Source organism: Streptomyces sp. NPDC091287 (assembly GCF_044768525.1).
GTDB lineage: Bacteria > Actinomycetota > Actinomycetes > Streptomycetales > Streptomycetaceae > Streptomyces.
In genome coordinates, this window is record NZ_JBIVUV010000036.1 from 1 (window position 1) to 40,663 (window position 40,663).

Below are 40,663 nucleotides of genomic sequence, written 5' to 3' on the forward strand. Positions count from 1 at the left end.
GCGCCGATGGTACTGCAGGGGGGACCCTGTGGGAGAGTAGGACGCCGCCGAACAATTTTTCCGGGAAAGCCCCGTGCCTTGTGGCACGGGGCTTTTCTGCGTTCTGAACGTCTAGGGTCGAACCATGCGCTACGAACTGGTCATCTTCGACAACGATGGTGTGCTCGTCGACAGTGAGCCGCTCGCCAACACCGTCCTCTCCGGCTACCTGACCGAGCTCGGTCACCCCACCTCGTACGACGAGTCGCTCCGTGACTACATGGGGTCCGCCGTGCACCGGGTCCACGATCTCGTCGAGGAGCGGACCGGGCAGAAGCTGCCCGAGGACTTCGACTCCACGCTCAACACCCGTACGTTCGCCGCTTTCCAGCGGGAGCTCGTGGCCGTCGACGGGGCCGAGGAGCTGCTCGGGAAGCTCGTCGCGGACGGGGTGGACTACTGCGTCGCCTCCTCCGGGAGCCACGAGCGGATCCGGGTCGGGCACCGCAGGACGGGGATCGACCAGTGGTTCGAGGAGGAGTGGATCTTCAGCTCGGAGGACGTCGGGCGAGGCAAGCCGGCGCCGGACCTGTTCCTGTACGCCGCTGAGCGGATGGGTGTCGCTCCGGAGCGGTGCGTCGTCATCGAGGACAGCCCGCTCGGGGTCGAGGCGGCCCGCGCCGCGGGGATGGACGTGTACGGGTTCACGTCGATGATGCCCGCGGACCGGCTCGTCGGAGTGACCGGGCACTTCTCCGACATGGCTCAGCTTCCCGAACTGCTCGCCTGATCCATCTACCCCTGGGTAGAGCCTGGCTCTACGCTCGCGGCCATGACTGATGCGGGCTTGCGGCACGGCAGGGCCTCCCTGGGGTTGAGCTTCGGCGTTCAAGGGGTGGCCTTCGCCCTTCTGGTGACGCGTATCCCCGCCATTCAGGACCAGTACGGGATATCCGACGGGCTGCTGCCCGTCTTCCTCGCCGCTGTCCCGATCCTGGCGGGGGCCGGCAGCGTCGCCACCGAGAAGGTGGTCGCGCGGGTGCGGCCCGGTGTCGTCCTGCGGTGGTCCCAGCCCCTGGTCCTGCTCGCCCTGCTCGGGGTGGGCGCGGGGCGGGAGGTGTGGCACGTCGCCGTCGCGCTCGGCGTCTTCGGGCTGGCCGTCGGGGCGCTGGACGCCTCGATGAACATGCTGGGCGTCAGCCTCCAACGGGCGTACGGGCGCAGCATCATGCTCGGCTTCCACGCCGCCTACAGCCTCGGCGGGATCGCGGGGGCGTCCCTGGCGTGGGCCGGGGCGCGGTGGGATCTGTCGTTGCTCGTGTCCTACCTGCCCGTCGTGGTGGTGCTGTTGCCCGCCGCGCTGGTGGGGAGCCGGTGGTACACGGAGGGCAAGGGGCCGGAGGAGAAGGAGCCCGGCCCCGCCGGCGCCGGCGGGGCCGTGTCGTTCCGGCTGTTGTTGCCGCTGTGCCTCGTCATGAGCTTCGCGTACATCGGGGACTCGACGGTCTCCAACTGGAGTGCCAAGTACCTCCAGGACGTGCTGGGCAGTTCGGAGCAGCTCGCGACCGTTCCGTACAACGTCTACATGGTGACGACCCTGCTGGGGCGGGCCGTGGGGGACCTCGGGGTGCGGCGGTTCGGGGCGGTCGCGGTGGTGCGGGGCGGGAGTCTGCTGGCGGCGGGCGGGTTCGCGGTCGTGGCGGTGGCGCCCGGGGCCTGGGTGGGGATGCTCGGGTTCACGATGCTCGGGTTCGGGCTCTGTGTGATCGTGCCGCAGACCTTCGCGGCGGCCGGGCGGATGTTCCCGGGGAACAGCGACGCGGCCGTGGCCCGGTTGAACATCTTCAACTATGTGGGGTTTCTGGTCGGTTCGCCGCTCGTGGGCGCTCTGGGGGATGCGTGGAGTTATCGCGGCGCCATGCTCGTACCGATGGTTCTGGTGCTGGTGACGCTCGTGTATGCCCGCGCGTTCGGGCCGGAGCCCGCCCGATACGGTGGCGGGCATGAGCGGCCGCACACAGCTGATGTGGGATGACGCAGTTACGGGATACGACTTCGGGGAGACGCACCCCATGGACCCGGTCCGGCTGGACCTGACGATGGGGCTGGTACGGGCGTTCGGGCTCGACGGGGCGGTGGATCTGCGGTCCGCGAAGCCCGTGGGGGACTCCACCCTGCGGCTCGTGCACCGGCAGGACTACGTGGCGGCGGTGCGCGCCGCCTCCGTGGATCCGCAGGCGGCCGACCAGGGCTACGGGCTCGGGACCGTGGATGATCCGGCGTTCGCCGGGATGCACGAGGCGTCCGCGCTGATCGCGGGGCTGTCGGTGGGTGCGGCCGAGGCCGTGTGGCGGGGTGAGTGCGAGCACGCGGTGAACTTCACCGGGGGACTGCATCACGCCATGCCCGGGTCGGCCGCCGGGTTCTGCGTCTACAACGACCCCGCCCTCGCCATCGCCCGGCTGCTGGAGCTGGGCGCCGAGCGGGTGGCGTACGTCGATGTGGACGTCCACCACGGGGACGGGGTGCAGGCCGCGTTCTGGGAGGACCCGCGGGTCCTGACGATCTCGCTGCACGAGCACCCGAGGACCCTCTTCCCGCAGACCGGGTGGCCGGAGGAGACCGGGTCCGGGGCGGGGGAGGGCTCCGCGGTCAACGTGGCGCTGCCGGCCGGGACCGGGGACGCGGGGTGGCTGCGGGCGTTCCACGGGGTGGTGCCCGAGCTGCTGGCCGACTTCCGGCCCCAGGTGCTCGTCACCCAGCACGGGGCCGACACGCACTTCGAGGACCCGCTGGCCCACCTCGCGGTCTCCCTGGACGCGCAGCGGTCGGTCATGGAGTCCTGCCACGAGCTGGCCCACCGGTACGCGGACGGCGGGCGCTGGGTGGCGCTCGGCGGCGGCGGGTACGCGGTGGTGGATGTGGTGCCCCGGTCGTGGACGCATCTCGTCGGGATCGCGGCGCACGCTCCCGTCGATCCGGAGTCGGTGGTGCCGCCGTCCTGGCGGGATCTCGTCTACGCCCGTACGCGGCAGTTGGGGCCGGGCAGGATGACGGACGGGCGTACGCCGTCGTGGAATTCCTGGGAGGACGGGTACGACCCGGCGGACCGGTTGGACCAGGCGGTGCTGGCGTCCCGGAAGGCGGCGTTCCCGCTGCGGGGGCTGCTGACCTGAGGCCCGGGCGGTGCGGGGGCATTGTGCCGTGCGTTACGCCAACGGTGGGGCGTAACGGGATTCCTGCCCGCGGGGCTTCGGGGTACGGCAGCATCCCAGGGGTGTTGAGCACCGGGGCGCTGCGCGCCCATCTGCTGGCGGCCCGGCTGGCCGGGCCCGTGGCCACGTCGCGCGAGACCAGTCTGCGCAGCTACCGGCTGTTCGCCGCGCGGGATCCGCGGGTGATGCTGGGGCTCGCGCCCGAGCGGGCCTGGGGCGAGGGCGAGCTGTTGCGGCTGATGGCGGACCGGTGCGGGGTCTCGGCGGATCCCACGCATGTGAGCGGTCCCGACGCGATCGATCCGGAGCGGACGGTGGCCGCGCTGGACGCGTTCGCCGAGCGGTTGGCGCTGGTGGCGGAGCGTCGGGCTCCGGTGCTGCTGGGGACCGGTCATCCGCACCGGCTGCTCGGTTTCTACGCCGGGCTGGCAGACGCTCTGTCGGCGGCGGGGTGTCCTGTTCTCACCCCCGCGCAGGGGAGATGTGTCGACATAACGACCCGGTTCGGCGTACGCACGTACAGCCTCGATTACGTACGGGGTGTCGCCCTGGTGCGCGAACCGGGGGGGCGGCCCACGGGGGGTGAGACCGGCGCGCACACGCATTCGCCGCTTCCGGTGCGGCTCGCGCTCCAGGACGCGGCGGAGCGGCTCGGGGTGCTGCCGGAGTTGGTGATCGGGGATCACGGCTGGGTCTGCGGTGCAGGTCAGCTGGGGATCGAGGCGATCGGGCCGGCGGACACGGATGATCCGGCGCTGTTCGTGGGAGAGGCGGAGGGGCGGGTGTCCGTCGTCGTTCCGCTCGACGACGGCGTACGGGCGCCGTTTTACCGGCCGTTGACGCGCTATGTGCTCAATCGGGCCCGTCTGTCACAGTAGGCCGTCGGCTGTCTCTCCTCTTCCCCACTCGCACCACGCGCCCCTAACCTGTGGAGTGAGCGCACAGCGACGAAGAGTCACCGGAGGGGAAGCCGGTGCGCGTCCGGTGCGGAAGGTACAGGTGGGTCATGGCTGCTGGCAGCGAGAGGCCTCTCAACGAGGTCAAGTTTCTGACCGTGGCGGAAGTCGCCTCGGTCATGCGAGTGTCGAAGATGACCGTGTACCGCTTGGTGCACAGTGGTCATCTGCCGGCGATCCGGGTGGGCAGGTCCTTCCGGGTGCCGGAGCAAGCGGTTCACGCGTATCTCCGCGAGTCCTTTGTGGGGGTGGAATCAGCCTGAGGTTGCCTGCGGATTACGTCCCTCGGACGGTGGCGGGTAGGCTAGGCCGACGTAGGTCGTGTGGGCCCAGACGCCCCGCACCAGTGAAAATGAAGTGAGCGAGGGTAGTCGTGGGCTCTGTTATCAAGAAGCGGCGCAAGCGGATGGCCAAGAAGAAGCACCGCAAGCTGCTCAAGCGCACGCGCGTTCAGCGTCGCAACAAGAAGTAAGCGAACGCAGTTCGTGAGATCCGCAGCCCCTCCACCGTTCCGGTGGAGGGGCTGCGGTGCGTTTCGGAGCACGGGGTCGTCACAGGGCGGCGTCCACCCGCTACGGTGACGGCCAGGGAAGTTACCGCGGGAAGCAGGGGAGCCGGGTCTTGGGCAAGGTCGTGCTCGTCACAGGAGCGGCCCGGCAGCTGGGGGGCCGCTTCGTCCGGCGCGTCCAGTGCGAGCCCGGGGTGGACCGGGTGATCGCTGTCGACGCGGTCGCGCCCGCCCACGAGCTGGGCGGCGCGGAGTTCGTGCGCGCGGACATCCGGCAGTCCGCCCTGGCGCGGATCCTGGCCGAGCACGCTGTCGACACGGTCGTGCACCTGGACGTGTCCGGCAAGGCGCTCGGCGCCGGCGGCCGGACGGCGATCAAGGAGACCAACGTCATCGGCACCATGCAGCTGCTCGGCGCCTGTCAGAAGTCCCCGACGGTGCGGCGGCTCGTGGTGAAGTCCAGTACGAGCGTGTACGGGTCGGCGCCCCGCGATCCCGCCGTGTTCACCGAGACCACTCCGCCCAAGTCGCTGCCCAGCGGCGGCTTCGCGAAGGACGCGGTGGAGGTCGAGGGGTACGTACGGGGCTTCGCCCGCCGTCGGCCGGATGTGGCGGTGTGCGTGCTGCGGTTCGCCAACATCCTGGGTCCCCGGCCGGACTCGCCGCTCGCGGACTATCTGTCGCTGCCTGTTCTGCCGACGGTCTTCGGCTACGACCCCCGGCTCCAGTTCGTGCACGAGGACGATGTGATCGACGTCCTGGGGATCGCGGCGAGCGAGCCCCGGCGCGGGACGCTGAACAGCGGCACGTTCAACATCGCCGGCGACGGGGTGCTGCTGCTGTCGCAGTGCTCGCGGCGGCTGGGGAAGCCGACGGTGCCGGTGCTGCTGCCTGCCGTCACCTGGGTCGGCTCGGCGCTCCGTACGATCGGCATGACCGACTTCTCGCCGGAACAGATCCGGCTGCTCACCCATGGCAGGGTGGTCTCGACGGTGCAGATGCGCGAGACCCTCGGTTTCCGGCCGAAGTTCACCACGGCGGAGACGTTCGCGGAGTTCGCGCGGAGCCGGGGGCCGGGGCTGCTGCCGCCGGAGACGGTGGGCAGGGCGGTGGACCGGCTGGCGGCGTTGCCGCTTCCGGGAGGCGCCGGGCCGCGGGAGCGCGGGGCCGGTGCGGTACAGACGACTCACGGCGCCAGGTAGAGGAGCGCACCGACGATGGCGGACGCCAAGGTCATTCCGTTCGACGACGACCGTTCGCGGTCCGGTGGCGCGTCGCGTCCGGCGCGGCGCCGGACCGGGGCGGGCGGTCCCGGCGGCGGTCGGGGCGACGGCTCCGCGGCCCCGGTGAGCGCGCTGCCGGGGGCGCAGGTCCCCGAGCCCCCCGGGCTGTCCCCGGAGGCGGAGGCCGAGGCGGGCGAGGGGGGCCGGGAGCCCCGTGGCGCGGTGGACGTGGACGGTTCCTCCGGCGGCTGGGAGCGGCGGATCGCGGGCGGGCTCGCGTTCCTGCGGCGGCGGGTCACCGGTGATTACGACGTCGACGAGTTCGGTTACGACGAGGAGCTCACCGACCAGGTCCTGATGTCGATGCTGCGGCCGCTGGCCGACAAGTACTTCCGGGTCGAGGTGAAGGGCATCGAGAACATCCCGTCGGACGGCGGGGCGCTCATCGTGGCCAACCACTCCGGGACGCTGCCGCTGGACGGGCTGATGCTCCAGGTCGCGGTGCACGACAACCATCCGGCGGACCGGCATCTGCGGCTGCTCGCGGCCGATCTGGTCTTCCATCTGCCGGTCGTCAACGAGCTGGCGCGCAAGGCGGGGCACACGCTGGCCTGTGCGGAGGACGCGCAGCGGCTGCTGGAGATGGGCGAGATCGTCGGGGTGATGCCGGAGGGGTTCAAGGGCATCGGCAAGCCGTTCGGCGAGCGTTACAAGCTTCAGCGCTTCGGCCGGGGCGGGTTCGTGTCGACGGCGCTGCGGGCGGGGGCGCCGATCGTGCCGTGCTCGATCGTGGGCGCGGAGGAGATCTACCCGATGATCGGGAACGCGAAGACGCTGGCCCGGCTGCTGGGCATCCCGTACTTCCCGATCACGCCGACGTTCCCGTGGCTGGGGCCGTTGGGCGCGCTGCCGCTGCCGACGAAGTGGACGATCCAGTTCGGTGAGCCGATTCCGACGGACGGGTATCCGCCGGAGGCGGCTGAGGACCCGATGCTGATGTTCAATCTGACGGACCAGGTGCGTGAGCAGATCCAGCACACGCTGTACAAGCTGTTGGTGCAGCGGCGGTCGGTGTTCTTCTGACCTGCTCGGCTACGACGGGAGGGGGGCCGGTACGCGGATCGCGTACCGGCCCCCCTCCCGTCGTAGCCGCCCGTCTACGGCTTGAGGTTCTCGCCGTCGATGCCGAGGCCGGGGAGGAGCCCCGGGAGGAGCGGGGGGAGGGTGACGTCCGGGGCGGCGGGTGGGCTGGGCCGGCCTTCGGGGGAGGGCGGGGTGAGGCCGTCCGTCGGGAGTTCGTCCAGCAGGCCGTCCGTACCGCCGCCCAGCAGGCCGTCCTCCGGGGTGGCGTCGGCGGAGTCCGACGGGCCGGAGGGCTCGGGGGTGGTTTCGCCGTCGGTGCGGTCCCCTGGCTTCTCGGGGGCGGCGGGGGGTGCGGGGGCGTCGGTCCGGGGCGAGCCGGTGTCCGGGGTGGTGGCGTCGGAGCGTCCGGTGCCCTTTTCCGTGCCCGGGGGGCGGGGGAGGAGGGACTGGAGCGGTGCGACTTCGTCCTCTATGGCGTCGAAGACGGAGCTGACCTCGTCGCGGACGTCGGTGAGCTGGACGGGCAGCCGGTCGCGGAGGCTGCTCCAGGCGTCGCGGTGCGAGCGGGAGAAGGTGTCCAGGGTCTGGATGGGGCCGATCGCTCCGTCGCGCTGGTAGGCGGAGTGGAGCAGTCGGTGGCCCTCGGAGGCGTCGTGGGACATGCCGTTGAGCGCGCGTCTGACGGCGCCGAGGGATTCGTGGTCGAGTGCGCCGGACCGGCCGCGCTCCATGAGTCTGCGGGCCTCGCTGAGCCGGGTGGAGGCCTGGTCGAGGTAGACCTCGCCGCGGTCGGCGTCGCCCTTGGCCATGCCGAGGCTGATGTCCTCCATCCCGCGTTTCAGTCCGTAGAGCGAATCACCGGGGAGGGCGTCGGAGCTGGCGGCTGCCACGCCGCCGAACGCTCCCGCGGCCACGCCGACGGTGAGCCCGCCGGCAGTGAGCCCCTTCGCCCAGCGTGAGCGGGGTCGCAATTTCCGCAGTGGTGAGGCCCGGTGGGCCCCCTTGCCCCGTTGCACGGGCACCGTAGGGCCCGTGGACGCGCCGCCCTCGGCGAACATGGTCTCCATGGCCGCGACGAGCTGGGCTCGCTGCACCATTTTGACCTCGGGGTCCAACTGCGGCTTCGGTAGCTCACCGAGGCCGTTCGCCAGGGCCAACAGCGGTTCGCGGTCGGCCTGGTCGGCCGGTTCCGCGGGCTGTACGGCCGCCGCACCCTGGGGGTTCTGTTCTTCCAGGGCCTGGGCGAAGGCGTTCGCCCGCCGGTGTGCCGAAACGTTTGCGATCACTGGCGGCACCTCCTCTCGTCATGACGGTCGACTCCCCTGGCGGTCCGGAAGGTTGCACACCTTGAGCGTTTCCACTCGATGGAGTGAGTGGGTACGGACAGGGGGCGACGACAGGGGGCCTGCAACCGGCACAACGAGGCGCTCGGCACTTGGGTTACGCACGAAAGATGATCGGACCAGTGCGTGACGGGACGGTCACGCAGAGGTCGGATCAGCGGGCGTCGTCCGGCAGGAGTCGGGCGAGCGTCCGTACGGCTCGGTACTGGAGGGTCTTGATCGCGCCCTCGTTCTTGCCCATCACCCGGGCGGTCTCCGCGACCGAGAGGCCTTGGAGGAACCGCAGGGTCACGCACTCCTGCTGCTGGGGGTTGAGTCGCCGCACGGCCTGGAGCAGGGCGGCGTTGGAGAGGGACTCCAGGACGGAGTCCTCGGGGCTGCGCGCCACCTCGTTGGCGTCGAGCATTTCGCCGGTGGTCACTTCCAGTCGGAAACGACTGGATTTGAAGTGGTCGGCGACCAGGTTGCGAGCGATCGTGACCAGCCAGGCGCCGAAATCGCGGCCCTGCCAGGTGAACGTGGAGATGCGGCGCAGCGCGCGGAGGAAGGTCTCGCTGGTGAGGTCCTCCGCGGTCGCCTTGCCGCCCACGCGGTAGTAGATGTACCGGTACACGGTGTCGCTGTACTGGTCGTACAGGCGGCCGAAGGCATCCGCCTCACCGGCCTGTGCGCGCTCGACGAGATCCATCATGCGCGCGCTGTCGCTGTCGGCGGTGGGACGGCGGACGGTCGACGTGGTCGAGGCGGCGCGGGTGCCGCGTCTTCCGACCGCCGCACTGCGTTCGGCCAGGGCATAGCAAGGGCCGGCAGGTGCAGGGGTGGCAAATGCGGGGACGGCGTACGCGGTGGGGACGAAGCCGCGCAAGCGGTCAATGACCGATGCACGCAGCGTAGCCAGGCCCGAGGCGTCAACCCCGACGTGTGGGTACACGGGACTCCCAGAGGCAGAGCTTCCATCACGAGCAGTTCGAAAAACGTCACTCGTGGTAGCGAGTGGCGGGTTCCGTGATGCGTCTGAGGAGAATAACGCTTCGTGCAGGCAGCGCTACACCCAGTTGTCTAAATCACCGGTTCCGTCGCTTCTGTTATCGCTAAGTGACGTATCAAGTAGCACATGGTGACCGTTTATTGATCGGATTACTTCGTGATCTGTCTACGGGGGCGACGGGTTGTGGCCGGGCGCCGGCGATCCGGCTGGCCGGAGGGGGCGTCGCCCGCGTCGGCGGACCCGATCGCGATCGGGCGCCCGGCTCCGGGCGTGGCTGCGCCCCGTGACCGTTCGTGGTGGGCGGGCACGGGGCGCGGAGGGTGCGACCGGGGTGCGGGCGCGCGTCAGCGGCGGCGGCGGTGCAGGGCGACGGCGGCGGCGGTGCCGCCCGCGAGCGCGCCGACCCCGGCGGCGGCCGGGATGCCGACCTTGGCCGCCTTGCGGCCGGTGCGGTAGTCGCGCAGCCGCCAGTCGCGGGCGCGGGCGTACTTGCGGAGTTTGGTGTCCGGGTTGATCGCGTAGGGGTGGCCGACCAGCGAGAGCATCGGGATGTCGTTGTGCGAGTCGCTGTAGGCGGCGCAGCGCTCCAGCTCCAGGCCCTCCGCGGCGGCGAGGGCGCGGACGGCCTCGGCCTTGGCGGGGCCGTGCAGGGGTTCGCCGACCAGGCGGCCGGTGTAGACGCCGTCGACCGATTCGGCGACGGTGCCGAGCGCGCCGGTCAGGCCGAGGCGGCGGGCGATGATGGTGGCGGTCTCCACGGGGGCGGCGGTGACTAGCCAGACCTTCTGTCCGGCGTCCAGGTGGGCCTGGGCCAGGGCCCGGGTGCCGGGCCAGATGCGGTCGGCCATGTACTCGTCGTAGATCTCCTCGCCGATCGACATCAGCTCGGAGACGCGGTGGCCCTTGACGATGGACAGGGCGCTGTCGCGGGCGTCCTGCATGTGTTCGGGGTCCTCGACGCCGGCCAGCCGGAACCAGGCCTGCTGCCAGGCGAACCGGGTGAGCTCGCGGCGTTCGAAGAACTTCCTCTTGTAGAGGCCGCGGCCGAAGTGGAAGATCGCGGCGCCCTGCATGACGGTGTTGTCGAGGTCGAAGAAGGCGGCGGCGCGGTCGTCCCCGGCGACGGGGAACGCGGGCTCCCCGGGAGGTGTCGCGTCCGCTTCTTCCGGGGCCTTGGTCAGGAGGGCGGATTCGTCGTCGGCGGCCGAGGTCTTGCGCGCGGCCTCGGCGGCGGCCTCGCCTGCCAGGACGCTCCGTGCGGTAGCGGAACGCCTACGGGGTGTGAGCCATCCAAGAGCGGCCATGCCGTGAGCATAGCCAGTCCGTCCGCACCTGCCCGACCTGCCGCGATGCGTGGGCGTGAACGCTTCGGGTCGGAATGGTGAATCGGGTGATTCCGGGCGGTCCGGGGTGGTGACGCGCGGGCGCAGAATGAAGGCATGAGTGCTCTGCTGCGACGTAAGAGGAAGAGGCCCGCCGAGCGGGTGGTCACGCTGGTGGGGAAGCCCGGGTGTCATCTGTGCGAGGACGCGCGGGCGGTGGTGAGCGCGGTCTGCGAGGAGACCGGTGCGTCGTGGGTGGAGAAGGACATCACCGAGGACGAGGAGCTGTACAAGGAGTACTGGGAGCAGATTCCGGTGGTGCTGATCGATGACGAACAGCACACGTTCTGGCGCGTGGACCCGGCGAGACTGCGCAAGGCGCTGGGTGCGGACGCGAAACCCGGTTAACATTGCGGGCGTTTTGAGTGGCCTCGGGGGCTTAGTTGTGAGGAGTGTGTACCGCTTTGCCCCCTTCGAGGCTGCAACGGGCTGATGCGGCCCCCGGTTCCGGGATCGCACGGGGAATGTGCGTGACCCCGGTCACTTTGACCGGACAAAACGGACACTATCTTTGTGCACGCGTTCACAAAGACATAGCCTGCATTCGACGGGGCGGTCCTGGGACATACGGCCGCCTGCAGCCCCGCTCATCCCGCAGGAGCACCGTGGCAACTGGCCGAACTCACCGACCGGCGACCCGTAGCCGAGGAATTCCCGAGGCCACCGTCGCCCGACTTCCGTTGTATCTGCGCGCCCTGACCGCGCTCTCCGAGCGATCGGTCCCCACGGTCTCCTCCGAGGAGCTGGCCACGGCGGCCGGGGTCAACTCGGCGAAGCTGCGCAAGGACTTCAGCTACCTGGGGTCCTACGGCACCCGCGGTGTCGGGTACGACGTCGAGTACCTCGTCTACCAGATCTCGCGCGAGCTCGGGCTCACCCAGGACTGGCCGGTCGCCATCGTCGGCATCGGTAACCTCGGCGCGGCCCTCGCCAACTACGGCGGCTTCGCCTCCCGCGGCTTCCGGGTCGCGGCGCTGATCGACGCGGACCCCGCCATGGCCGGTACGCCGGTGGCCGGGATCGCCGTCCAGCACACGGACGACCTGGACCGGATCATCAGCGACAACGGTGTGTCCATCGGCGTGATCACCACCCCGCCCGGCGCGGCCCAGCAGGTCTGCGACCGGCTCGTCGCCGCCGGTGTGACCTCCATCCTGAACTTCGCGCCGACCGTGCTGTCGGTGCCCGAGGGCGTCGACGTGCGCAAGGTCGACCTCTCCATCGAGCTCCAGATCCTCGCGTTCCACGAGCAGCGCAAGGCCGGCGAGGACTCCGCCGCCGAGGACGAGGGCGCGCCCCCGATGCGGGCCACGCCCGCCAGCCGGAAGGGACCTGACGGGGACATGCCCGCCGTGATGCCGGCATGAGCCTCCTCGTCGTCGGACTGAGCCACCGCAGCGCCCCCGTCTCCGTACTGGAGCGGGCCTCCCTCGCTGTCGAGACCCAGGCCAAGCTGCTCCAGGACACCCTCGCCGCGGAACCCGCGACCGAGGCGGCCGTGCTGGCCACCTGCAACCGCATCGAGCTGTACGCCGACGTGGACAAGTTCCACGCGGGCGTCGCCGAGCTGTCCACCCTGCTCGCCCAGCACAGCGGCGTCGGTCTCGACGAGCTCACTCCGTATCTCTATGTGCACTACGAGGACCGGGCCGTCCACCACCTCTTCTCGGTGGCCTGCGGTCTCGACTCGATGGTCGTCGGCGAGGGGCAGATCCTCGGCCAGATCAAGGACGCGCTCGCGCGCGGCCAGGAGCTGCACACCGCCGGACGGCTGCTGAACGACCTCTTCCAGCAGGCCCTGCGGGTCGGCAAGCGCGCCCACAGCGAGACCGGGATCGACCGGGCCGGGCAGTCGCTCGTCACCTTCGGGCTCCAGCAGCTCGCCGCCGGGGCCGACCCCGAGCGCTGGGCCGACGGCAAGCGCGCCCTGGTCATCGGCGCCGGATCCATGTCCTCGCTGGCCGCCGCGACCCTCGCCCGCACCGGCGTCGCCGACATCGTCGTCGCCAACCGGACCCGCTCCCGCGCGGACCGCCTGGTGGAGATCCTCCAGCAGGGCGACGACACCACGGCGCGCGCCCGGGCCGTCGAGATGTCCGCAGTCGGTGACGAACTGACACGTGCCGACATCGTCGTCTCCTGCACCGGCTCCACGGGCCTCGTGCTCACCGCCGACGCCCTCGCCGACGCGCTGGGCGTGACCCTGGACGCCGCGCCCGAGCGGCCGACGGTCACCGTCACCCCGGCCCCGGCCGATGTCGACCAGCACGCCGCCTGGGTGGAGAACGGTTCCGCCGCCTCCGCCGCGGGGGCCGGTCGGCCGACCGGGCCGCGCCGCGTCACCGTGCCCGCACAGTCGACCGGCCCGGTCCGGCTCGCGCTGCTCGACCTCGCCATGCCGCGCGACATCGACGGCGCCGCCCACCGCATCGACGGTGTGCGCCTCGTCGACATCGAGTCGCTCGCCGAGGCGTCCGCCGACGCCCCGATGGCCGCCGATGTGGACCGGGTCCGCACCATCGTCTCCGACGAGGTGGCCGCCTTCGGCGCCGCCCAGCGCGCCGCGCACGTCGCCCCGACCGTGGTCGCCCTGCGCACCATGGCCGCCGGCGTGGTCGCCGGCGAGATCGCCCGGCTGGACGGCCGCCTTCCCGACCTGGACGAGAAGCAGCGCGCCGAGATCACCCAGACCGTGCGCCGCGTCGTCGACAAGCTCCTGCACGCGCCCACCGTGCGGGTCAAGCAGCTCGCCAGCGAGCCCGGCGGCGCCGGGTACGCGGACGCGCTGCGAGAACTCTTCGACCTCGACCCGCAGACGGTGGCCGCCGTCTCCCGGGCAGACCTGAACGACCCGAATAGAGGGCGGTCATGACCGACAACTCATCCCCGGGCGCGCGGAACTCCGCGCCGCTCCGGCTGGGCACCCGGCGCAGCAAGCTCGCCATGGCCCAGTCCGGACTCGTCGCCGAGACGGTTCGCGAGGTGACCGGGCGCGCCGTCGAGCTCGTCGAGATCACCACGTACGGGGACACCTCCCGCGAGCACCTGGCGCAGATCGGCGGCACCGGCGTGTTCGTCGCGGCCCTGCGCGAGGCGCTGCTGCGGGGCGAGGTGGACTTCGCCGTCCACTCGCTCAAGGACCTGCCGACCGGCCAGCCCGACGACCTCGTGCTGGCGGCCGTGCCGCAGCGCGAGGACCCGCGCGACGCGCTGGTCGCCCGGGACGGGCTGACCCTCCAGCAGCTGCCCCAGGGCGCCCGCATCGGCACCGGTTCGCCGCGCCGCATGGCGCAGCTCAACGCGTACGCCCGTTCCCACGGACTGCGGATCGAGACCGTCCCCATCCGGGGCAACGTCGACACGCGGATCGGGTTCGTGCGCGACGGGGAGCTCGACGCGGTGGTTCTCGCCGCCGCCGGGCTCAGCCGTCTCGGCCGGAGCGGTGAGGTGACCGAGTTCCTGCCGGTCGACACCGTCCTGCCCGCTCCCGGCCAGGGAGCACTGGCGATCGAGTGCGCCGCGTCCAGCGCCGACCTCGCCGCCGCGCTCGCCGAGCTCGACGACCCGTACACCCGGGCCGCCGTGACCGCCGAGCGTGCCCTGCTCGCCGCCCTGGAGGCCGGCTGCTCCGCACCTGTGGGTGCGCTGGCCGACCTCCTGGTCGACGGACAGGTTGTCAACGAACTGCGCCTGCGCGGAGTCGTCGGTACCACCGACGGTTCCTCGCTGGTACAGCTGTCCACCACCGGTCCCGTCCCCACGTCGCACGACGACGCGGCGGCCCTCGGTCGCGAACTCGCGGCCGAGATGCTCGCCAAGGGTGCGGCCGGTCTTATGGGGGAGCGAGCACTTTGAGCCCCACCGGCCCCGCCGCATCCGACTTTCCGGCCCTGTCCGCCCAAGGGCAGGTCACCTTCCTCGGCGCCGGTCCCGGCGACCCGGGACTGCTGACCCTGCGCGCCGTCGAGGCGCTCGCGAGCGCGGACGTCCTTGTCGCCGAGCCCGATGTGCTCGACGTCGTTCGCAGCCATGCGCGGGCAGGCGTGAGCACCCCTGAGCTGACCGTCGTTGACACCTCGTCAACAACCGTCGGTGTACCCGTTCTCAGGGATGCGGCCAATCTTGTCATGGAGGCCGCCAAGGGCGGCAGGCGGGTGGTCCGTGCTGTTTCGGGCGACCCGGGCCTGGACGGGAACGCGGGGGCGGAAATGCTCGCCTGCGCCGCCGCCGGGGTGCCCTTCGAGGTCGTTCCGGGCGTCGCGAACGCCGTCGGCGTCTCCGCGTACGCGGGGGTGCCGCTGCGTGACGCGCAGGGTGCGGACGTCCGCTTCGTCGACGCCCGTACCGCCTCCGACCGGTGCTGGAGCGAGGTCGGCGCGAGCGACGCGACCGCCGTCGTCTCCACCACGCTGGACTCGGTGGCCTCCGCCGCCGGCGAGCTGGTCTCCGCGGGCCGCAAGCCCGACACCCCGCTCACCGTGACGATCGCGGGCACCACCACCCGCCAGCGCACCTGGACGGCGACCCTCGGGACGATCGCCCAGGTCCTCAAGCAGGCCAAGGTGCTGCCCTCGCCCGAGGGCCACCGGCCGGTCATAGCCGTGGTCGGAGAGCGCAGCTCCGCCGCCCAGCGCGACCAGCTCGCGTGGTTCGAGTCGAAGCCGATGTTCGGCTGGAAGGTGCTCGTCCCGCGTACGAAGGAGCAGGCCGCGTCGCTCTCCGACCAGCTGCGTTCCTACGGTGCGGTGCCGCACGAGGTGCCGACGATCGCCGTCGAGCCGCCGCGTACGCCCCAGCAGATGGAGCGCGCGGTCAAGGGCCTGGTCACCGGGCGCTACGAGTGGATCGCCTTCACCAGCGTGAACGCCGTCAAGGCGGTCCGGGAGAAGTTCGAGGAGTACGGGCTCGACGCCCGTGCCTTCGCCGGCATCAAGGTCGCCGCCGTCGGCGAGCAGACCGCCGCGGCCCTGGTCGACTTCGGTGTGAAGCCGGACCTGGTGCCGTCCGGCGAGCAGTCCGCCGCCGGGCTGCTGGAGGACTGGCCGCCCTACGACCCGGTCTTCGACCCGATCGACCGGGTGTTCCTGCCGCGCGCCGACATCGCCACCGAGACCCTGGTGGCCGGGCTCATCGAGCTGGGCTGGGAGGTCGACGACGTCACCGCGTACCGCACGGTCCGCGCCTCGCCGCCGCCGGCCGACACCCGTGAGGCGATCAAGGGCGGCGGCTTCGACGCGGTCCTGTTCACCTCGTCCTCGACGGTGCGCAACCTGGTCGGTATCGCGGGCAAGCCGCACAACGTGACCGTGATCGCGTGTATCGGCCCCGCCACGGCGAAGACCGCCGAGGAGCACGGCCTGCGGGTCGACGTGCTGTCCCCGGAGCCGTCGGTGCACAAGCTCGCCGAGGCGCTCGCCGCCTTCGGCGCGCAGCGCCGGGACGCGGCGAAGGAGGCCGGTGACCCGGTGACCCGGCCGAGCGAGCGGCGCCCGGGTGCGCGCAGGCGTCGGACGACGACGTAGTAGCAGTACGGGGGTGGGTGGGCCCGGTCGCTTCGGCGGCCGGGCCCACCGCCGTTTCCGACACCGGTTCGCGGGCCTTTCCCGGCGCGGGTGTCGGTAAGACCTGACTGCGTACGGGTCTATCGTCGAAGGATGACTGCGTACGGAAACTTCCCCGGCTCCCGCCCCCGGCGGCTGCGGACGACCCCGGCGATGCGGCGGATGGTCGCCGAGACACGGCTCGATCCCGCGAACCTGATCCTTCCCGCGTTCGTGCGGGAGGGCATCGACGCCCCGGTCGCCATCTCGTCGATGCCCGGCGTGTACCAGCACACCCTGGACACCCTGCGGAAGGCGGCCGTCGAGGCGGTCTCGGCCGGCGTCTCGGGGATCATGCTCTTCGGTGTGCCGGAGGACGCGAAGAAGGACGCCCGGGGCACGGTGGGCACGGACCCGGACGGCATCCTCCAGGTCGGCCTGCGCGCGGTCCGCGAGGAGGTCGGCGACGACCTGGTCGTGATGTCGGACCTGTGCCTGGACGAGTACACCGACCACGGCCACTGCGGAGTCCTCGACGGCGACGGCCGTGTGGACAACGACGCGACCCTGGAGCGGTACGCGGAGATGGCCCAGGTCCAGGCGGACGCCGGGGCCCATGTGGTGGGCCCCAGCGGGATGATGGACGGCCAGGTCGGCGTCGTCCGCGACGCCCTGGACCAGACCGGGTACGAGGACGTGTCGATCCTCGCCTACACCGCGAAGTACTCCTCCGCCTTCTACGGCCCCTTCCGCGAGGCCGTCGGCTCCTCGCTGACCGGCGACCGCAAGACCTACCAGCAGGACCCGGCCAACGCCCGCGAGTCGCTGCGGGAGCTGGCGCTGGACCTGGAGGAGGGCGCGGACATGGTCATGGTGAAGCCCGCCGGACCGTATCTGGACATCCTCGCCAAGGTCGCGGAGTCCGTGGACGTGCCGGTCGCGGCGTACCAGATCAGCGGCGAGTACGCGATGATCGAGGCCGCCGCCGAGCGGGGCTGGATCGACCGGGACAGGGCGATCCTGGAGAGCCTGACCGGGATCCGGCGGGCCGGGGCGCAGATGATCCTGACCTACTGGGCGACCGAGGCCGCTGGGTGGCTCGGGCGCGACGCTCGGCGCTGAGCCGGTCCGCTCGGCCTGTTGTGGTTCACGGCCCACCCGCTCCGGTCTCCTGGAGCCGGTGGGCCTCCTCGATGGAGAAGCGGGCGCTGTCCCGTACGAGCGGGTCCTCGTCGGCCCGTGCGGTGGTGTTCAGGACCGTGGCGACGACCGGGTCGGCCGTGTAGGGCGCCAGCGACATCGCCGCGTACTGCCGGACCAGGTCCTCCTCCGGGTCCCGCAGTGCGGTGAGCAGGGCGCGGCCCGCTTCGTGGCGCAGAGCGGGATCGGCCGGGGGCCACAGGCGCAGGACGGTGGCGCTCTCGACGCGGGCGAGGTCGTACTCGCCGGGGTCGGCGACGACCGAGACGAGGAACGGCAGCGCCTGGGCGTTGGCGTCCAGTTCGGTGATGATCTCGCGCTTGCGGTCGTTGTCGGAGGGCAGGGCGCGGAACTCGGCTATCAGACGTTCTGCGGCTTCGGCTGCTTCCGTCGTGGTCGTGAGGTTCGTGTCGTTCATGGGGGTGGACACTTTCTGTCAGGGCCAGTCGACCAGTGCCATGAATGCTACGAAAGTGACCCCGACGACGGTGGGGGCGGTGAGGGCCAGGCCCACCCGCCGGGCGGCGTAACGGAGCTGGTGGGGGACGGCCCAGGCGGCGACCAGCACGATCAGGGCGAGGATCAGGCCGATGCACAGGACGGTCCACGCGGTGGTGAAGCTCGCGTCGAAGCGGTCGGCCGCCGCCCCGTTGCAGGAGTCGCACGCCATCGGGGTGAGCCCGCCGATGAACAGCGCGACGAGTCCCATCGGCAGCGTCACGATCGTGGAGATCAGCGGGGCGACCCACGCACGGAGGTCGGGGGCGTGCGCGGGGGTGGTCGCCGGGGTGCTGCCGCTGTCGTGGCTGTTCTCGCTCATGGGTCCGAGTCAACCCCCGGGGGTCTGCCGCCCGCATGAGTACGAGGGCTCAGTCCGCGGCGGTCCTGTCGGCGCGGGCCTGTGCCCAGGCGTGGGCCGCCGCCAACTGCCCGTCCGTGAGGGCCGGGCGGACCTGGTCCGGGTAGCGGAAGACGTAGTGCTCGCGGGCCGTCTTCAGGCCGATCGCGCGGGCCGCGTCGGTGAGGGCGGGATCGTCCGTGACCTCCTGGGCGCGCCGCAGCCAGCTGTGGCTGCGCGGGTCGACGGCGTAGTGCCAGAGCGGTTGGGCCGGGTCGGCCACCCCGATCAGTACGCGGTGCAGGACGTACGCGCGGATGCCCGGCTTACCGATCAGCCGCTCGGCGACGTGCAGCGGGTGCGTGCCGTCGAGCCGGGCGCGGAGCAGCACCCAGGTCATCAACTGCCCGTTGTCGTCCGCGCCGGAGGCCACGAAGTCCCACAGCTCGGCGGCCTTCGTCTCGTCCGGTGCGCCGAGGTGGGTCAGCAGCCGGACCGGGTTCTTCCAGAGCGGTTCGGGCTTCGCCCACCAGGCCGTCAGGTCGGCGGCGGCGGGGTGGTTCAGGTCGAGGGCGAGGCAGGTCAGGGTGACCAGGGGGTGACGCCACTCGGTGTACGTGGTGCGGTACTGCTTGGTCAGCTCCTTCTTCCAGCGCGGCAGGAGTGCGTCCAGCTCGGCCTCGCCCGCCTCGCCGTGGGCGAGGAGCAGTTCGAGGCAGAACGCGATGCCCTGGACGCCGGTGGACGGGTCGGCCACCCGGTCGCGCAGCCACTGGACGTCGGCGGGGGCCGGGGTGCGGTAGCGGTGGTAGAGGTCGCCGAGCCCGCCCTCGTAACCGGTGAGGTCGGGGCCGGTGCCCGCGAGCAGGCCGTCGCGGGCGGCGTCGTAGCGGTCGGCGGCGGCGAGCACTTCGGCCTCGGTGACTCCGGGGTGCTGGGCCGCCTGCTCCCGTACGTGGGCGACCTGGTCGTACGCCCTGCGCGCGGCGGCCACGCGCAGAGGGCGCGGCAGGTCGTCGTCGGTGGCGAGGCGGACGGCGGTGAGGGCCGCGAACGCCTGGGCGGCACTGTGGTCCGCCGTCGGCCGGGCGGTGCGCCAGTCCTTCGTGACGGTGGCGCTGAGCGCGGCGAACAGGCTGCTCAGGGACGCCTCGGGGGCGAGGTGTTCGGTCAGCTCCGCGGCGAGCGCGCGGGCCGTCTGCACCGGGTCGGTTCCGTGGACCGCCCGGTGCACGTCGAGCCAGGCGCGGATCGCGGTGCGATGGCCGGCGAGCGACCACTCGCGCAGGATGTCCAGGGCCCGGGGGGAGGGGGCCGCGCCGAGGACGTCGGACGCCTGGGGGCCGAGGCACGCCACCGTGTCCCAGACCTCCTCGTGGTCGTGGCGCAGCAGGGCGTCCAGCAGGGCCGCCCAGGCGGGCCACTCGGTGAGCCGTCCGGCGTACTCCGTCCGCCAGGCCGGCAGCAGCCGTGACGTCTCCTCGGGGGTCAGTGCCTGTCGTGACTCCAGCGCGGTGACGAATCCCGCAGCCCCGGAAAGCTCCACCGGATCGTGCAGCCGGTCGTGCAGCCAGCGTTCCTCGGCGGCGGTCAGCGGGGCGTCGTGGCGGCGGGGCCGGCCGGGCCGGTTCACGAGGGGGCTGCGGAGCCTGTCCAGGAACTGGCGTACTCCGGCGGGGTTTTCGGGGTCGGGGATCCCGTCGTCGTCCTTCTCCGTGACCTTGTCGAGCCGGAACGCGCCCTCGGGGCCGCCGTTGAGGATCCGGTAGCCGTGCGGGCCGTCGCCGAGGCCCGCGGTGACGGTGGCGTGGTCGCCGCCCCAGTGCACGTACAGCTCGCCGGTCAGGCCGCTGGAGCGGTCGAAGGCGGCCTGGGACTGCCAGTGCCAGTAGGCGAAGGAGGTGTCGGCGGGGAGGGACCGGGTCGCGAACATCTCGGCGGCGTCCTCGTGGCCGTCGGACTGCGTGTAGCGGCTCCGGGTCGGCGGCGGTAGGACGGCGAAGCCGTCGCCGCCGAGCGTGCGCCACCACTTCTTGATGCTGCTGAGGTCCGACCGCTGACCGGCCGGACGGCTCTTGCCCGTTCCCGGTCCCTCTTCCGTTTCCGGTCCCGGCGTGTCTAGTCCCACCAGAACGACCACGCTTCCTGGTTGAGCACGGCCTTCTCGGCGTAGGCGTCGAGGTCGTACGGCGGGGACTGGTCGATGTTGTCCGGGCAGAACGCGTAGTGCTCGGCGGCCAGGGCGCGGGCCTCCTCGATCGTGGCGGGCGGGCGGCCCACGGAGACGATCATCGTGTCGAAGCCGAGCACCACGACCCGGGCTTCGTAGCGGTCCTCCCAGGAGCGGAGCACCGCGCAGAGCCGGGCCACGTCGTTCTCGTGGTTCATCGGGCCGGACCAGCCGATCGCCGCCGGTATGTCGGCGCTGCGGCGGGCCGGGACGAGGGCCATCCGCGCCCCGCCGAGCCACTCGTCCGCGTCGGCGGCGATCACGCCCGCGAGTCCCGCGGCCGCCGTGTCCGCGTCCTCGGCCGCCTCCCGGGCGGGGGCGGGCGCGAGGCCGGGCCAGGAGCCGGGCCCCTCGGCCCCCTCCCCGCTCTCCCCGGCCGCCGCGCCGTCGCCGACCTCGTCGGCCGCGTACGCCGTCCAGTAGCCCGCGAGGACCTCGTCGGCGTCGTGGTCGCCGGGATACGACGTGTCGTCCGGGCAGAGGTCCCACTCCTCGGGCCACTGGTCGCGCGGGCCGCCCGTGACCAGCACCGGCAGCAGCCCGACCCGCCGCCCGGCCGCCCGCAGGTCCGACCAGTCGCGCGGGGCCGCCGGGCCGTCCGCGTACCAGAGCAGTGGCTCGTGCCAGGGCCCGTCCAGCGTGGCGTCCACCAGGGAGCCGGACGGGAGGTCCAGGCCGGAAGTGGCCAGGGAGGGGAGTGGATTGGGGAGCGTCGCCATGGTGGGGAGCCTAGGCGGCGGCACTGACAACGTGCCGGGCGGCGGCACTGGCGATGTGCGCGGCGGTGGGGCGGTGGCACTGGCCATGTGCGGGGCGGTGGCACTGACGCACGACAACCTCTTCGCTGCCGCTGACCTCCGCGCCGGGCCCAGGGTTCGAAAGCCGGTGCGGGGCGGGGGTGGCTGGATAATGATGTCGGGCATGAGTTTGTACGTCGATGATCCCGCCCGCCTCGGAACCACCCGCCTCTCCGACGGGAGGGTGCTCGGCTGGGCCGAGTGGGGGCCGGAGGATGGGCTGCCCGTCCTGCTCTCGCCCGGGGCCGCGACCAGCCGGTGGCTCGGGATCGGGGCCGGGGCCGTCGAGAACGAGGGCGTCCGGCTGGTCTCGGTGGACCGTCCCGGGCTCGGGGTCTCCACGCCCGCGCCCGACCGGACCTTCGCGGACTTCGCGGACGACGTACGGGAGTTGACCGCGCTGCGCGGACTGGGCCCGCGTCCCGCCATGCTCGGGAACTCCCAGGGCGCGCCCTTCGCCCTCGCCTGCGCGGCGGCGGGCGTCGTCTCCGCGCTCACGCTCGTCTCGGCCGCCGACGAGGTCGCGGCCCCCGAGTTCGCCGCTGCCCTGCCCGACGATCTGCGGGGCCTGGTCGCGCGGGTGGCGGAGGACCCGGTCGGGGCGGAGAAGGTGTTCGCCGGGTTCGACGCGGACGCGATGCGGCGGATGGTTCTGGCCACCAGCCCGGCGTGTGACCTCGCCGTGTACGAGGACCCCGGCTTCGCCGCCGCCTACGGCCGCGCCCTCGACGAGGCGTTCTGCCAGGGCGCGGCGGCCGGGTACGCCCGTGACACCGTGCTCGCCATGGGGCGTTGGCCCATCGACCTCGGCGCGATCAGCGTCCCGGTCGAGGTCTGGTACGGCGAGGAGGACGCCTCCCACTCGCCCGACCTGGGCCGGCGGCTCGTCTCCCGCATCCCCGGGGCGCGGCGCACGGTCGTGCCGGGGGTCGGCGGCGCGCTGCTCTGGGCCACCGCCGAGCCGATCCTCGCGTCGCTGGCGGAGACCGTACGGCCGGACGAGCCGGTCGAGCGGGACTGGCGGGAGGAGCTGGACCGGCGGGGGACCGTACGGGGGAGACGGCCGGGGGCCGCGCAGGGGGGCGGGCGCGGCTAGGCCCGGCTGTCAGTGCCCGGGCTTATCGTCGAAGCCCGTTGCGCGCCGCCCGGTCGTCGTTCCCGTCGACCGGGCCGATCCGACAGGAGCCCCCGGTGAACAGGATCGTCACGTCCATCTCGCTCTCCCTCGACGGATTCTTCGAGGGGCCCGACCACGACATCGACTGGCACACCGTCGACGAGGAAGTCCACCAGCACTTCAACGACTACTTCCGGACCATGGGCGGCTTCGTCGAGGGGCGCGTCACCTACGAGCTGATGGAGGAGTTCTGGCCGACCGCCGATCAGGACCCGGACAACGAGGGCCCGATGGCCGAATTCGCGGGGATCTGGCGGGACATGCCGAAGTTCGTCTTCTCGCGGACGCTGGAGAGCGTGGGGCCGAACGCGACCCTGCTGCACGAGGTCGACCCCGAGCAGGTGCGCGGTCTGCGGGACGCCGCGTCGGGGGATCTGGCGGTCGGCGGCGCGGATCTGCTGGAGTCGTTCCGGCGGGCGGATCTGATCGACGAGTACCGGATCTACGTCCACCCGGTCATCCTCGGCCGGGGCCGCCGCTTCTTCCAGGACGCGGAGGAGCGGCAGATGCTCCGGCTGGTGGAGACCCGGACCTTCGGGAACGGGGTCGCGATGCTCCGTTACGAGACGGTCCGGGCGGGATGACGACGGTGAGAGGTGATGAGGGTCAGGCGGTGGCCGCGTAGGCGGCGAACGCCGACCAGGCGGTGGGCGCGACGGTGAAGGTCGGGCCCTCGATGTCCTTGGAGTCACGGACGTGGACGGCGGCGGGGTGCGCGGCGATCTCGACGCAGGCCCCGCCTTCGTCGGAGCTGTGACTCGACTTCAGCCAGTCGTAAGCGACTTCGAGGCACTGCCCGCCTTCGCTGCCGCTGTAGCTCGACTTCCGCCAGTCGTAGGCGACTTCGAGGCAGGCCCCGCCTTCGCTGCCGCTGTAGCTCGACTTGAACCAGTTCAGTGCGGTGCTCATGTCTCTCCCAGTAAGCGTGCCAGTAGGCGCAGGGTCTCCACAGGGCTGAGCGCCTGGGCTCGCAGCATCGCATATTTCTGGGCGAGGATGCTGACCTCGTTCCGGTCGGAGATCAGCTGGCTGCCGCGCTGGGTCTCGGTGTACGCGACGTGTTGGTGGTCCGGTGTCTCCAGGAGGATGAAGGGGCCATCGATGCCCGCGTGGACCCTGCTGTCGAGGGGCAGCACCTGGAGACAGACGCCGGGGAGTTGGGCCATCGCGTAGAGGTGGCGGAGCTGTTCCCTGTGCTCCTCGTCCGACGTCAGCTTCATCATCAGGATCGGTTCCCAGATCACGATGCTGGTGGTCGGCGGCTTCTTCCGGTCCAGGATCTGCTGGCGTTGCAGCCGCGTCGCCGTCTGCGTCTCGATCTCCTCCTGGCTGTAGACCGGGATCTTGTTGCCGAACACCGCCTGCGCGTACACCTTCGTCTGGAGCAGGCCCGGGATGACCTGGTTGTCGTACCAGGACAGCGCCAGCGCGTCCTGCTCCATGTCGATGTAGTCCTCGGCCCACAGCGGGATCAGGTCGACTTCCGGCATGTTGTCGACCGCCGTCGCCAGCGCGCCCTTGGTGTCCAGCAGATCGTCGATCGTCTCCGCCAGATCCGGGACCAGGGAGCGCCTGCCCTGTTCGACGGAGGCGATCGTGTCCTCCTGTACGCCCGAGGCCTGGGCGAGTTCGACCTGTGTCAGGCCCGCCTCGGTGCGGAACCGAGCCAGCAGCTTGCCCACGAGCTTCATGGTCGACGCGTTCTTACGCTGTCGCTTTCTGGGGTGCATACGGTTCCCACTCCCACCCCGGAACCCACTTCACGCCTGCGCGACCCGTACAACAAATGTGTACGGGTCGCGCACAGTTACCGCACGTCAGGCGCTGGCCTGGGATGCCGCGTCCGCTCAGTACATCAGGGCGCTCTCGACGTCCGACTGCCAGTAGGTGACGAAGCCCAGACCGTCCGTGTAGGTCTCCGCCGGGAGCTTCAGCGTGGTCTCGCCCTTCGACTGGTTGTTCTTGTCGACCATGATGACGCCGAGGTTGGCGCTCTTGACCGGCTCGTTCTGGCCGGGCTCTCCGAGGAGCGCGATGCCCGCGTACGCCTTCTTGCCGGGGGAGAGCACGACGACCGACTGCGGCTGGCTGTCGTCGTAGACCGGGTACACGGCCTGGGCGCCGTCGAAGCGGAGGAACGGCGCGTTGTACGCGGCGCAGTTGGCGGAGCCGGTGTTGGTCACCGTGAGCAGCAGGTGGTTGATCGGGCGGCTCACCGAGGAGACCGTCACCTTGGAGTTGGTGGTCGTGCAGGCCGGGATCGACGCCGGGGCCTTCGCGTTCGGCGCGGCCTCCGGCTTCTTGCCGTTGCCGCCGGCGTGCTTCCCCTCGGCCGGGACGGTCTGCGTCTCGGCCTTGCCGGCCTGAGGTGCGTCCGGCTGTGCCGTGGCGTCGGTGCCGTCCGTAGCGGTGGCGTCGGTGCTCGTCGCCGCCGGGGCCGCCGTCCCGGTCGAGTCGGCCGCCTTCGTCCCCATGGCCTTGTCCTCGCCGCCACAGGCGGTGAGCGAGAGGGCGGCGATGAGGGCGGTGGCGGCGAGGGCGGTGGTGCGGATGCGGTTGGTGCGCATGGCGGTGGTACTCCCCGTGATCGGTTGGTGTGTTGGTCCGGTTGAACGGCCGGCCCGTGGTCCTGCTGGGTCCTGCTCGGTCCTGCTGAGGTCTGGTCCGAGCTTGTGGGATGGCGGATTCCGACCGCAACGCCTGCTGAACCATTGGGGATGCTGGAACGACTACGCGTACGGTGACCTGCGGGGATTCCGCGTCCCTGGAACGCCGTTCCGGGACGCACGAGGAAGGGGAACGCCGTCGTGGCGACGCCGGAGGCTGTGGAGTTCGCGGCTCTGCTGAAGGATCTGAAGGACCGTTCGGGGCGCAGCTACGGTGTGCTGGCGGGGAAGCTGCACGTCAGCACGTCGACGCTCCACCGGTACTGCAACGGGGACGCCGTGCCCAACGAGTTCGCCCCGGTGGAGCGGTTCGCGCGGGTGTGCGGGGCGTCCGGCGACGAGTTGGTGGAGGTGCACCGGCGGTGGATCGTGGCGGACGCGGCGCGGCGTCGGCCTCCGGTGGGCGCGGCACCGGGGACGGCCGAGTCTGCGCCGGCTCCTGCTTCTGTGCCGCTGCCCGTTGTTGTTCCCGAAGGCGTCGAAGTCGCTGAGGCCGTCGAGCCGTCCGAGCCATCTGTTGTGTCCGGTGGCGCTCGGCCGGGGGCGGGCTCCCGGTGGTCCCGGCTCTCCCGGCGTACGCGGGTGCTCATCGCCGCCGCCGGGGTCGCCGCCCTCCTCGTGCCCACCACCGTCGTCGCCGCCGACCTCGTCGGGTCGGGGCGGGAAGACGGCGGGAGTGCCGCGGACCGGGTGGAGGACGCGGGCGGAGACCTCGGGCCCGCGCCGGAAGGCTCCGCCTCGGCTACGCCCCGGCCCTCCGCGAGCCCGAGTTCGGCCGGTCCTTCGGCGAGCGCCTCCGCGTCCCCCTCGGGGCCGCCGTCCGTGAAGCCCTCGGCGGGCTCCGGGCCGGGGCAGCCGCAGGGCGGTGGAGCCGGTGGCGGTAGCGGTACGGGCCTCGGTGCTCCGCCGGCCGTCAGCATCTCCTCGTACAACTGGGACGAACCCTGCGGCCAGCACTACCTGGTGAACCGGGGGCCCGACGAGCTCGACCCGCCGCCCGCGCCGCAGGACCGGCGCGGCTGGGCGGAGTCGTACGGCGGGGTCGACGCCGGGAGCATGCTGCTCCAGCTCACCGTGCAGGGGACCTCGCGCGAAGCGGTGGTCCTCAAGGGCATGCACGTGCGCGTCGTCTCCCGCAAGGCTCCGCTGCCCTGGTCGGCGTACCTGATGGGCAACGGCTGCGGCAGCGGGATCGCGCCCCAGACGTTCACCTCCCACCTCGACGCCGGGCACCCCACCCTCCGGCCGGTGCCGGGGAAGCAGGGGGACGTGGTGGTTCCGGCCGTGGACTTCCCGTACAAGGTGACGTCCGAGGACGTGGAGGTCTTCAACCTCGATATGAAGGCCGTCGGTTACGACGTCACCTGGTACCTGGAGCTGGAGTGGAGCAGCGGCGGGAAGGAAGGGGTGGTACGGATCGACGACCACGGGAAGCTGTTCCGTACGAGTGGGATGAAGGGGCGGCCGGAGTACGTGTACGGCAACGCGGAGACCGGGTGGGAGCCCGCGACCTGACGCGCTTCCCACCTTCCGCCCCGAGGGGCGCGTACACGCCCCTCGGCCGCGGGGGGCCGATTCCGTCCGGATTCGTACAGGAGTACAGTCGCCGGGTCCTCGTGGTCCGTCCGGTTCCGGCCGGTCGGCCGCCCCAGCCCGCCTCCCCTCCAGGTGACCCATGTCCGCGACCGCCGAAGCCCCCGACACCATGGCCCTGGACACCCGCACCTGCGAGGAGCGGTCCCTGCGGCTCCGACGCAGGCTGGAGCGGCTGATCGGCATCGCCGCCACCGAGGGGAACGCCCTCCTCCCGCTCCGCAACGGCGACGAGATCTTCGGCGCGATGCTGGAGGCCATCCGGGGCGCGGAGCACACCATCGACCTGATGACGTTCGTCTACTGGCGCGGTGACATCGCTCTCCGGTTCGCCGAGGCGCTGGCCGATCGGGCCCGCGCCGGGGTCCGGGTGCGGCTCATGCTCGACGGGTTCGGCTGCCGGCTCATCGAGAAGGACCAGCTGGAGCTGATGGACCGGGCCGGGGTCACCGTGACCTGGTTCCGCAAGCCGCTGCACCTCTCGCCGCTGAAGCAGAACCACCGCTGCCACCGCAAGGTCCTCGTCGTCGACGAGCACACCGCGTTCACCGGGGGCGTCGGGATAGCCGAGGAATGGTGCGGCGACGCCCGGAACGAGCACGAGTGGCGCGACACCCACGTCCGGGTCACCGGCCCCGCCGTCGACGGCCTGGCCGCCGCGTTCGCCCAGAACTGGGCCGAGTGCCACGAGGAGCTCTTCGACGAGCGGGACCGGTTCGTCGTCGGCGAGCGCCACGGGGACGCCGTCGTCCAGGTCGTGCGCGGCTCCGCCTCCTTCGGCTGGCAGGACATGCAGACCCTGATCCGGGTCGTCCTGGAATCCGCCGAGGAACGCGTCCGCCTCACCACCGCCTACTTCGCCCCCGACGCCTACTTCACCGGGCTTCTCTGCGACGCCGCCCGGCGCGGGGTGGAGGTCGAGATCCTGCTGCCCGGCCCGCACACCGACAAGCGGGTCTGCCAGCTCGCCGGCCAGCGCTTCTACGAGGAGCTGACCGCCTGTGGCGTGAAGATCTACCAGTACCAGCCGACGATGCTGCACGCCAAGACCCTCACCGTGGACCGGATCGCGAGCCTCATCGGCTCCACCAACTTCAACCGGCGCTCGCTCGACCACGACGAGGAAGTCATGCTCGCCGTCCTCGACCGGGACTTCACCGCCACCCTCGACGGCCACTTCGACGAGGACCGGGCGAAGAGCGTGCTGATCGAGCGCGGCCGGTGGAAGCGCCGTGACCTCCTCCAGCGGGCCCGGGAAGCAGCCGTCGTGCCCATCCGCCGTTTCCTCTGAGGCGGGCAGGCCCCCGGAGGCGTGCGCGCGCGCTCGACGGGGCAGGTGGGAAGGACGACCGTCGTCCTCCATGTGAAGGGAAGGCCCCATGAGCACCGGCGCAGCCACCTCACCGGCACCGTCCGCCGCCGTGATCACCGAACCCCTGCCCGACCTTCAGCTCCAGCTGCTCATCCAGCTCCTCGACCAGGACCCCCGCTCCAGCCTGCCCCTCACCCTCACGCACCCCGGCGGCCTCCTGCACGGGGACGTCATCGGGCACGAGCAGTGGAAGGCCGAATGGGCCAGGAGCCTGCGCCAGGTCGAGGGCGAGGGGGCCAACCTGCTCGCCGAGTTCCCCGAGACGGTCGATCAGGGCGTACGGGAACTGCGCGCCGACGAGGACGCGGAGACGGCCCGGCTGCCCCGCTGGATCCATCTGAGGGACGTCACGCTCGTCGTCGGGGCGATGACCCCGGTCTCCCTGCCGCTGTGGCGCGGACGCCTCGCCGACGTGTCGGGGTGGGCGCTGGGCCGACCGCAGTAGCCGTTCGGCCGACTCCTAGAGTTGCGGCATGACCGCAGAGAACGGCTTAGCCGCCGACACACCGGGATCGTCCGTCACCTTCATCAACGTCTTCGAGATCTCCGCCGACGAGCTCGACGCGTTCGTCGAGAAGTGGGAGGAGCGGGCCCGCCTCATGCGGGAGAAGCCGGGCTTCATCGACTCGCGGATGCACCGGGCCCGCTCCTCGGACTCCCGCTTCCAGCTCGTCAACGTCTCCCACTGGGAGAGCCAGGAGGCGTGGGAGGCCGCCACCGCCGACCCCGACTTCGCCTCCCGCACCCGGGCCGCGCGCGAGCGGACCGAGCGGCCGGTCACACCGAACCCGGCGGTCTACGACGTCGTCGTGGAACTCACCGCACCCTAGGTCGTGTCCGCAAAGTCTCGTCTGGCCCACGACGCCTGGCACGCACTCTCGCGGCGTTGCCGAAATGCCCGAGTAGCTCCGCTACTAGGACACTCCGGCGCCTTGCGAGAGCACGCACCAGACGCCGCGGGCCCCGCCCAGAGGGCGGACGACGATACTTTGCGGACACTCCCTAGGGGATCGATCCTGTACGTGATCGGCCCCGGCACCTGTTCCCAGATGCCGGGGCCGACGTACGTACAACAGGAGGGGTCAGAGCCGCTCGGGCGTCCGGATGCCCAGCAGCGCCATCCCCTGGTGCAGGGTCCGGGCGGTCAGCTCGACCAGGAAGAGCCGGTTCTCGACGACCTCCGGGGCGTTGTCCGGGCTGAGCACCTGGCACTGGTCGTAGAACGTGGTCAGGTGGGACGCCAGCTGGTAGAGATACGCGGCCAGCTTGTGCGGCTCGTAGCCCGCGCCGACCTCGGCGAGGACCTCGCCGAACTGGTCCAGGTGCAGACCGAGCGCCCGCTCCGCCGGGGCCAGCTCCAGCTCCGGGTGGGCGGCCGGGACCGCGTCCCCCGCCTTGCGCAGGATCGACTGGATCCGGGCGTACGCGTACTGGAGGTACACCGACGTGTCGCCGTGCAGCGCCACCATCTGGTCCAGGTCGAACTTGTAGTCCCGTACGGCGGAGGTCGACAGGTCCGCGTACTTCACGGCCCCGATGCCGACGTACCGGCCGTTCTCGACGATCTCCTCCTCGGACAGGCCCACCTTGTCGGCCTTGTCCCGGACGACCGCCGTGGCCCGCGTGACCGCCTCGTCGAGGAGGTCCTCCAGCCGCACGGTCTCGCCCTCACGGGTCTTGAACGGCTTGCCGTCCTTGCCGAGGACCGTGCCGAAGGCGAGCTGCACGGCCTTGACGTCCTCGTTCAGCCAGCCCGCCCGGCGGGCCGTCTCGAAGACCATCTTGAAGTGCAGCGACTGCCGTGCGTCCACCACGTACAGCAGGGTGTCCGCCTTGAGGTCCTGCACCCGGTTCCGGATCGCGGAGAGGTCGGTCGCCGCGTAGCCGTAGCCGCCGTTCGTCTTCTTCACGATGAGCGGGACCTTGTTGCCGTCCGGGCCCTTCACGTCGTCGAAGAACACGCACAGCGCACCCTCGGAGCGGACGGCGACGCCCGTCTCCTCCAGGATCCGGCAGGTCTCCTCCAGCATGTCGTTGTAGCCGGACTCACCGACGATGTCCGGGTCGGCGATCACCATGTCGAGCTTGTCGAACACCGAGTGGAAGTAGATCTTCGACTCGTCGACGAAGCGGTGCCACAGCTCCAGCGTCTCGGGGTCCCCGGCCTGGAGGGCCACCACCCGGTCCCGGGACCGGGCCTTGAACTCCTCGTCGGAGTCGAACAGGACCCGCGACTCCTTGTAGACCCGGTTCAGCGTCGACATCGCCGCCTCGCCGTCGCTCGCGCCGCCCTCGTGCCGCAGCGCGCCCGGGTGCTCGATCAGATACTGGATGAGCATGCCGAACTGGGTGCCCCAGTCGCCGATGTGGTGCCGCCGGACCACGTTCTCGCCGGTGAACTCCAGGATCTTGACCACGGCGTCGCCGATGACCGCCGACCGCAGGTGGCCGACGTGCATCTCCTTGGCCACGTTCGGCTGGGCGTAGTCGATGACCGTCGTCCCGGCGTCGTCCTTCAGCGGCACGCCGAGCCGGCCGTCGCCGTCCGCCGCCCGGGCGGCCAGCGTCTCGACGATCGCCCGGTCGGTGAGCGTGATGTTGAGGAAGCCGGGCCCGGACACCTCGATGTCCTTGATCAGCTCGCCCGCCGGAAGGGCGGCGGTGACCTGGGCGGCCAGCTCCCGCGGATTGCCCTTGAGCTTCTTGGCGAGCGCCAGGATGCCGTTGGCCTGGAAGTCGGCCCGGTCGCTACGTCGCAGCAGCGGGTCCGCGGCGCCGGCATCCGGCAGAGCTGCCGTCAGGGCGTCCGCCAGCTGCTGCTGGAGCGTGGAAGCGAGGGAAGGGACCGAGGCCATGGTCTGGCTGCCGTTTCCGTAGGGGGACAAGGGATTCTCTTGGGTGTCCAAGGGATCTCCCGAGTATCCCACGGGGCGTAAAGCCGTTTTCGCGCTGCGGGGGGTAGCTGGGAGAATGGTCCGTACCCCATCGGGAAACGACAGACGAGAGAAGGACGTGCCGACCGTGGCCGAGAGTCAGACCAGCACCGAGACCGACTGGGTCTCCCGCTTCGCGGACGATGTCATCGCCGAATCGGAGCGTCGTGCGCCTGGCAAACCGGTCGTCGTCGCCTCCGGTCTGTCCCCGTCGGGCCCGATCCACCTCGGCAACCTCCGCGAGGTCATGACCCCGCACCTGGTCGCCGACGAGGCCCGCCGCCGCGGATACACCGTGCGCCACCTGATCTCCTGGGACGACTACGACCGCTTCCGGAAGGTGCCGAACGGCGTCCCCGGCGTGGACACGTCCTGGGCCGAGCACATCGGCAAGCCGCTGACCTCGGTGCCCGCCCCGGCCGGCTCCGCCCACCCGAACTGGGCCGAGCACTTCAAGGCCGCCATGACGGCGGCCCTGGACGAGCTGGGCGTCGAGTACGACGGCATCAGCCAGACGGAGCAGTACACCGCCGGGACCTACCGCGAGCAGATCCTGCACGCGATGAAGCACCGCGCCGACATCGACGCCGTCCTGGACCGCTACCGGACGAAGAAGGACCCGGCGGCCCAGGGCAAGGGCGGCAAGAAGCCGCAGCAGCAGAAGAAGGTCGACGAGGCCGAGCTGGAGGCCGCCGAGGGCTCCGGCGCCGCCGCCGAGGACGACGGCAGCGGCAACACCGCCGGCTACTTCCCGTACAAGCCCTACTGCGGCAACTGCGAGAAGGACCTCACCGTCGTCACCTCCTACGACGACGACACCACCGAGCTGAACTACACCTGCTCGGCGTGCGGCTTCGCCGAGACGGTCCGGCTCAACGAGTTCAACCGCGGCAAGCTCGTCTGGAAGGTCGACTGGCCGATGCGCTGGGCGTACGAGGGCGTGATCTTCGAACCCAGCGGCGTCGACCACTCCTCGCCCGGCTCCTCCTTCGTCGTCGGCGGCCAGATCGTCCGCGAGGTCTTCGACGGCGTCCAGCCCATCGGGCCCATGTACGCCTTCGTCGGCATCTCCGGCATGGCCAAGATGTCCTCCAGCAAGGGCGGGGTGCCCACCCCGGCCGACGCGCTGAAGATCATGGAGGCGCCGCTGCTGCGCTGGCTCTACGCCCGCCGCAAGCCCAACCAGTCGTTCAAGATCGCCTTCGACCAGGAGATCCAGCGGCTGTACGACGAGTGGGACTCGCTGGGCCGCAAGGTCGCCGACGGCACCGTGCTGCCCGCCGACGCCGCCGCGTACTCCCGTGCCGTCCGCACGGCGGCCGGGGAGCTCCCGAGCACCCCGCACCCGCTGCCGTACCGGACGCTCGCCTCGGTCGCCGACATCACCGCCGGCGCCGAGGACCAGACGCTGCGCATCCTCAGCGAGCTGGACCCGGCCAACCCGCTGACCTCGCTGGACGAGGCCCGCCCGCGCCTCGACCGGGCCGAGAACTGGATCACCACCCAGGTCCCGGCCGAGGCCCGCACCATCGTCCGGGACGAGCCCGACAAGGAACTGCTCGGCTCGCTCGACGACCAGGGCCGCGAGTCGCTGCGCCTCCTCCTGGAGGGGCTGGACTCGCACTGGTCGCTGGACGGGCTCACCACGCTCGTCTACGGCGTGCCGAAGGTGCTGGCGGGCCTGGAGCCGGACGCCAAGCCGACGCCCGAGCTGAAGGCCGCCCAGCGGTCCTTCTTCGCGCTGCTCTACCGGCTGCTCGTCAGCCGCGACACGGGGCCCCGCCTGCCCACGCTGCTGCTCGCGGTGGGGGCGGACCGGGTGCGCAGGCTGCTGGGCGCGTAGCGATGCGCATACCCGGGCGCTTAGCGTCCTCGGCGCCGGAGCGCCGTCACCCGGAGGATTCCCGGGTGGCGGCGCTCCGCCGTGCGGTGGGGCCCTACCTCCGGCGGCGGACCCGGGCAGTCCCCGGCCCCGGCGGCCGGGAGACGGGCCCGCCCCCGGGTCCCCCCGGGCGGGGGCCGATCGGGCGCACCGTCGCCACCGCCCTGCCGCTGTACCTGACCATGCTCGCCTCCACCGCGGGCAGCCTGGTCGACACCGCCCTGCTCGGCCGGCACGCCACCGCCTCACTGGCCGCGTTCGCCCTCACGATGGCCGTGTACACCCCGGCCACCGCGACCGTCGCCGGCGCCCTGCGCGGCGTGATGCCCTTCGTGTCCGCGCACGACGACGACCCGGACGCCTTGCTGCCGGTGGTGCGCGACAGCTTGTGGCTCGGCATCGCCACCGGGCTGCTGGGCGCCCTGGCCGTCGCCGGGGTACCGCTCATCGGCCTCGCCTCCGGCGTACCGCGCCAGACCTTGTCGGAACTGGGCGCGTTCCCCTATCTGATGGCGGCGAGCGTCCTGGTGGCCGCGGTCGGCAACGCCGCCACCTCCACCCTGGTCGGCCTCGGCCGCTCCCGACTCGTGATGCGCGCCGGGATGACCGGAACCGCCACGGCCGTGGCGCTCTCGCTGATCCTCGTGAACGGCGTCGGCCCGCTCGACGGGCTCGGGCTGCCCGGCGCGGGGATCGCCATGCTGGCGGCCGCCACGATCAGTGCCGCCGTGGCGCACGGGGGACTGCGCCGGTGCGCCGTCCTGGCCGGCCGGCCGCTCCGCCCCGGCCGACCGCAGGTCCGCGCGGTGATCAGGCTGGCCGGTGTCGGTGTACCGCTCGCCGGCACCGTCCTCATCAAGTTCGCCGTCCTCGGTGTGCTGGCCGTCGCCGCCGCACGCATCGACCCCGTGAACGCGGCCGCCCACAGCATCTCCGTCTCCCTGGTCGCCCTCATGTTCACCGCGGCCGTCGCCGTCGGCCAGGCCACGATCCCCCTGCTGGCGCCCCACGTGAAGGCCAAGGACGTCAGAGGAGTGCGCGCCGGCGCACGCGCCGGAGTCGTGACGGCCCTCGGCGCGGTGCTCCTCATCGGCGGTGTGCTGGCGGTGCTGCGCGTCCCGGTGCTGTCCCTCTTCACCCACGACCTCGCGGCCCGGGAACAGGTACTGGCCCTGCTGCCCCTCGTGCTCCTGGTGGTCGTCACCGACGCGCTCCAGGCGGTCTTCGGCTTCGGGCTCGTCGCGATCAGGGACACCGTGCCCAGCCTGTTCGCCTTCGCCGTCTGCTACGGCCTGCTGGCACTGGTCGCCGTCCCGCTGTCGGCCCGGGGCGGACTCACCGCCCTGTGGACCGCCCTGCTCGGTGCCAACACCCTGCTGGTCGTGGGGCAGGCGGCCTTCTTCCACCGGCGCAGCGGCCGGCTCGGCAGCCCACTGCCGCGCTCGGCCTGACGGCCAGGTGTGGCCGTGGGCCGCCGAGCCGACCGCTGCGCCCTACCTCAGGCGGGCTGGTCGACCGTCGACCGAGCCGGGACGTACGCCTGCTTGAACTCCGGCCACAGGCGCTGGAGCAGCTCACGGGAGCGGGGATGACCGACGTTGCGGGTGTCGGCGAGGTGGATCTCCAGAGCCTCGGCGCTCGGGTGACGTCCCTGCTCGTCCGTGTACGCGCTGAACACCTCGAAGGCCATGCTCGCGAACTCGGCGTCCTCCTGGGACCACTCCTCCAACTGCGGCGCGTCCTCGGTCGCTTCCGCGGAGGTGTCCTCGGGGGCCTCGTCGAGGGCTTCGTCGGTGGCTTCCTCGTGACGGGGGTGCGGGACCGCGCCGATGGTGCCCACGTCTCCCAGCGGCCGGGTCCGGCCGGGGCCCGAGGGGATCTGGACCGGGGCGTGCTCCAGGCCCTCGCCCTGCTGCGGGTCGTACGCGCTCTGGTGCGAGGTGCCGTCGGGCAGCTTCTGCGCCGCGAACCAGGGGCTGTCGTGCGTGGGTGGGACGGCGGGCTCCTGCTGCTGAGGCAACGGGGGCTGCTGATGCTGCCGGCCTTGCGGGCGGGGGTGCTGCTGAGGGTGCTGCCCGGCGTGCACAGGGCCGCTCCCGTACCCCTGCTCGCGGCCGTGCTCCTGTTCGCCCGGCTGCTCCCGCTGGGACTCGTACGGCAGTTCCGCCTTCGGGCGGGACCCCTCGACCGGCGGCAGCAGGGCCGGTTCGATGCCGGCGGCGGCGAGCCCGGCCGGGGCGGTCTCGGCGAGCGGCACGCCGTACTTCGCGAGGCGCAGCGGCATCATCGACTCGACCGGGGCCTTGCGCCGCCAGTTGCGGCCGAAGCGGGCCTGGAGCCGGGCCTGGTAGATCAGCCGGTCCTGTTCGAGCTTGATGACCTGCTCGTAACTGCGCAGCTCCCACAGCTTCATCCGCCGCCACAGCTTGAACGTCGGGATCGGCGAGAGCAGCCAGCGGGTGAGCCGGACACCCTCCATGTGCTTGTCGGCCGTGATGTCCGCGATCCGGCCCACCGCGTGCCGGGCGGCCTCGACGGAGACGACGAACAGCACCGGGATCACCGCGTGCATCGCGGTGCCGAGCGGATCCGGCCATGAGGCCGCGCCGTTGAACGCGATCGTCGCGGCGGTCAGCAGCCACGCCGTCTGGCGCAGCAGCGGGAACGGGATCCGCATCCAGGTCAGCAGGAGGTCCAGGGCCAGCAGGACGCAGATGCCCGCGTCGATTCCGATGGGGAAGACCACCGCGAACTCGCCGAAACCCTTGTCCTCCGCGAGTTCGCGCACGGCGGCGTAGGAACCCGCGAAACCGATCGCGGCGATGAGCACCGCACCGGCGACGACGACCCCGATGAGTATGCGGTGCGTGCGTGTCAGCTGCATCGCGGCCACGCGCGATCCCCTCCCCGATCCCCGACCTCTGTACCCGAACCCGGCTCGTGCGCCCGGCCTTGATTTTCGGCCAGGCTTCAGACGCCCGGCGAGGGGACAGCCTGGCACATGTGTGCGAGTTTCGTTACGCGGGGGAGGAGTTGCGGGCTGTTCCCGGGTCCGGCGGGAGCTTCGGCGCGGACTTCGGCGGTGCTGCGGCGGTGCTTCGGCGGGGAGTGCTTCGACGTCCGACGCCATCGGATCGGAACGGGGAGAGGGGTGGCGTGAAGCCGACGGGCATGTGCCCCCGGGGCTTGCCCGAACGGCGAGACCCGGCCCTCGGGGAGGGCCGGGTCTCGGGAAAGCGTGCGGGTGGGCCGGGTCTTGGGAAAGCGTGCGAGAGAGCCGTCAGCTCGTCTTCGGCTTCGTCTTCGACTTGGGGCTGTCGCTGTCGCTGTCGCTGTCGCTGTCGGTGCCGCTGCCCTTGGCCGTGTCCTTCTTGACGTCCTTCTCGCTGTCGCCGGAGCCGCCCTTCGCCGGGGGCGTGACCTTGGCGTCGGCGGTGTCCGCGACGGCCGCGACCGCTTCCTTCGCCGCCTTCTGGGCGCCCTTGACGATGCTCGCGGACGAGGGCGTCTTCGCACCCGCGTAACCCGCGCCGTTGTACGTCAGGGTGACGACGACATTGCCCGTGCGCGCCACGACGGTGGCGTACGCGAAGTCCTCGCCCGTCTTGCTGAGGCCGTAGGTGACGGTCGTGGCCTCCTCGCCGATGCCCGTGGTGGGGTCGGCGGCGACCTTCTCGGCGCCCTCCGAGGCCTTCGCCTTGGTGACCTGCTTCGTGTACTCGGCGGTGGCGCGCTTGGCGCCGCTGCCCAGCGACTGGTCCGAGTCGAAGCGGGTGAAGCCGACGTCCAGCCAGCGGTACTGCGAGCCGTCGACGCCCTTGTCGTCCAGGCCGTTCCAGGAGCAACTGCTGCGGGCCGCCAGGTCGTTGGACCGGCCGGCCGTGCCGTTCTCCTTCTTGGCCTCGGGCACCAGGTCCTTGATCGTCTTCTTGGTGACCGAGGCGCACGGGTCGGGCAGATCGTCGAACCTCGCCGCTTCGACGGTGGGCTCCGAGGGCTTGGCGCTGGGGGTGCCGGACGACGAGGAGCCCGCGTTCTTCTTGCTGTCGGAGCCGGAGTCCGACGAGCAGCCGGCGGCTACGAGCATCACCGGAACGGCGGCGCAGGCGAGGATGCGGGACAGGCGCGGGGCTGATCGGTGCATGGTTCCTTCACTCGGATGGCACGGAGCTCTCGGTGCTGGAGGTCTCGGTTCGTGCGGTGTACGGGTGGGCTCGGTAGCGGGGCGGTACGTCTTCCGGACAGCCACGGTACGACGGCTGACGGCCGGCCCGTGCCGCCGCCGAGGGCCCCCGGAGACCGGAATCCGGCCGGTGGGGACCCGTCGGGCGGGGTCTATTCGCTGAGCGTCTCGGCCAGCTTCCGGGCCAGTGCCTGGGCCTTCTCCTGGAGTTCCCTGCTGTCGGACACCTGTGTGACGAGGGCCGGCTGCTCGGCGTACCGGACGGTCACGACCACGTTCGATGTGCGGAATACCACGCTCACCGTGCGGTGCTGTGCGGTGGAACCTGCCCGAGTGGGCAGATCGTGCAGAAATGCGGCATCTCCGAGGTTGTCGAGGACGCGCGAGGGGAGGGCGTCCTCGGTGCCGGTGCCGGTGCCGGTGCCGGTGCCGGTGCCGGTGCCGGTGCTGGGTCCGGTGCCGCCGTTGTCGCCCCCGCCGTCGCCTCCGGAGGGCGAGGAGGAGGACGAGGGGTCCGCCGAACCGTCCGTCGATCCGTCCGTGGAGGCCGTGGCGTCCGTCGCCGCGCCCTCCGGCTTGTCCGCGTCGGTGCCCTTGCCCTTGTCCTTCCCCTTCTCGCCCGGGGTCCCGCTGTTCTTCTCCGCGTCCGGCCCGGGGGTCGCCGACGACGACAGGCCGGCGGCCTTCTCCTTCTTCGCGTACACCGTGTCGGCGCGGTCGTCGTCGCTGACCGCGGGGTCGTAGGAGACGACCCGCTCGAAGTCGATGGAGAGGCTCCGGGTGGCGTTCGGTGCGTCGGACTTCCAGCTGCAGCCGACCTTGCGGTCGGTGTCGTAGGTGACGGACGCCGACCCCCGGAACACCTTCTCCTGCTGGTCCCCGGGCAGTTGCGCGGCGCCGGGCAGCAGGTCCTTCAGCATGCCGCGCGGCACGGCGCGGCAGGGGGCGGGCAGGGTCTCGTACTTGCCCGGGGGTGCGGGGGTGACCGTCGGGCCGCCCGCCTTGCTGTCGGCGCCGTTCGCGTTGCTGTCGGAGCCGGCGCTGCAGCCGACGACGAGCGCTGCCAGAAGCGCGACGCCGGGTACGTACGCCATGTCTCGCACCGTCCCAGGCTCCCTTCGGTACGGAAAACGGGTTGCCGCTCGAACGCGGCCGATGGACACAATGTGTATCGCACGCGCCGCTGTGAATGCCGGTCGGCCGACAGGTTTGCCGATCTTGGTACCGGTTTTGCGCTTTCAGTCTTTTCGGGGGAATCGAGGAGTTATGTCGTACGTAGAGGTGCCGGGAGCGAAGGTCCCCATCCGGATGTGGGCGGACCCCGCGTCGGTCGAGGACGTGGCCATGCAGCAGCTGCGCAACGTCTCCACGCTGCCGTGGATCAAGGGTCTCGCCGTCATGCCGGACGTCCACTTCGGCAAGGGGGCGACGGTCGGTTCGGTGATCGCGATGCAGGGCGCGGTGTGCCCGGCCGCGGTCGGGGTGGACATCGGCTGCGGGATGTCCGCCGTCAAGACGTCCCTCACCGCGAACGATCTTCCCGGCGACCTGTCACGGCTGCGCTCCAGGATCGAGCAGGCCATCCCGGTCGGCCGGGGGATGCACGGCGATGCGGTGGACCCGGGGAAGCTGCACGGGTTCCCGACGGCGGGATGGGACGACTTCTGGGGGCGGTTCGGGGGGATCGCCGATGCGGTCAAATTCCGGCAGGAGCGCGCCACAAAGCAGATGGGAACGCTCGGATCCGGGAATCATTTTATCGAGTTCTGTCTCGATGAGGCCGGTTCTGTCTGGTTGATGCTGCATTCCGGTTCGCGGAACATCGGCAAGGAGCTGGCCGACTTCCACATCGGCCAGGCGCAGAAGCTGCCGCACAACCAGGGCCTGATCGACCGCGACCTGGCGGTGTTCATCGCGGACACCCCGCAGATGGCCGCGTACCGCAACGACCTCTTCTGGGCACAGGAGTACGCGAAGTTCAACCGGGCGATCATGATGGGGCTCTTCCAGGACGTGGTCCGCAAGGAGTTCAAGAAGGCCCGGGTGACCTTCGATCCGGTCATCTCCTGCCACCACAACTACGTGGCGGAGGAGCGGTACGAGGGCATGGACCTGCTGGTCACCCGCAAGGGCGCGATCCGGGCCGGGTCCGGCGACTACGGGATCATCCCGGGGTCCATGGGCACCGGCTCGTACATCGTGAAGGGCCTCGGCAACGAGAAGTCGTTCAACTCGGCGTCGCACGGCGCGGGCCGCCGGATGAGCCGGAACGCGGCGAAGAAGCGCTTCTCGACCAAGGACCTGGAGGAGCAGACGCAGGGCGTGGAGTGCCGTAAGGACTCCGGTGTCGTGGACGAGATCCCGGGGGCGTACAAGCCGATCGAGCAGGTCATCGATCAGCAGCGGGACCTGGTCCAGGTCGTCGCGAAGCTCAAGCAGGTGGTGTGCGTGAAGGGCTGAGGCACGGCCTGGGAGACGCCGTCGAGCGTCAGGAACTCCTTCACCACCAGCTTCATAGGGGTGAGCCGGGCTCACCCGGTGCGGTGGACCTTCGTGTTGGAGGCCTGGGCGCGGGGGCGGACCACCAGGAGGTCGATGTTGACGTGGCTGGGGCGGGTGACGGCCCAGCCGATCGTGTCGGCCACGTCCTCGGCGGTCAGCGGGGCGTCGACGCCCGCGTAGACCTTGGCGGCCTTCTCCGTGTCGCCGCGGAAGCGGGTGGTGGCGAACTCCTCGGTCCTGACCATGCCGGGGGCCACCTCGATGACGCGGACCGGGGTGCCGACGATCTCCAGCCGCAGGGTCTCGGCCAGGACGTGTTCGCCGTGCTTGGCCGCCACGTAGCCGCCGCCGCCCTCGTACGCGGAGAGCGCCGCGGTGGAGGAGAGGATCACGATCGTGCCGTCGCCGCTCGCGGTGAGGGCGGGCAGCAGGGCCTGGGTGACGTTGAGGGTGCCGATCACGTTGGTCTCGTACATCCGGCGCCAGTCGGCGGGGTCGCCGGTCGCGACGGGGTCGGCCCCGAGCGCGCCACCCGCGTTGTTGACGAGGACGGCGAGGGAACGGAACGCGGTGGCGAACTCGTCGACCGCCGCGCGGTCGGTGACGTCCAGGGGGTAGGCCGTCGCCTGGTGACCGGCCTCGGTGATCTCGGCGGCCAGCGCCTCGATGCGGTCCTTGCGGCGGGCGGTCAGCACGACCCGGAAGCCGGCGGCGGCCAGCGTACGGGCGGTCGCGGCGCCGATGCCGCTGCTCGCGCCGGTGATGACGGCGATGGGGGTGGCGGCCATGGTCGATCTCCTCGGACTGCGGATCGGGTACGGGGAGAAGGATAGGCAGGCGGTGCGGGGCGCCCCGTCCGCGGGAGGCCACGACCGGCAGGCCGCGCCGGACCTGCGGCTCGACCGACCGACCGACCGACCGGCCGGCAGGCCGCGCCGGATCCGCGGCTCGACCCGCCGTGACCCGAACGGCAGGCCTTAGGGAGTGTCCGCAAAGTATCGTCGTCCGCCCTCTGGGCGGGGCCCGCGGCGTCTGGTGCGTGCTCTCGCAAGGCGCCGGAGTGTCCTAGTAGC

The 40,663-nt window shown here is 71.5% G+C and carries 38 protein-coding genes; 23 read left to right on the top strand and 15 right to left on the bottom strand.

The annotated features are described in order from the left end of the window. Nucleotides 1-124 precede the first annotated feature (124 nt). The 8 genes from ACIQRW_RS37405 (at nt 125) to ACIQRW_RS37440 (ending at nt 6,964) form a co-directional block, all read left to right on the top strand. Nucleotides 125-769, top strand: coding sequence for an HAD family phosphatase (locus tag ACIQRW_RS37405; protein WP_073746232.1), 645 nt, complete (start codon nt 125-127; stop codon nt 767-769). 42 nt (nt 770-811) lie between these two features. Then, nucleotides 812-2,014 (top strand): MFS transporter, encoded by a 1,203-nt coding sequence (locus tag ACIQRW_RS37410; protein ID WP_403769610.1) that lies wholly within the window; start codon nt 812-814, stop codon nt 2,012-2,014. Beyond that, nucleotides 1,983-3,155, top strand: a complete 1,173-nt coding sequence (locus ACIQRW_RS37415; RefSeq protein WP_403769613.1) for an acetoin utilization protein AcuC — start codon at nt 1,983-1,985, stop codon at nt 3,153-3,155. The genes ACIQRW_RS37410 and ACIQRW_RS37415 overlap by 32 nt, the downstream gene beginning before the upstream one ends. A gap of 101 nt (nt 3,156-3,256) precedes the next feature. Beyond that, nucleotides 3,257-4,072 (top strand): phosphatase, encoded by an 816-nt coding sequence (locus tag ACIQRW_RS37420; protein ID WP_403769616.1) that lies wholly within the window; start codon nt 3,257-3,259, stop codon nt 4,070-4,072. A gap of 128 nt (nt 4,073-4,200) precedes the next feature. Further along, nucleotides 4,201-4,413 carry a helix-turn-helix domain-containing protein gene (locus tag ACIQRW_RS37425; protein ID WP_003968329.1) on the top strand — a complete coding sequence of 71 codons (213 nt, stop codon included), beginning with the start codon at nt 4,201-4,203 and terminating at the stop codon, nt 4,411-4,413. Between the two features lie 110 nt (nt 4,414-4,523). Beyond that, nucleotides 4,524-4,622 (top strand): 30S ribosomal protein bS22, encoded by a 99-nt coding sequence (locus tag ACIQRW_RS37430; protein WP_003948845.1) that lies wholly within the window; start codon nt 4,524-4,526, stop codon nt 4,620-4,622. Between the two features lie 149 nt (nt 4,623-4,771). After that, a complete protein-coding gene (locus tag ACIQRW_RS37435) occupies nt 4,772-5,860 on the top strand; it encodes an NAD-dependent epimerase/dehydratase family protein (RefSeq protein ID WP_403769619.1) in 1,089 nt (362 codons plus the stop codon). Nucleotides 5,861-5,875: 15 nt separating this feature from the next. Further along, nucleotides 5,876-6,964 carry a lysophospholipid acyltransferase family protein gene (locus ACIQRW_RS37440; RefSeq protein WP_403769622.1) on the top strand — a complete coding sequence of 363 codons (1,089 nt, stop codon included), beginning with the start codon at nt 5,876-5,878 and terminating at the stop codon, nt 6,962-6,964. A 74-nt stretch (nt 6,965-7,038) separates the two neighbouring features. Here ACIQRW_RS37440 and ACIQRW_RS37445 read toward each other — a convergent pair whose 3' ends face one another. The 3 genes from ACIQRW_RS37445 to ACIQRW_RS37455 all read right to left on the bottom strand — a co-directional run bounded on the left by ACIQRW_RS37445 (nt 7,039) and on the right by ACIQRW_RS37455 (nt 10,599). After that, nucleotides 7,039-8,250, bottom strand: coding sequence for a DUF5667 domain-containing protein (locus ACIQRW_RS37445; protein WP_403769625.1), 1,212 nt, complete (start codon nt 8,248-8,250; stop codon nt 7,039-7,041). 211 nt (nt 8,251-8,461) lie between these two features. Next, nucleotides 8,462-9,238: an ECF subfamily RNA polymerase sigma factor, BldN family gene (locus tag ACIQRW_RS37450; RefSeq protein WP_003968333.1), complete on the bottom strand. Its 777-nt coding sequence runs from the start codon at nt 9,236-9,238 to the stop codon at nt 8,462-8,464. Between the two features lie 401 nt (nt 9,239-9,639). Further along, nucleotides 9,640-10,599: an HAD family hydrolase gene (locus ACIQRW_RS37455; RefSeq protein WP_403769628.1), complete on the bottom strand. Its 960-nt coding sequence runs from the start codon at nt 10,597-10,599 to the stop codon at nt 9,640-9,642. Nucleotides 10,600-10,734: 135 nt separating this feature from the next. On the opposite strand from ACIQRW_RS37455, the gene ACIQRW_RS37460 reads away from it, so the two are divergent. The 6 genes from ACIQRW_RS37460 (at nt 10,735) to hemB (ending at nt 17,339) form a co-directional block, all read left to right on the top strand. Beyond that, a complete protein-coding gene (locus tag ACIQRW_RS37460; RefSeq protein WP_047177227.1) occupies nt 10,735-11,025 on the top strand; it encodes a glutaredoxin family protein in 291 nt (96 codons plus the stop codon). A gap of 257 nt (nt 11,026-11,282) precedes the next feature. Further along, nucleotides 11,283-12,044, top strand: coding sequence for a redox-sensing transcriptional repressor Rex (locus tag ACIQRW_RS37465; RefSeq protein WP_003968336.1), 762 nt, complete (start codon nt 11,283-11,285; stop codon nt 12,042-12,044). After that, a complete protein-coding gene (locus ACIQRW_RS37470) occupies nt 12,041-13,549 on the top strand; it encodes a glutamyl-tRNA reductase (protein WP_403769631.1) in 1,509 nt (502 codons plus the stop codon). Before ACIQRW_RS37465 ends, ACIQRW_RS37470 begins: the two co-directional genes overlap by 4 nt. After that, nucleotides 13,546-14,532 (top strand): hydroxymethylbilane synthase, encoded by a 987-nt coding sequence (hemC, locus tag ACIQRW_RS37475; RefSeq protein ID WP_403769634.1) that lies wholly within the window; start codon nt 13,546-13,548, stop codon nt 14,530-14,532. The genes ACIQRW_RS37470 and hemC overlap by 4 nt, the downstream gene beginning before the upstream one ends. Further along, nucleotides 14,529-16,199, top strand: coding sequence for a uroporphyrinogen-III synthase (locus ACIQRW_RS37480; RefSeq protein WP_403769637.1), 1,671 nt, complete (start codon nt 14,529-14,531; stop codon nt 16,197-16,199). Before hemC ends, ACIQRW_RS37480 begins: the two co-directional genes overlap by 4 nt. 132 nt (nt 16,200-16,331) lie before the next feature. Beyond that, nucleotides 16,332-17,339: a porphobilinogen synthase gene (hemB, locus tag ACIQRW_RS37485; RefSeq protein WP_403769640.1), complete on the top strand. Its 1,008-nt coding sequence runs from the start codon at nt 16,332-16,334 to the stop codon at nt 17,337-17,339. A gap of 25 nt (nt 17,340-17,364) precedes the next feature. On the opposite strand, the gene ACIQRW_RS37490 is transcribed toward hemB, so the two are convergent. The 4 genes from ACIQRW_RS37490 to ACIQRW_RS37505 are packed head-to-tail and all read right to left on the bottom strand — an operon-like array spanning nt 17,365 to nt 21,204. Further along, complete coding sequence (locus tag ACIQRW_RS37490) at nt 17,365-17,835, bottom strand: hypothetical protein (protein ID WP_403769643.1); 471 nt, start codon at nt 17,833-17,835, stop codon at nt 17,365-17,367. Between the two features lie 18 nt (nt 17,836-17,853). Next, a complete protein-coding gene (locus ACIQRW_RS37495) occupies nt 17,854-18,237 on the bottom strand; it encodes a hypothetical protein (protein WP_403769646.1) in 384 nt (127 codons plus the stop codon). 49 nt (nt 18,238-18,286) lie between these two features. Beyond that, on the bottom strand, nt 18,287-20,395 hold the full coding sequence (locus tag ACIQRW_RS37500; protein ID WP_403769649.1) for a hypothetical protein: 2,109 nt from the start codon (nt 20,393-20,395) through the stop codon (nt 18,287-18,289). After that, nucleotides 20,374-21,204 (bottom strand): DUF4253 domain-containing protein, encoded by an 831-nt coding sequence (locus tag ACIQRW_RS37505; RefSeq protein ID WP_403769652.1) that lies wholly within the window; start codon nt 21,202-21,204, stop codon nt 20,374-20,376. Before ACIQRW_RS37505 ends, ACIQRW_RS37500 begins: the two co-directional genes overlap by 22 nt. Nucleotides 21,205-21,406: 202 nt before the next feature. Here ACIQRW_RS37505 and ACIQRW_RS37510 point away from each other — a divergent pair, with 202 nt between their 5' ends. Together ACIQRW_RS37510 and ACIQRW_RS37515 are read left to right on the top strand one after the other, a co-directional pair. Further along, nucleotides 21,407-22,378, top strand: coding sequence for an alpha/beta fold hydrolase (locus ACIQRW_RS37510; RefSeq protein ID WP_403769655.1), 972 nt, complete (start codon nt 21,407-21,409; stop codon nt 22,376-22,378). Between the two features lie 95 nt (nt 22,379-22,473). Continuing rightward, entirely contained in the window at nt 22,474-23,043 is a 570-nt protein-coding gene (locus ACIQRW_RS37515) for a dihydrofolate reductase family protein (protein WP_398618036.1), read from the top strand. 22 nt (nt 23,044-23,065) lie between these two features. On the opposite strand, the gene ACIQRW_RS37520 is transcribed toward ACIQRW_RS37515, so the two are convergent. The 3 genes from ACIQRW_RS37520 to ACIQRW_RS37530 all read right to left on the bottom strand — a co-directional run bounded on the left by ACIQRW_RS37520 (nt 23,066) and on the right by ACIQRW_RS37530 (nt 25,026). Then, entirely contained in the window at nt 23,066-23,368 is a 303-nt protein-coding gene (locus ACIQRW_RS37520; protein ID WP_403769658.1) for a DUF397 domain-containing protein, read from the bottom strand. Then, nucleotides 23,365-24,150, bottom strand: coding sequence for a Scr1 family TA system antitoxin-like transcriptional regulator (locus ACIQRW_RS37525; RefSeq protein ID WP_403769661.1), 786 nt, complete (start codon nt 24,148-24,150; stop codon nt 23,365-23,367). Before ACIQRW_RS37525 ends, ACIQRW_RS37520 begins: the two co-directional genes overlap by 4 nt. A gap of 156 nt (nt 24,151-24,306) precedes the next feature. Then, nucleotides 24,307-25,026 (bottom strand): DUF4232 domain-containing protein, encoded by a 720-nt coding sequence (locus ACIQRW_RS37530; protein ID WP_403769664.1) that lies wholly within the window; start codon nt 25,024-25,026, stop codon nt 24,307-24,309. Between the two features lie 240 nt (nt 25,027-25,266). Between ACIQRW_RS37530 and ACIQRW_RS37535 the strand changes: the two genes are divergently transcribed. From ACIQRW_RS37535 to ACIQRW_RS37550, 4 genes are all read left to right on the top strand, one after another. Further along, on the top strand, nt 25,267-26,640 hold the full coding sequence (locus ACIQRW_RS37535; protein ID WP_403769667.1) for a helix-turn-helix domain-containing protein: 1,374 nt from the start codon (nt 25,267-25,269) through the stop codon (nt 26,638-26,640). 160 nt (nt 26,641-26,800) lie between these two features. Continuing rightward, the gene (locus ACIQRW_RS37540) at nt 26,801-28,009 is read left to right on the top strand and encodes a phosphatidylserine/phosphatidylglycerophosphate/cardiolipin synthase family protein (RefSeq protein WP_403769670.1); all 1,209 of its coding nucleotides are present in this window, start codon (nt 26,801-26,803) and stop codon (nt 28,007-28,009) included. A gap of 88 nt (nt 28,010-28,097) precedes the next feature. Then, on the top strand, nt 28,098-28,535 hold the full coding sequence (locus ACIQRW_RS37545) for a hypothetical protein (protein ID WP_403769673.1): 438 nt from the start codon (nt 28,098-28,100) through the stop codon (nt 28,533-28,535). A gap of 28 nt (nt 28,536-28,563) precedes the next feature. Continuing rightward, entirely contained in the window at nt 28,564-28,920 is a 357-nt protein-coding gene (locus ACIQRW_RS37550) for an antibiotic biosynthesis monooxygenase family protein (RefSeq protein ID WP_403769676.1), read from the top strand. Between the two features lie 252 nt (nt 28,921-29,172). On the opposite strand, the gene argS is transcribed toward ACIQRW_RS37550, so the two are convergent. Beyond that, on the bottom strand, nt 29,173-30,945 hold the full coding sequence (argS, locus tag ACIQRW_RS37555) for an arginine--tRNA ligase (protein ID WP_403769695.1): 1,773 nt from the start codon (nt 30,943-30,945) through the stop codon (nt 29,173-29,175). Between the two features lie 157 nt (nt 30,946-31,102). Here argS and lysS point away from each other — a divergent pair, with 157 nt between their 5' ends. Continuing rightward, nucleotides 31,103-32,866 carry a lysine--tRNA ligase gene (gene lysS / locus ACIQRW_RS37560; protein ID WP_403769678.1) on the top strand — a complete coding sequence of 588 codons (1,764 nt, stop codon included), beginning with the start codon at nt 31,103-31,105 and terminating at the stop codon, nt 32,864-32,866. 65 nt (nt 32,867-32,931) lie between these two features. Next, nucleotides 32,932-34,356 carry an MATE family efflux transporter gene (locus tag ACIQRW_RS37565; RefSeq protein WP_403769681.1) on the top strand — a complete coding sequence of 475 codons (1,425 nt, stop codon included), beginning with the start codon at nt 32,932-32,934 and terminating at the stop codon, nt 34,354-34,356. 47 nt (nt 34,357-34,403) lie between these two features. Here the strand turns inward: ACIQRW_RS37565 and ACIQRW_RS37570 are convergent, their stop codons facing one another. From ACIQRW_RS37570 to ACIQRW_RS37580, 3 genes are all read right to left on the bottom strand, one after another. Beyond that, nucleotides 34,404-35,798, bottom strand: a complete 1,395-nt coding sequence (locus ACIQRW_RS37570; RefSeq protein ID WP_403769684.1) for a DUF2637 domain-containing protein — start codon at nt 35,796-35,798, stop codon at nt 34,404-34,406. A gap of 387 nt (nt 35,799-36,185) precedes the next feature. Beyond that, a complete protein-coding gene (locus ACIQRW_RS37575; RefSeq protein WP_403769686.1) occupies nt 36,186-37,049 on the bottom strand; it encodes a DUF3558 domain-containing protein in 864 nt (287 codons plus the stop codon). Between the two features lie 191 nt (nt 37,050-37,240). Then, nucleotides 37,241-38,182 carry a DUF3558 domain-containing protein gene (locus ACIQRW_RS37580; RefSeq protein WP_403769689.1) on the bottom strand — a complete coding sequence of 314 codons (942 nt, stop codon included), beginning with the start codon at nt 38,180-38,182 and terminating at the stop codon, nt 37,241-37,243. A gap of 172 nt (nt 38,183-38,354) precedes the next feature. Here ACIQRW_RS37580 and ACIQRW_RS37585 point away from each other — a divergent pair, with 172 nt between their 5' ends. Then, a complete protein-coding gene (locus tag ACIQRW_RS37585) occupies nt 38,355-39,548 on the top strand; it encodes an RtcB family protein (RefSeq protein WP_403769692.1) in 1,194 nt (397 codons plus the stop codon). Nucleotides 39,549-39,619: 71 nt separating this feature from the next. Here the strand turns inward: ACIQRW_RS37585 and ACIQRW_RS37590 are convergent, their stop codons facing one another. Further along, nucleotides 39,620-40,378 carry an SDR family NAD(P)-dependent oxidoreductase gene (locus tag ACIQRW_RS37590; protein ID WP_215106132.1) on the bottom strand — a complete coding sequence of 253 codons (759 nt, stop codon included), beginning with the start codon at nt 40,376-40,378 and terminating at the stop codon, nt 39,620-39,622. Between the last annotated feature and the right edge of the window lie 285 nt (nt 40,379-40,663).

Coding starts and splice junctions, on each gene's coding strand:
- ACIQRW_RS37405 (WP_073746232.1), top strand. CDS start 125: ATGCGCTACGAACTGGTCATCTTCGACAACGATGGTGTGCTCGTCGAC.
- ACIQRW_RS37410 (WP_403769610.1), top strand. CDS start 812: ATGACTGATGCGGGCTTGCGGCACGGCAGGGCCTCCCTGGGGTTGAGC.
- ACIQRW_RS37415 (WP_403769613.1), top strand. CDS start 1,983: ATGAGCGGCCGCACACAGCTGATGTGGGATGACGCAGTTACGGGATAC.
- ACIQRW_RS37425 (WP_003968329.1), top strand. CDS start 4,201: ATGGCTGCTGGCAGCGAGAGGCCTCTCAACGAGGTCAAGTTTCTGACC.
- ACIQRW_RS37440 (WP_403769622.1), top strand. CDS start 5,876: ATGGCGGACGCCAAGGTCATTCCGTTCGACGACGACCGTTCGCGGTCC.
- ACIQRW_RS37455 (WP_403769628.1), bottom strand. CDS start 10,599: ATGGCCGCTCTTGGATGGCTCACACCCCGTAGGCGTTCCGCTACCGCA.
- ACIQRW_RS37460 (WP_047177227.1), top strand. CDS start 10,735: ATGAGTGCTCTGCTGCGACGTAAGAGGAAGAGGCCCGCCGAGCGGGTG.
- ACIQRW_RS37470 (WP_403769631.1), top strand. CDS start 12,041: ATGAGCCTCCTCGTCGTCGGACTGAGCCACCGCAGCGCCCCCGTCTCC.
- hemC (WP_403769634.1), top strand. CDS start 13,546: ATGACCGACAACTCATCCCCGGGCGCGCGGAACTCCGCGCCGCTCCGG.
- hemB (WP_403769640.1), top strand. CDS start 16,332: ATGACTGCGTACGGAAACTTCCCCGGCTCCCGCCCCCGGCGGCTGCGG.
- ACIQRW_RS37490 (WP_403769643.1), bottom strand. CDS start 17,835: ATGAACGACACGAACCTCACGACCACGACGGAAGCAGCCGAAGCCGCA.
- ACIQRW_RS37495 (WP_403769646.1), bottom strand. CDS start 18,237: ATGAGCGAGAACAGCCACGACAGCGGCAGCACCCCGGCGACCACCCCC.
- ACIQRW_RS37505 (WP_403769652.1), bottom strand. CDS start 21,204: ATGGCGACGCTCCCCAATCCACTCCCCTCCCTGGCCACTTCCGGCCTG.
- ACIQRW_RS37510 (WP_403769655.1), top strand. CDS start 21,407: ATGAGTTTGTACGTCGATGATCCCGCCCGCCTCGGAACCACCCGCCTC.
- ACIQRW_RS37520 (WP_403769658.1), bottom strand. CDS start 23,368: ATGAGCACCGCACTGAACTGGTTCAAGTCGAGCTACAGCGGCAGCGAA.
- ACIQRW_RS37525 (WP_403769661.1), bottom strand. CDS start 24,150: ATGAAGCTCGTGGGCAAGCTGCTGGCTCGGTTCCGCACCGAGGCGGGC.
- ACIQRW_RS37530 (WP_403769664.1), bottom strand. CDS start 25,026: ATGCGCACCAACCGCATCCGCACCACCGCCCTCGCCGCCACCGCCCTC.
- ACIQRW_RS37540 (WP_403769670.1), top strand. CDS start 26,801: ATGTCCGCGACCGCCGAAGCCCCCGACACCATGGCCCTGGACACCCGC.
- ACIQRW_RS37545 (WP_403769673.1), top strand. CDS start 28,098: ATGAGCACCGGCGCAGCCACCTCACCGGCACCGTCCGCCGCCGTGATC.
- ACIQRW_RS37550 (WP_403769676.1), top strand. CDS start 28,564: ATGACCGCAGAGAACGGCTTAGCCGCCGACACACCGGGATCGTCCGTC.
- argS (WP_403769695.1), bottom strand. CDS start 30,945: ATGGCCTCGGTCCCTTCCCTCGCTTCCACGCTCCAGCAGCAGCTGGCG.
- ACIQRW_RS37575 (WP_403769686.1), bottom strand. CDS start 37,049: ATGCACCGATCAGCCCCGCGCCTGTCCCGCATCCTCGCCTGCGCCGCC.
- ACIQRW_RS37580 (WP_403769689.1), bottom strand. CDS start 38,182: ATGGCGTACGTACCCGGCGTCGCGCTTCTGGCAGCGCTCGTCGTCGGC.
- ACIQRW_RS37585 (WP_403769692.1), top strand. CDS start 38,355: ATGTCGTACGTAGAGGTGCCGGGAGCGAAGGTCCCCATCCGGATGTGG.
- ACIQRW_RS37590 (WP_215106132.1), bottom strand. CDS start 40,378: ATGGCCGCCACCCCCATCGCCGTCATCACCGGCGCGAGCAGCGGCATC.